This is a genomic window from Streptomyces sp. NPDC018019, assembly GCF_044327805.1.
GTDB lineage: Bacteria > Actinomycetota > Actinomycetes > Streptomycetales > Streptomycetaceae > Streptomyces.
In genome coordinates this window covers 1-55,213 of the sequence record NZ_JBIRGD010000031.1, presented here as the reverse complement: position 1 = coordinate 55,213, position 55,213 = coordinate 1, and the positions used below count along the sequence as shown (strand labels likewise).

Annotated in this window: 54 protein-coding genes and 1 pseudogene (1 of these 55 cut by a window edge); 25 read left to right on the top strand and 30 right to left on the bottom strand. The window is 72.5% G+C overall.

The window, feature by feature from the left end:
- A protein-coding gene (gene hypF / locus ACH4FX_RS35770) for a carbamoyltransferase HypF (RefSeq protein ID WP_398485636.1) crosses the window boundary here: on the top strand, positions 1-1,425 show its 3' portion. It extends 939 nt beyond the left edge of the window; 1,425 of the gene's 2,364 nt are visible here — the last part of the coding sequence; its start codon lies beyond the left edge, outside the window; it ends in the stop codon at positions 1,423-1,425.
- A gap of 54 nt (positions 1,426-1,479) precedes the next feature.
- Positions 1,480-2,103 (top strand): hypothetical protein, encoded by a 624-nt coding sequence (locus tag ACH4FX_RS35765; protein ID WP_398485635.1) that lies wholly within the window; start codon positions 1,480-1,482, stop codon positions 2,101-2,103.
- Positions 2,104-2,317: 214 nt separating this feature from the next.
- Here the strand turns inward: ACH4FX_RS35765 and hypE are convergent, their stop codons facing one another.
- The 14 genes from hypE to ACH4FX_RS35695 are packed head-to-tail and all read right to left on the bottom strand — an operon-like array spanning position 2,318 to position 15,389.
- On the bottom strand, positions 2,318-3,397 hold the full coding sequence (gene hypE / locus ACH4FX_RS35760) for a hydrogenase expression/formation protein HypE (protein WP_398485634.1): 1,080 nt from the start codon (positions 3,395-3,397) through the stop codon (positions 2,318-2,320).
- Positions 3,394-4,521, bottom strand: coding sequence for a hydrogenase formation protein HypD (gene hypD / locus ACH4FX_RS35755; RefSeq protein WP_398485633.1), 1,128 nt, complete (start codon positions 4,519-4,521; stop codon positions 3,394-3,396). The genes hypE and hypD overlap by 4 nt, the downstream gene beginning before the upstream one ends.
- The gene (locus tag ACH4FX_RS35750; RefSeq protein WP_398485632.1) at positions 4,521-4,793 is read right to left on the bottom strand and encodes a HypC/HybG/HupF family hydrogenase formation chaperone; all 273 of its coding nucleotides are present in this window, start codon (positions 4,791-4,793) and stop codon (positions 4,521-4,523) included. Before ACH4FX_RS35750 ends, hypD begins: the two co-directional genes overlap by 1 nt.
- A complete protein-coding gene (locus tag ACH4FX_RS35745) occupies positions 4,771-5,058 on the bottom strand; it encodes a hydrogenase maturation nickel metallochaperone HypA (protein WP_398485631.1) in 288 nt (95 codons plus the stop codon). The genes ACH4FX_RS35750 and ACH4FX_RS35745 overlap by 23 nt, the downstream gene beginning before the upstream one ends.
- On the bottom strand, positions 5,051-5,572 hold the full coding sequence (locus tag ACH4FX_RS35740; RefSeq protein WP_398485673.1) for a hydrogenase maturation protease: 522 nt from the start codon (positions 5,570-5,572) through the stop codon (positions 5,051-5,053). Before ACH4FX_RS35740 ends, ACH4FX_RS35745 begins: the two co-directional genes overlap by 8 nt.
- Before the next feature lie 5 nt (positions 5,573-5,577).
- Positions 5,578-6,804: a hypothetical protein gene (locus tag ACH4FX_RS35735; protein ID WP_398485630.1), complete on the bottom strand. Its 1,227-nt coding sequence runs from the start codon at positions 6,802-6,804 to the stop codon at positions 5,578-5,580.
- The gene (locus ACH4FX_RS35730; RefSeq protein WP_398485629.1) at positions 6,801-7,475 is read right to left on the bottom strand and encodes a DUF6084 family protein; all 675 of its coding nucleotides are present in this window, start codon (positions 7,473-7,475) and stop codon (positions 6,801-6,803) included. Before ACH4FX_RS35730 ends, ACH4FX_RS35735 begins: the two co-directional genes overlap by 4 nt.
- Complete coding sequence (locus tag ACH4FX_RS35725; RefSeq protein WP_398485628.1) at positions 7,468-8,112, bottom strand: DUF5947 family protein; 645 nt, start codon at positions 8,110-8,112, stop codon at positions 7,468-7,470. The genes ACH4FX_RS35730 and ACH4FX_RS35725 overlap by 8 nt, the downstream gene beginning before the upstream one ends.
- Positions 8,109-8,648: a NifU family protein gene (locus ACH4FX_RS35720; protein WP_398485627.1), complete on the bottom strand. Its 540-nt coding sequence runs from the start codon at positions 8,646-8,648 to the stop codon at positions 8,109-8,111. Before ACH4FX_RS35720 ends, ACH4FX_RS35725 begins: the two co-directional genes overlap by 4 nt.
- A gap of 3 nt (positions 8,649-8,651) precedes the next feature.
- Positions 8,652-10,433, bottom strand: coding sequence for a nickel-dependent hydrogenase large subunit (locus ACH4FX_RS35715; RefSeq protein ID WP_398485626.1), 1,782 nt, complete (start codon positions 10,431-10,433; stop codon positions 8,652-8,654).
- The gene (locus ACH4FX_RS35710; RefSeq protein WP_398485625.1) at positions 10,426-11,538 is read right to left on the bottom strand and encodes a hydrogenase expression protein HypE; all 1,113 of its coding nucleotides are present in this window, start codon (positions 11,536-11,538) and stop codon (positions 10,426-10,428) included. The genes ACH4FX_RS35715 and ACH4FX_RS35710 overlap by 8 nt, the downstream gene beginning before the upstream one ends.
- Positions 11,535-12,245: an SIS domain-containing protein gene (locus ACH4FX_RS35705; RefSeq protein WP_398485624.1), complete on the bottom strand. Its 711-nt coding sequence runs from the start codon at positions 12,243-12,245 to the stop codon at positions 11,535-11,537. Before ACH4FX_RS35705 ends, ACH4FX_RS35710 begins: the two co-directional genes overlap by 4 nt.
- The gene (locus ACH4FX_RS35700; protein WP_398485623.1) at positions 12,238-13,122 is read right to left on the bottom strand and encodes an SIS domain-containing protein; all 885 of its coding nucleotides are present in this window, start codon (positions 13,120-13,122) and stop codon (positions 12,238-12,240) included. Before ACH4FX_RS35700 ends, ACH4FX_RS35705 begins: the two co-directional genes overlap by 8 nt.
- 50 nt (positions 13,123-13,172) lie before the next feature.
- Positions 13,173-15,389, bottom strand: coding sequence for a PP2C family protein-serine/threonine phosphatase (locus tag ACH4FX_RS35695; protein ID WP_398485622.1), 2,217 nt, complete (start codon positions 15,387-15,389; stop codon positions 13,173-13,175).
- A gap of 567 nt (positions 15,390-15,956) precedes the next feature.
- On the opposite strand from ACH4FX_RS35695, the gene ACH4FX_RS35690 reads away from it, so the two are divergent.
- Together ACH4FX_RS35690 and ACH4FX_RS35685 are read left to right on the top strand one after the other, a co-directional pair.
- Positions 15,957-17,009 (top strand): NAD(P)-dependent alcohol dehydrogenase, encoded by a 1,053-nt coding sequence (locus ACH4FX_RS35690; protein WP_398485621.1) that lies wholly within the window; start codon positions 15,957-15,959, stop codon positions 17,007-17,009.
- A gap of 32 nt (positions 17,010-17,041) precedes the next feature.
- On the top strand, positions 17,042-17,851 hold the full coding sequence (locus tag ACH4FX_RS35685) for a DeoR/GlpR family DNA-binding transcription regulator (protein WP_398485620.1): 810 nt from the start codon (positions 17,042-17,044) through the stop codon (positions 17,849-17,851).
- A 22-nt stretch (positions 17,852-17,873) separates the two neighbouring features.
- Here ACH4FX_RS35685 and ACH4FX_RS35680 read toward each other — a convergent pair whose 3' ends face one another.
- Both ACH4FX_RS35680 and ACH4FX_RS35675 read right to left on the bottom strand, forming a co-directional pair.
- Positions 17,874-18,212, bottom strand: coding sequence for a hypothetical protein (locus ACH4FX_RS35680; RefSeq protein WP_398485619.1), 339 nt, complete (start codon positions 18,210-18,212; stop codon positions 17,874-17,876).
- A gap of 164 nt (positions 18,213-18,376) precedes the next feature.
- Complete coding sequence (locus ACH4FX_RS35675; RefSeq protein WP_398485618.1) at positions 18,377-19,285, bottom strand: serine protease; 909 nt, start codon at positions 19,283-19,285, stop codon at positions 18,377-18,379.
- A gap of 543 nt (positions 19,286-19,828) precedes the next feature.
- On the opposite strand from ACH4FX_RS35675, the gene ACH4FX_RS35670 reads away from it, so the two are divergent.
- Both ACH4FX_RS35670 and ACH4FX_RS35665 read left to right on the top strand, forming a co-directional pair.
- Positions 19,829-21,013, top strand: coding sequence for an acyltransferase family protein (locus ACH4FX_RS35670; protein ID WP_398485617.1), 1,185 nt, complete (start codon positions 19,829-19,831; stop codon positions 21,011-21,013).
- A gap of 163 nt (positions 21,014-21,176) precedes the next feature.
- On the top strand, positions 21,177-21,503 hold the full coding sequence (locus ACH4FX_RS35665; protein WP_398485616.1) for a YkvA family protein: 327 nt from the start codon (positions 21,177-21,179) through the stop codon (positions 21,501-21,503).
- Positions 21,504-21,647: 144 nt separating this feature from the next.
- Here ACH4FX_RS35665 and ACH4FX_RS35660 read toward each other — a convergent pair whose 3' ends face one another.
- Complete coding sequence (locus ACH4FX_RS35660; RefSeq protein WP_398485615.1) at positions 21,648-22,739, bottom strand: LacI family DNA-binding transcriptional regulator; 1,092 nt, start codon at positions 22,737-22,739, stop codon at positions 21,648-21,650.
- Between the two features lie 157 nt (positions 22,740-22,896).
- Between ACH4FX_RS35660 and ACH4FX_RS35655 the strand changes: the two genes are divergently transcribed.
- The 8 genes from ACH4FX_RS35655 to ACH4FX_RS35620 all read left to right on the top strand — a co-directional run bounded on the left by ACH4FX_RS35655 (position 22,897) and on the right by ACH4FX_RS35620 (position 32,414).
- Entirely contained in the window at positions 22,897-23,925 is a 1,029-nt protein-coding gene (locus ACH4FX_RS35655) for an SIS domain-containing protein (RefSeq protein WP_398485614.1), read from the top strand.
- Positions 23,926-24,006: 81 nt separating this feature from the next.
- Positions 24,007-24,840 carry a PfkB family carbohydrate kinase gene (locus ACH4FX_RS35650; protein WP_398485613.1) on the top strand — a complete coding sequence of 278 codons (834 nt, stop codon included), beginning with the start codon at positions 24,007-24,009 and terminating at the stop codon, positions 24,838-24,840.
- A gap of 43 nt (positions 24,841-24,883) precedes the next feature.
- The gene (locus ACH4FX_RS35645) at positions 24,884-26,221 is read left to right on the top strand and encodes an ABC transporter substrate-binding protein (protein WP_398485612.1); all 1,338 of its coding nucleotides are present in this window, start codon (positions 24,884-24,886) and stop codon (positions 26,219-26,221) included.
- Positions 26,222-26,260: 39 nt separating this feature from the next.
- On the top strand, positions 26,261-27,142 hold the full coding sequence (locus ACH4FX_RS35640; protein WP_398485611.1) for a carbohydrate ABC transporter permease: 882 nt from the start codon (positions 26,261-26,263) through the stop codon (positions 27,140-27,142).
- Positions 27,139-28,035 carry a carbohydrate ABC transporter permease gene (locus ACH4FX_RS35635; RefSeq protein ID WP_398485610.1) on the top strand — a complete coding sequence of 299 codons (897 nt, stop codon included), beginning with the start codon at positions 27,139-27,141 and terminating at the stop codon, positions 28,033-28,035. The genes ACH4FX_RS35640 and ACH4FX_RS35635 overlap by 4 nt, the downstream gene beginning before the upstream one ends.
- 76 nt (positions 28,036-28,111) lie before the next feature.
- Entirely contained in the window at positions 28,112-29,725 is a 1,614-nt protein-coding gene (locus ACH4FX_RS35630; protein ID WP_398485609.1) for an ATP-dependent DNA ligase, read from the top strand.
- A gap of 305 nt (positions 29,726-30,030) precedes the next feature.
- Positions 30,031-30,978, top strand: a complete 948-nt coding sequence (locus ACH4FX_RS35625) for a nucleoside hydrolase (protein WP_398485608.1) — start codon at positions 30,031-30,033, stop codon at positions 30,976-30,978.
- Positions 30,975-32,414 carry an MFS transporter gene (locus tag ACH4FX_RS35620; protein WP_398485607.1) on the top strand — a complete coding sequence of 480 codons (1,440 nt, stop codon included), beginning with the start codon at positions 30,975-30,977 and terminating at the stop codon, positions 32,412-32,414. Before ACH4FX_RS35625 ends, ACH4FX_RS35620 begins: the two co-directional genes overlap by 4 nt.
- A 99-nt stretch (positions 32,415-32,513) precedes the next feature.
- Here ACH4FX_RS35620 and ACH4FX_RS35615 read toward each other — a convergent pair whose 3' ends face one another.
- On the bottom strand, positions 32,514-33,224 hold the full coding sequence (locus tag ACH4FX_RS35615) for an alpha/beta hydrolase (protein WP_398485606.1): 711 nt from the start codon (positions 33,222-33,224) through the stop codon (positions 32,514-32,516).
- Positions 33,225-33,504: 280 nt separating this feature from the next.
- Between ACH4FX_RS35615 and ACH4FX_RS35610 the strand changes: the two genes are divergently transcribed.
- On the top strand, positions 33,505-34,524 hold the full coding sequence (locus ACH4FX_RS35610) for an Lrp/AsnC family transcriptional regulator (protein WP_398485605.1): 1,020 nt from the start codon (positions 33,505-33,507) through the stop codon (positions 34,522-34,524).
- 71 nt (positions 34,525-34,595) lie between these two features.
- Here the strand turns inward: ACH4FX_RS35610 and ACH4FX_RS35605 are convergent, their stop codons facing one another.
- A complete protein-coding gene (locus ACH4FX_RS35605) occupies positions 34,596-36,086 on the bottom strand; it encodes a selenium-binding protein SBP56-related protein (RefSeq protein WP_398485604.1) in 1,491 nt (496 codons plus the stop codon).
- A gap of 368 nt (positions 36,087-36,454) precedes the next feature.
- On the opposite strand from ACH4FX_RS35605, the gene ACH4FX_RS35600 reads away from it, so the two are divergent.
- The 4 genes from ACH4FX_RS35600 to ACH4FX_RS35585 all read left to right on the top strand — a co-directional run bounded on the left by ACH4FX_RS35600 (position 36,455) and on the right by ACH4FX_RS35585 (position 38,915).
- Positions 36,455-37,027 carry a hypothetical protein gene (locus ACH4FX_RS35600; protein WP_398485603.1) on the top strand — a complete coding sequence of 191 codons (573 nt, stop codon included), beginning with the start codon at positions 36,455-36,457 and terminating at the stop codon, positions 37,025-37,027.
- A 158-nt stretch (positions 37,028-37,185) separates the two neighbouring features.
- A complete protein-coding gene (locus ACH4FX_RS35595) occupies positions 37,186-37,770 on the top strand; it encodes a dihydrofolate reductase family protein (RefSeq protein ID WP_398485602.1) in 585 nt (194 codons plus the stop codon).
- Positions 37,771-37,945: 175 nt separating this feature from the next.
- Entirely contained in the window at positions 37,946-38,590 is a 645-nt protein-coding gene (locus tag ACH4FX_RS35590) for an epoxide hydrolase family protein (RefSeq protein ID WP_398485601.1), read from the top strand.
- On the top strand, positions 38,499-38,915 hold the full coding sequence (locus tag ACH4FX_RS35585; RefSeq protein WP_398485600.1) for an alpha/beta fold hydrolase: 417 nt from the start codon (positions 38,499-38,501) through the stop codon (positions 38,913-38,915). Before ACH4FX_RS35590 ends, ACH4FX_RS35585 begins: the two co-directional genes overlap by 92 nt.
- Positions 38,916-38,976: 61 nt before the next feature.
- Here the strand turns inward: ACH4FX_RS35585 and ACH4FX_RS35580 are convergent, their stop codons facing one another.
- The 5 genes from ACH4FX_RS35580 to ACH4FX_RS35560 form a co-directional block, all read right to left on the bottom strand.
- Positions 38,977-39,135 (bottom strand): hypothetical protein, encoded by a 159-nt coding sequence (locus ACH4FX_RS35580; protein WP_398485599.1) that lies wholly within the window; start codon positions 39,133-39,135, stop codon positions 38,977-38,979.
- Positions 39,136-39,256: 121 nt separating this feature from the next.
- Positions 39,257-40,222, bottom strand: a complete 966-nt coding sequence (locus ACH4FX_RS35575; protein ID WP_398485598.1) for a cytochrome c oxidase assembly protein — start codon at positions 40,220-40,222, stop codon at positions 39,257-39,259.
- A 107-nt stretch (positions 40,223-40,329) separates the two neighbouring features.
- Positions 40,330-41,355, bottom strand: a complete 1,026-nt coding sequence (locus ACH4FX_RS35570; protein WP_398485597.1) for a 6-phosphofructokinase — start codon at positions 41,353-41,355, stop codon at positions 40,330-40,332.
- Between the two features lie 191 nt (positions 41,356-41,546).
- Positions 41,547-42,275, bottom strand: coding sequence for a type 1 glutamine amidotransferase (locus tag ACH4FX_RS35565; protein ID WP_398485596.1), 729 nt, complete (start codon positions 42,273-42,275; stop codon positions 41,547-41,549).
- A 37-nt stretch (positions 42,276-42,312) separates the two neighbouring features.
- Positions 42,313-43,551 (bottom strand): MurT ligase domain-containing protein, encoded by a 1,239-nt coding sequence (locus ACH4FX_RS35560; RefSeq protein ID WP_398485595.1) that lies wholly within the window; start codon positions 43,549-43,551, stop codon positions 42,313-42,315.
- 211 nt (positions 43,552-43,762) lie between these two features.
- On the opposite strand from ACH4FX_RS35560, the gene def reads away from it, so the two are divergent.
- Complete coding sequence (gene def / locus ACH4FX_RS35555) at positions 43,763-44,320, top strand: peptide deformylase (protein WP_398485594.1); 558 nt, start codon at positions 43,763-43,765, stop codon at positions 44,318-44,320.
- A gap of 49 nt (positions 44,321-44,369) precedes the next feature.
- On the opposite strand, the gene ACH4FX_RS35550 is transcribed toward def, so the two are convergent.
- Positions 44,370-45,098, bottom strand: coding sequence for a TetR family transcriptional regulator (locus tag ACH4FX_RS35550; protein ID WP_398485593.1), 729 nt, complete (start codon positions 45,096-45,098; stop codon positions 44,370-44,372).
- Between the two features lie 172 nt (positions 45,099-45,270).
- On the opposite strand from ACH4FX_RS35550, the gene ACH4FX_RS35545 reads away from it, so the two are divergent.
- On the top strand, positions 45,271-46,497 hold the full coding sequence (locus ACH4FX_RS35545) for an acyl-CoA dehydrogenase family protein (RefSeq protein ID WP_398485592.1): 1,227 nt from the start codon (positions 45,271-45,273) through the stop codon (positions 46,495-46,497).
- A 171-nt stretch (positions 46,498-46,668) separates the two neighbouring features.
- On the opposite strand, the gene ACH4FX_RS35540 is transcribed toward ACH4FX_RS35545, so the two are convergent.
- The 3 genes from ACH4FX_RS35540 to ACH4FX_RS35530 form a co-directional block, all read right to left on the bottom strand.
- Entirely contained in the window at positions 46,669-46,866 is a 198-nt protein-coding gene (locus tag ACH4FX_RS35540; RefSeq protein ID WP_398485591.1) for a hypothetical protein, read from the bottom strand.
- A gap of 150 nt (positions 46,867-47,016) precedes the next feature.
- On the bottom strand, positions 47,017-47,352 hold the full coding sequence (locus ACH4FX_RS35535; protein WP_398485590.1) for a hypothetical protein: 336 nt from the start codon (positions 47,350-47,352) through the stop codon (positions 47,017-47,019).
- A gap of 257 nt (positions 47,353-47,609) precedes the next feature.
- Complete coding sequence (locus ACH4FX_RS35530) at positions 47,610-48,404, bottom strand: alpha/beta fold hydrolase (protein ID WP_398485589.1); 795 nt, start codon at positions 48,402-48,404, stop codon at positions 47,610-47,612.
- A 100-nt stretch (positions 48,405-48,504) separates the two neighbouring features.
- Here ACH4FX_RS35530 and ACH4FX_RS35525 point away from each other — a divergent pair, with 100 nt between their 5' ends.
- Complete coding sequence (locus tag ACH4FX_RS35525; RefSeq protein WP_398485588.1) at positions 48,505-49,044, top strand: hypothetical protein; 540 nt, start codon at positions 48,505-48,507, stop codon at positions 49,042-49,044.
- Between the two features lie 72 nt (positions 49,045-49,116).
- Here the strand turns inward: ACH4FX_RS35525 and ACH4FX_RS35520 are convergent.
- Together ACH4FX_RS35520 and ACH4FX_RS35515 are read right to left on the bottom strand one after the other, a co-directional pair.
- Positions 49,117-50,177: pseudogene (locus ACH4FX_RS35520) on the bottom strand (MFS transporter).
- 464 nt (positions 50,178-50,641) lie between these two features.
- A complete protein-coding gene (locus ACH4FX_RS35515) occupies positions 50,642-51,598 on the bottom strand; it encodes a LysR family transcriptional regulator (RefSeq protein WP_398485587.1) in 957 nt (318 codons plus the stop codon).
- Between the two features lie 160 nt (positions 51,599-51,758).
- Here ACH4FX_RS35515 and ACH4FX_RS35510 point away from each other — a divergent pair, with 160 nt between their 5' ends.
- From ACH4FX_RS35510 to ACH4FX_RS35500, 3 genes are all read left to right on the top strand, one after another.
- Entirely contained in the window at positions 51,759-52,676 is a 918-nt protein-coding gene (locus ACH4FX_RS35510; RefSeq protein WP_398485586.1) for an NADP-dependent oxidoreductase, read from the top strand.
- Between the two features lie 363 nt (positions 52,677-53,039).
- Positions 53,040-54,818, top strand: a complete 1,779-nt coding sequence (gene gcl, locus ACH4FX_RS35505; protein ID WP_398485585.1) for a glyoxylate carboligase — start codon at positions 53,040-53,042, stop codon at positions 54,816-54,818.
- A gap of 73 nt (positions 54,819-54,891) precedes the next feature.
- A partial coding sequence (locus ACH4FX_RS35500; protein WP_398485584.1) for a TIM barrel protein occupies positions 54,892-55,213 on the top strand: 322 nt, incomplete at its 3' end.

Here is a 55,213-nt window from a genome sequence, read left to right as displayed (position 1 = left end):
GTGGCGCCGGGCTGCCGCGACCTCGGCCTGGTCCTCCCGTACACGCCGGTGCACCGGCTGCTCGCCGACGAGCTGGCCGGACCGTACGTACTGACCAGCGGCAACGTCTCCGACGAACCCATCGCCCACCGGGACGCGGACGCCTTCGCACGGCTCGGCGGCATCGCCGACGCCTTCCTCACCCACGACCGGCCGATCCACGCCCGTGCCGACGACTCGGTCATCCGGGTGTACGCGGGCCGCACGGTGCCGGTACGACGGGCGCGCGGCTACGCGCCGCAGCCCCTGCCGCTCCCCGTCCCCGCGCCCCGCCCGCTCCTGGCCTGCGGCGCCCAGCTCAAGAACACCTTCTGCCTGGCCCGCGACCGCCACGCCTTCGTCTCCCCGCACATCGGCGACCTGGCCAACGCCGCCACCCTGGACGCCTACACCACGGGCATCGGCCGCTTCGCCCGCGTCCATGCCGTCGAGCCCGCGGTCATCGCGCACGACCTGCACCCCGACTACCTCTCCACCCAGTACGCGCACGACCTCGCCGACACCACCGGGGCGGATCTCGTCGGGGTCCAGCACCACCATGCGCACATCGCCGCGTGCCTGGCCGACAACGCGGCGTGCGGACCGGTCATCGGGGTGGCCTTCGACGGGCTCGGCCTCGGCACCGACGGCACGCTGTGGGGCGGCGAGTTCCTCGTCGCCGACCTGCGCGGATTCCGCCGTGCCGGCCACCTGGAACCCGTACCGCTCCCGGGCGGCGCGGCAGCCGTACGGGAGCCGTGGCGGATGGCCGTCGCCTACCTGGACGCCTGTGCGGAGGGCGACGACGCGTACGGCGCCGACCTGGCCGTACGGCACCGTCACCGCGACCGCTGGGACGCGGTCCGCCGCCTGGCCCGGTCCGGTCTCGGCGCTCCGCCCACCTCCAGCGCGGGGCGCCTCTTCGACGCCGTGGCGGCGATCCTGTCGATCCGCGACACCGTGCACTACGAGGGCCAGGCGGCGGCCGAACTGGAACGTCACGCCGATCCCGCGGTCCACGGCACCTACGCCGTCCGTACCGACGGGGGACGGGTGCGGGCCGCCGACCTCGTCCGGGCGGTGGCCGAGGAGGTACGGGCCGGCACCGCCACCGGGGCCGTCGCGGCGCGGTTCCACAACAGCGTCGCCCGGCTGATCTTCGACTCCTGCCGGGCGCTGCGCCGGAGCACCGGCCTGACCACGGTCGCGCTGTCCGGCGGTGTCTTCCAGAACGGTTTCCTCCTCGAACGCACCGTGCCCGCCCTGGAACGCGACGGCTTCCACGTCCTCACCCACCGGCGCGTACCACCCAATGACGGCGGCATCAGCCTCGGCCAGGCCGCGGTCGCGGCAGCGCGGGACGCGGCGGGGGAGGGCCCCGAGGCGTCGTCCCCGGGCACGCCGTGACGGCCAGGCCCCTTCGGACCCGGGGGGGGGGAGCGGGACACATAGCATGCCCCGATGGAAGACGAACAGCGTCGATCGGCGGGGTGGGGCACAACGGCAGGGCTGGGCAAGCCGTCCCCGTACACCGTCATGGTCAGCGCCTGTCTGCTGCTCTCCGCCGTGGCCGGTTGGAGCGGTCTGGTGCTGGTCGTCGCGGGCCAGGTGGTTCCCGGGTGGCTGGTCGGCTCGGCGCTGCTTCTGGTCTTGTTGGTGATCGTGGGCGTCCGGGCCGTGCGGCGCCGTGTGGCGGGTGGGGAGGCCGCCAAGAGGCGCAGCGTTCCAGCCTGCCTGGTCCTCGCGCTCCTGGGCGGCGCGGCCGGGCTGGGGAGCGCGCTCGGCGCGGTGGGCGATGTGCTCGGGGGCGCGGAGTACCGCGTGCTGGAACCGCACGGACCGGGAGGCTGCCGGGCCGTCACGCGCGAGACGTCGTTCCTGATGGCGGGCGGGGGCGAGGTGTACGCGGTGGGCGGCAGCGGCATCGGCCGGCGTGAGAGTTCCTGGACCGCCGACGACGGCCTCCGCCCCATCGCCGAAGGGCTCTACCGGCTGAGATGGGGTGTCGGCGGCGGCAGCCTGGTGGTCAGCGGCAGGGTGACCGACCCGGTCCGGCCCGCTCTGCACGGGGTCGCCTGCGACTGACGGCGGACGGCTGCCGGAGCCTGGTGGGCCCGATGCCGCACACGGGGGGATGCGGCATCGGGCCCACGACACAACTTAACCGCGAACAGCCGAGCGAAAACGCCGACTTGCCGAAGTCGGCGAAGGTTGGCCGAACGCGCCGCCCCAGCAGGCCCGCCCCAGCGGGCCCGCCCCGACAGATGCGCTCCAGCCGCTCCGCTCCACTGGACCTGCCTCAGCAGATCCGCGGCAACGGATCGCCGATCAGTACGTCCACGATCCGCGTCCCCCCGAACTCCGTGTTCACCAGGACCAGGGACGCCGGTTCGGCCACCACCCGCCCCACGACCGCCGCGTGCCGGCCGAGCGGATGCCCGCGCAGCGCCGCCAGTGCCGCGTCGGCGTGCGCGCCGTCCACCACCACGGCCATGCGCCCTTCGCATGCGATGTAGAGCGGGTCGATGCCCAGCAGCTCCGCCGCGCCCCGCACCTCGTCGCGTACCGGGACGGCGGCCTCCTCCAGGACCACCGCCACGTCCGAGGCCCGCGCGATCTCGTTGAGGACAGTGGCCAGGCCGCCCCTGGTGGCGTCGCGCAGGCACCGTACGCCGTCACCGCAGGCCGCCAGCAGCGTCGCCACCAGGGCCGCCAGCGGCGCCGTGTCCGAGACCAGGTCGCTCTCGATGCCGAGTTCGCCGCGGGCCAGCATGATGGTGGTGCCGTGGTCGCCGACCGGGCCGGACACCAGGACCGCGTCGCCGGGGCGGGCCTGCCCGGCGCCCAGGGCGTACCCGTGCTCCACCGTGCCGACGCCCGAGGTGTTGACGTACAGCCCGTCCGCCTTGCCGCGCTCCACCACCTTGGTGTCCCCGGTGACGATCTGCACGCCCGCCGCGGTGGCCGCCCGCGCCATCGAGCCGGCGATCCGCACCAGGTCGGCGACGGGGAAGCCCTCCTCCAGGATGAAGCCGGCGGACAGGTACAGCGGCCGGGCCCCGGCCGTCGCCAGGTCGTTGACGGTGCCGTTGACCGCGAGGTCGCCGATGTCCCCGCCCGGGAAGAACAGCGGCGCGACCACGTACGAGTCGGTGGTCAGGGCCAGCCGGGCGCCGCCCGCCGGAAACACCGCCTGGTCCTCCAGCCGCGCCAGCAGCGGATTGTCGAACGCTTCCAGGAACACCGCCTCGACCAGCGTCTGGGTGGCTTTGCCGCCGGCGCCGTGCGCGAGCGTCACCCGCTCCTCGCGCACCCGGGCCTTGCGGCGCCGCGCCCGGTCGATGCGCCGCAGCACCTGCTCCTCCTGCTCGGTGCTCATGTCCGCGCCGCCTCCCGTACCGAGGACCGGCTGAACCGGCCGAAGTTGTAGTACGCGGCGCACGCGCCCTCGGAGGAGACCATGCACGTCCCGATCGGTGTCTCGGGCGTGCAGGCCGTGCCGAAGACCTTGCACTGCCACGGTTTGAGCACGCCCTTGAGCACTTCGCCGCACTGGCAGGACTTCGGGTCGGCGACCCGGACCCCGGGAAGGTCGAAGATCCGCTCCGCGTCGTACGCGGCGAACGCGTCGCGCAGGCGCAGCGCCGAGTGCGAGATGAAGCCGAGGCCGCGCCACTCGAAGTACGGCCGCAGCTCCATCACCTCGGACAGCGCGCGCAGGGCCCGGGCGTTGCCGTCCCAGGGCACGACCCGGGCGTACTGGTTCTCCACCTCGCAGCGCCCCTCGGTGAGCTGGCGCAGCAGCATGTGGACCGACTGGAGGATGTCGAGGGGTTCGAAACCGGCGACGACCAGGGGCTTGCCGTACTGCGCGGAGATGAAGCCGTACGGGCGGCAGCCGATCACCGTGGAGACGTGGCCCGGGCCCAGGAAGCCGTCCAGGCGCAGGTCGGGGGAGTCCAGGATCGCCTTGACCGCCGGAATGATCGTGACGTGGTTGCAGAAGACCGAGAAGTTGTCCAGCTTCTCGGCCGCCGCGCGCAGCAGGGTGACCGCGGTGGACGGCGCGGTCGTCTCGAAGCCGATGGCCATGAAGACGACCCGCTGGTCCGGGTGCTGCCGGGCGATGCGCAGCGCGTCGAGCGGGGAGTACACCATCCGGATGTCCGCACCGGCCGCCTTGGCGTCCAGGAACGACTCACGGCCGCCCGGGACCCGCATCATGTCGCCGAAGGACGTCATGATCGTGTCCGGCTGCCGGGCGATGTGCAGGGCGTCGTCGACCCGGCCCATCGGAATCACGCAGACCGGGCAGCCGGGGCCGTGCACCAGGGTGACCTGCTCCGGCAGGTGGTCCTCGATGCCGTGTTTGTAGATCGTGTGGGTGTGCCCGCCGCACACCTCCATGAACGTGTACCGGCGGCCCGGCTCGCAGAGCCCGGCGATCTCGGTGGCGAGCGCCCGCGCCGTACGGGCGTCGCGGTACTCGTCGACGTAACGCATCAGTCGGTCCCCGATTCCCGCAGTGCGGCGATCTCGTCGTCGTACGCCTGGCCGATGCCTTCGAGGAACTCCAGCGCGGCCCGTGCCTCGGCTTCGTCGATCTTGGACATGGCGAAGCCGACGTGGATGAGGACCCAGTCGCCGGGCCCCACCCGCTCACCCTCCAGAAGGGCGATGTTGACGGCCCGGCGGACGCCGCTGACGTCCACCCGGGCCAGGTCCGGCTGCCCGTCCACCATGCCGACGACCTCACCGGGAATCCCGAGGCACACGGTCACCTCCCGGGCCCGCCGCGCGGTCCTCCTCGGCGACCCGGAGGGACACCAGGGTGAACTCGTCCCCGGGCACCGTGATCAGCTCCACCTCCGCGCCCTCGGCGACGGTGCCGGCCGCGACCAGCTCGAAGCCCTGGGCGAGGGCCGGTTCGACCACCGCGTGCGCTTCACCGATGCGTACCGTCACCCCGGTGACCCGGCGGCCCCGGGCGCGGTTCTCCACGGCCTGAAGGATGCCTTCGCACAGCCCGACCTCATGCATGACTACCGTCCGTTCCCTGTTCCGCCGCGGCGGGGATGCCGCGGCCCATCCGCTGTTCCAGCAGTTCCGTCACGAGGCGTACGGCCTCGTCCACCGCGCCCAGGACGGGCGGGCTCAGCCCCATCTCCTCCTCCAGGCACGCCGGTTCGCAGCCCAGCACCGCCACCCACGGCAGCCGCACACCCAGCCGCCGGAGTACGCGCAGGACGGTTTCGGGCGCCATGTCGTGGGCGTCCATGGCGGGCGCGGCATCGCCGCCCGGGGCGGTCAACTCCTCGCCTGCCGCGCCGGGTTCGAGGACGTACAGGGTCCCCGGCGGCTCGCCGCGCCGCATCGCGTCGATCAGGACCAGGCCCTCGTACCCGTTCATCAGCTCGTACGCGAGGTGCACCCCGCGGATGCCGAAGTCGGCGGCCCGCGCGCCCTCGGGCAGCGGTACGGCGGCCAGCCGCTGGGCCACCTCCACCCCGAACCCGTCGTCGCCGAGGAAGACGTTGCCCACGCCCGCGACCATCACCTTCACAGCAGTTCCACCTCATCGGGAGCGAAGTAGCGAAAGCGGCCGACCGCCTCGTGCAGGTCGGCGCCGAGATCGTCGTCGAGGGTCACCGCCAGGTGGGTCCCGCCGTCGATGTCCTGGAGGACCGCCGACACCCGCGCCGTACGGCCGTGCAGGAACATGTCCTGCGCATCGGTCCGCCGGCCGCCGCCAGGACGCAGCCGTACACGCGATCCCCGGGCGGCCCAGCCGCCGAGGACCTGCACGCGGTCGCCGTCCCGGCCTGGTGCGGCGTCCGGCTCGTCCCGCCGCCGGCGGACCGCGCCGTGCAGCCGCTCCAGCGCGTCCGGCGCGATGGTGTCCGCGTGCTCGATGATGGCCGCCGCCCGCGCGTCGGTGGCCCTGGCCTGGCGCTTCTCCTCGTCCGTCAGGGTCATCGTGCGCAGCGTCAGCAGTTCGTCGATCTCCGTGCCGTCGTGGAAGTCGGCCGGGCTCTCCTCGGCGATGCGCGGGTGGTCACCGAGGATGATCGGCGCGCAGAGCAGGGTGCGGTCGTCGATGAGCGCGGGCCAGGTGTGCCGGCTCTCGCACCCGGCGGCGGCACCGGCGGCCCACCGCGGCGGATCGGTGGGGGACAGGAACCGGCCGCCGGTCACCGCGAGCAGGGTGTGCGTGCCGATGAGCGCGCCGCACAGCATCTCCGCGCGGGTGTCGCCGCCGTCCGGCACGTCCTCCGCCGCCCGCTCCGTACGGTTCTCCGCACGCACCCGGACCTTCAGCAGGCCGTACGGGCCGGGCACCGCCTCCGTGGCGATCCGCAGCTCACCGCGCAACGGCCAGCGCCTGCGGCCCTCCTCCGCGCCGCCGGCGACCTCGAAGGGGCGGGTCACGACCGCCCCCGGCACCAGATCCGCGTGGGCGTCGATCTCGCGTACCACGCCCTCGTCCCACGGCGGATCACCCGGACCGCGCGAGAACCGCCGCTGCACCTGGAGGAACCTGAGCCGCACGGTGAGCGCCGTCCCGCGGCTGCGGCCCGGATCGACGAGGCAGTCGGCCTGCGCGTACGACGTCTCGGACGCGTCCGCCCCCGGGGGCGCCAGCACGCCGAACTGCCAGCGCAGCCGGTTCTTGGGCGCGGACGCCCGGTACGGGTACAGGATGTAGCCCTCGAAGAGCACGGCGTCCGCCACCGCCCGGGCCCGTTCGAACCCAGCGGGCTGCCCGCCGGTCGCCCCGGCGCTCACCGCACGTCACCGCCGCCGCACCGCTCCCGCGCCCCGTCCCCGTCCACCGGCCCTCTCCCCGCCAGTCCGAGGAGCGCCCCGACCGTCTCCTCCCAGGTGGTCAGCTGCCGCTCGTGCTTGAAGTCCTGGAGCGCGTCCAGCGTGTCGCGGCGCAGCCGCAGCCAGCCGCTGTCCGGGAAGTACAGGTCCATCAGCTCACGCCACACGGCCGCCGGCAGCTCCGCCGTGCACTCCTGCTCCCACGGCACCATCCCGACCCCCGCCGCGGTGAAGACCGTCCCGCTGAACAGCATCAGCACCGGCACCTCGCCACCCTCCAGCGCGTGGAAGTACTGCCCGCCCGCCACCTCCAGGTCGTACGAGCAGGGCACCGGGACGTCGGTCTCCGTGACGCCGCGGAAGCCGGGCACCATCACCGTCACGGTCGCCAGCTGCAACGGCTGCTGCGTGGTGGACCAGCGGCCCGGCGCCCCGAACAGAGCGGCCAGGCGGGCCTGTTCGAACGGACTGTACGCGCGCCGCTGCGGCTGGATGCGCAGCTGGCAGCGGAGCGCGACGGCCCGTACATCCAGACCGCTCCGTTCCTCGATCCGCACCCGGAAGACCAGGGTCGGCGCCGCCGCGTACGGCTCCGGGCGGACCTCGGTACAGGTGAAGGCGAAGTCACCCATGGGCGTCCCCTTCCGAGGCGGACCCGGGCTCCGCCGAGCGGCCCCGCAGCTCCGCGAAGAACGCGTCCAGTTCGCCGCGCACCCGCTCCCCGCCGTCGAAGCCCCGCCAGTGCAGCCGCATCCGCCCGACCAGGTCGTAACAGGTGTCGATGGGGACGAGATGGCACTCGACCTGCTCGCCGACGCGGCGCAACAGCAGCGCCTCCACATCGTCGGCCAGGTCGGACACGCCCGGGTTGACGGCCATCACCCGCTCCCAGGCCGCGTCCGGCAGCAGTGACTCCGTGGCACCGCCGGGACTTGGATAGAACACCACGTACCGGCCCAGGCGGGAGTTGCGGAAGCAGAAGACCATGCCGACCGGCAGTTGCAACTCTTCCCACTGACCCGCGCCGAGCGCGAAGTGGCGCACATGGCGGTAGCGCTCCGGCACCCCGCGATAACGCCCCTGCGCCGTCCCGTGATGGGTGAGCAGCAGCCCGCATGCCCGGCAGACGCACAGCAGCCCGCGGTCGTCGAGATCCACCACGTGCCCGTGACGGCCCGCGCCGCGGGGGCCGGAGCACAGTTCGCAGCGCGGCCCGGGCGGTGGACCGGCGGGCTCGCGGAAACGGCGCAGGCCGTGACCGGTCGTCACGCCCGCACCTCGCGGCCGGCGGGCCAGGGGCCCTGCGCCGGCGGCCCCGACCCGATCTGGAGCAGCGGCTGCGCGGGCGCCGCCGTCTCCACCCGTACGCCGGTGACCTCCGGAGCCACCGACCGGACGGCCCGCTCGACGGCGTGCTGCACGGCGGCGGCCGTGGCGGCGCAACCGCCACGGGCACCGCGCAGCCGGAGGCGGGCCAGGCCGGTGTCGTCGATGCCGAGCAGTTCGACCTCGCCGTCCCGCTCCCCGAGGAAGGGGCGCACCCGGCCCAGCGCCTCGGCCACCCGGTCCGCGGTGCTGCGCGGGTGCAGGTCGTGCAGGATCAGCAGACTGCCCACCAGGTCGTCGGCGGCCAGCTTCGCCACCTGCTCGACGGGCAGCAGCTCGGTGATCCGGGCCAGTCCGTCGCCGTACAGCCGCATCAGCAGCCGGACCAGCTCCTCCACCTGCTCGCCGATCCGCGGTGCGGCGGCCAGCCGGTCGACCAGCTCCGCCACCCGCGCCTCGGCCTGCCGTAGTTCGTCCATGGATCAGCCCTCTTGGCCGTAGACGGTGGGGGACAGCGACTTCTTCAGCACCCGGCCGCCGCCCAGGAACATGTGCACCCCGCAGGGCATGCACGGATCGAAGCTGCGCACGGCGCGCATGATGTCGATCCCCTTGAACTTCTCCGGCGGGTTCTCCTCGAAGATCGGCGTGTGCTGGACGGCGTCCTCGAAGGGGCCCGGGGTGCCGTGGACGTCGCGCACGCTGCCGTTCCAGGGCGTCGGCGGGTACGGGTGGTAGTTGGCGATCTTCCCGTCCCTGATCACCATGTGATGGGAGAGCGCGCCCCGCACGGCCTCGCTGAAGCCACAGCTCGCGGCGTCGTCCGGCACGGTGAACGGCGCCCAGGTGTCGGTACGCCCGGCGCGCACCTCGGCGAGCGCCTGCTGCGCGAAGTGCAGGGCGGCAGCGGCCGCGTACGCCTGGAAGTAGGTACGGGCGCGGTTGCGCTCGATGGCGTTGCTCAGCGGCTCGCCGTTGTGCACCGGGATGCGCCACTCGAAGGTGGTCTCCGGTTTGGTGGCGGTGCGCGGCAGGTTGATCAGCACACTGTGCCCGGTGGCCTTCAGGTGTTCCGTGTCGACCAGGCCGGACAGCGCGGTGGACCAGAGCCGGGCGAGGGGCCCGCCGCCGGTGTCCAGCGCCAGGTGCTCGCTGCCGTCGAACCACCGCGGGGACATCACCCAGCTGTACTTGTCGTCGAAGTCGCGCTTCTGCGGCCGGGGGATCGTGTGCTGGTTCCACGGATGGCGCCGGTCGACCGGGTTGCCCAGCGGGTCCGTGGTGACGAACGGCTCCTTGTCCTGCCAGTCGTCGTAGAAGGAGCTGCCCAGCAGGATGCGGATGCCGAGGTTGATGTCCACCAGGTCGTTGGTGAGCAGCTTGCCGTCGACGATCACGCCCGGCGTGATGAACGCCTTGCGTCCCCAGTCGGACATCGTGCGGTAGTCGAAGTCGCAGTGCGCGGGGTCGTTGAGGCCGCCCCAGCAGGCGAGCAGCACCCGGCGCCGGCCGACCTCCTCGTATCCCGGCAGCGCCTGGTACATGAAGTCGAACAGGTCGTCGTGCATCGGCACGACCTTCTTCATGAACTCGACGTACCGCATCAGCCGGGTCAGGTAGTCGGTGAACAGCTGCACCGTCGCGACCGTCCCGACGCCGCCCGGGTACAGCGTCGAGGGGTGGACGTGGCGCCCCTCCATCAGACAGAACATCTCCCGCGTGGAGCGGCTGACCTGGAGCGCCTCCCGGTAGAACGCGCCCTCCAGCGGGTTCAGCGAGCGCATGATCGCGCCGATCGTCCGGTAGCCGTGCTGCTCCGCGTGCGGGGCCTCGGTCCGCTCGGCCAGCTCCCACACACCGGGGTTGGTCTCGCGGACCATCCGCTCGCAGTAGTCCACCCCGACCAGGTTCTCCTGGAAGAGGTTGTGGTCGAACATGTACTCCGCCGCCTCGCCCAGGTTCAGGATCCACTCGCCCAGCGCCGGCGGGCGTGCGCCGTAGGCCATGTTCTGCGCGTACACCGAGCAGGTGGCGTGGTTGTCCCCGCAGATGCCGCAGATCCGGCTGGTGATGAAGTGCGCGTCGCGCGGGTCCTTGCCCTGCATGAAGATGCTGTAGCCCCGGAAGATCGACGAGGTGCTGTAGCACTCGGCGACCCGGCCGCGCCCGAAATCGATCTTCGTGTGGATGCCCAGACTGCCGACGATGCGCGTGATCGGGTCCCACGCCATCTCGACCAGTTCGCCGTCCGTCTCCTCAGCCATGCCGCTTCCCCTCTCGCCAGGAAGGCGCGTATCCGGTGGTCAGCGCGTCGCCCTTGCGACGCCACGCCGGTTCCTCCTCGACGTTGTGCAGGGTGATCGCCCGCAGCGTGCGGACCAGGCTCGCGTACAGCCCGCCGGCCGGTTCGGCGACCTGCACCCCCGCCGGTTCGTCCATGAACGGCATGAACTTGTCGGGGAAGCCCGGCATCGTGCAGGCGATGCAGATGCCGCCGACGTTCGGGCAGCCGCCGATGCCGTTGATCCAGCCCCGCCGGGGCACGTTGCACTTCACCACCGGGCCCCAGCAGCCGACCTTCACCAGGCACCGGTCGGAGGCGAGACCGCCCGCGAACTCGCCCTGTTCGTAGTAGCCCGCCCGATGGCAGCTCTCGTGCACGGTCTGCCCGAACAGCCAGGTGGGCCGCAAGTTGTCGTCGAGCGGGATCGCCGGGGCCTGGCCGGTGATCTGGTAGAGCAGGTAGACGAGCGTCTCGGAGAGGTTGTCGGGCTGCACCGGGCAGCCCGGCACGCACACGATCGGCACCCCGGACCGCGACCGCCAGTCGTGGCCCAGGTAGTCCGGTACGCCCATGGCGCCGGTCGGGTTGCCGGCCATCGCGTGGATGCCGCCGTACGCGGCACAGGTGCCCGCCGCCAGCACCACACCGGCCTGGGGCGCGAGCCGGTCCAGCCACTGGGAGGTGGTGATCGGCTGGCCGGTGGCCGGATCGTTGCCGAAGCCGCTCCAGTACCCCTCCTCCTTGATCGCCTCGTTCGGTACGGAGCCCTCGACGACCAGGATGAACGGGCCCAGCTCGCCCCGCGCGCCCTTGTGGAACCACTCGATGAAGGAGTCGGCACCCGTCTGCGGACCGCATGCGTAGTCGAGCAACGGCCAGTGCGTGGCGAGCCGCGGCAGCCCCGGCAGGGCGCCCAGCATGATCTCCTCGATGCTCGGCTGGGTGGCCGCCGTGAGCGCGACCGACTCGCCGTCGCAGCTGAGCCCGGCGTTCAGCCACAGCAGGTGGACCAGCGGTTCGTCGTCCCGCCCGGTGCCGGGGCCGGCGGGCGCGGTACGGCCGTCGGGGCCGTCGTCGGTGGTCACCGCACACCACCCCGCTCCGTGCGCGTGGCCCGCAGCGCCTGCTGGGTCAGTTCCCACAGTGCGTGGTACACGGTCGTCTGCGCTTCCTGGATGCGGTGGACCGAGGAGGACGGGACGACGATCAGGTGGCCGAGCCCGTCGAGTCCGGCCAGCCGGCCGCCGTCGTGGCCCGCCAGCGCCACCGTCAGCATGCCGCGCCCGGCCGCCTCCTCCAGCGCCCGTACGACGTTGGCGGACCCGCCGCTGGTCGACAGGCCCACCGCGATGTCGCCGCGCCGCCCGAACGCGGCCAGCTGACGGGCGAAGACCACGTCGAAACCCACGTCGTTGGAGAGCGCCGTCACCACGGCCGCGTCACTGGTCAGCGACAGCGCGGGCAGGGGTACGGCGTCGCGCAGCACCCCGGCGGGCGGGTGCAGGAACGTGGTGACCAGCCCCTGCGCGTCCGTCGAACTGCCGCCGTTGCCGAAGGCAAACAGCCGGCCGCCGGCCGCGAAGCGCTCCGCCATGCGCATGGCGCAGTCGGCGATCCACGGGCCCCACTCGTCCGCGATCCGCTGCCGGAGCGCGGTGATCTCGGCGACCTTCTCCCGGGTCGAGCGGGCCACCTCGCCGGCCAGACCGGCGCCGGGCGCCCGGTCCGCCGATGCCTCCTCCTCGTACAGGAACGGGTACAACTCCCGTACGGGGTCCGGTACGTCAGTCATCGGCGCCTCCCTCGGCCGCCGGGCGCGCCAGGGCGATGGCCTCCCCGGCGTGGACGAGGACGGTGGCGCCGGGCGCGGCTTCGACGAGCGCGACGCTGATCTCCACATCGCCGTCACCATCCGCGTCCCTGTCCGTGTCCCCGGCGGCCTCGTGGGCCGACGGGCGGGGCAGCGAACGGGCCAGCGCCAGGCCGCCCGGCAGCAGCCGCCGCACCCGCATCGGCCGCGCCTCGTCCGCACACGTCACGCACGACGCGTCGGGGCCCGGCGCCCCCGCGCCCCCGCCGCACGGCCCGAGCCGGTCCAGGAAGACGTGCGTCAGCTCCCACACCAGGTGATACGCCGTCACATGCGCCTCCTTGACGACCAGCGGGTCCGTGCCGCCGAGGACCAGGACGTGGTCCGCCGGCGGCGCGTCCGCCCGCTCGCCGCCGCACAGCGCGACGGTGAGCAGCCCCGTCTCCCGCGCCCGGGCCAGGGCCCGGCGCACGTTGGGGCAGCGGCCGTCCGGCGAGACGCCCAGCGCGATGTCCCCGCGGGCGCCGAACGCCCGCAGCTGGTGGGCGAAGACCTCCTCGAAGCCCTGCCGGGCCCCGACCCCGCTGAGCGTCGCCGAGTCGTTGCCGAGCGCCAGCGCGGGCAGCGCCCGCTTGCCCACCACGACCGGGTGCAGGAACTCCACGGCGATGTGGCTCGCGTCCACCCCCGACTCGCCGTTGCCGAACACCAGCAGCTTGCCGCCGCCGGCGAACCGCCCGGCCATGTCCCGGCAGACCGCGGCCAGCTCGCCGGCCGCACCGGCCAGGTCGCGGGCGGCCGGGACACGGCGGGCGAACGCGCTCCGCACGGCCGCCCCGTCGACGACCGGGCCGCTCATCGGCACACTCCCGGCGGGGCCCCGTACGGCAGGTGGACGGACATCGTCGCTCAACTCCCTACATGGAGGACGATGACGCAGGTGTCGTCCTCCGGATTGGTGTGCAGGACGGACAGCAGGGTCCGCAGATGGTCCTCGGGACCGCCGCGGGCACCGAGGCGGGCGGCGGACAACAACAGGTCCTCGCGGTCGCCGGCCCGGTCGGCGCGGCGCTCGACCAGCCCGTCGGTGTAGAGGATCAGGCGGTCGCCGAGGCGCAGGGGCAGCGTCTTGCACGCGTAACCCGGGTCCAGACTGGCGCCCAGCGTGGTCCCGTCGTCGTTGGCCAGCTCGGTCGCCCGGCCGCGGCGCACCAGGACGGGCGGCGGGTGACCGGCGCGGGCCCAGGTCAGCGTGCGCCGCTGCGGATCGAAGTGGCCGACGACGGCGGTCGCGGTCAGCGACTCGTCGTGGCCGTGGAAGGCGACCAGGTTCAGGCAGTCGAGGATCCGGGCCGGATCGGCGCCGGTGTACGCGATGCCGAGCAGCGCGTTGCGCAGCTGCGCCATGCCCGCGGCGGCCTGCAGACCGTGCCCGAGCACGTCGCCGATGGCGATCAGCACCCGGCCGTCGGGCAGCGGGGTGGCCTCGAACCAGTCGCCGCCCACGCGGGTGCAGTTCTCGGCGGGCTGGTACCGGATCGCCGTCCGCAGCCCGGGCAGGGTGGTGTGCGCCCGCGGCAGCAGGGCCAGTTGCAGTTCCTCCGCCATCCGCAGCTGCCGGCGTTCGACCTCCCGCCGGGTCGCCTCCAGCGCCGCCTCCGTCCGCCGCACACCGGACACGTCCTGGACGACACCGCGCAGCGCCACGAGATTGCCCAGACTGTCCCGGAGCAGTTCGGCGTTGACGCTCACGTGGCGCAGGCCGTCGGAAGCGCGCGTCCGCACCTCGAAGCGCACCGGGCCGGGGCCGTGGGACAGCGACCGCACGGCCCCGACGACGGCGGGCAGGTCCTCCTCGATGACGTACCCGCACAGCGCGTCCAGCGGCAACGGGCCGCTCGCCGGGTCCCGTTCGAGGATGTCGTACACCCGCCGCGACCACGTCACGTCGCCGGTGGCCAGGTTCCACTCCGCCCAGCCGAGGTTGGCCAGCCGCTCGGCGTCGTCGAGCCGGGCCGTCATCCGCGCCCGCTCGTCGTGGAACTGCCAGCTCACCAGCAGCCCGCCGCCGACCCGCTGGGCACGCACGCTCAGCAGCGCCGGACGCAGCACGCCCCGGTACGGCTCCTCGTACGAGAACGGCCCCCGGTCCAGCGGGACACCGGTCTCCAGGACCGCCACGTACGCGTCGAAGATGCCGGAGAGGACCATGCCGGGGAAGGCGTCGAGCAGCCGGCTGCCGGTGATCTGCTCGGGCGTGCGGCCCAGGAGGCCGGTGGCGTGCGCGTTGCAGCGGTCGATGGTGAACTCGACGACCCGGCCGAGCGGGCCGCGCACCGGGAAGAGCAGCGCGGCCGGTACGGGGATCGCGTCGATGACCGCGCCCAGCCAGGCGGCCCGTACGTCGTCGTCCGGCAGCCCCAGGGCGGCCAGCATGCGCAGCCGCTGCCCGGCGCAGTCGGTCAGCGTCTCCAAGCGCCTGCGGACCGCCGGGGCCGCCGGCGGGGGACCGGACCAGATGACGCTGACCACGCACACCACGCCGCCGGGCCCGGTTCCGGACTCCCGGGCCCCGACGGGGCAGGGCGCGCCCGGCGCGTCGCTCCTGGCCGAGACCCAGGTCAGACTCCGGTCGCCGGTCTCGTCGTCGAGCCACAGCCGCTGGTCCGCCTCGGCCATCCGGGCCAGCGGGACTATGCAGCGCAGGGGCACCTGCGACCAGTCGCTGACCGTCTGCGCGGCCGTACCGGCGACGCCGCTCATCCGCAGCACGCCCTCCGTGTCCAGGACGGCCAGCAGTACGGCCGTGGCGCCGGTGGGGCCGGACCGCTCGTAAAGCCGTTGGGCGAGCTCCACGGGGCTGCGGGCGGAGGCCAGGTACACGGCGCCGTCGCGCGGTTCGCAACCTTGCGGGACCGTTACGCCAAGGGTGGTCGCCCCGGTGGCCCCGGTGGTCCCGGTGGCGTCGGCGCCGAGGACGCCGGACAGGTCGCCGGGGCCGGGCGACGTTCCGACGGCGGGTGGCGCGGCGGGGACCCCGATCAGCCCGTGCGCACAGGCGCGGGCCTGCGACTCGTCGCACCCCAGGTGCTTGACCAGGATTTCCTCGACGCGCGCGGCGCTCATCGCGGTCCCCGGCGCGGGCCCGTCCCCCGCCGGGGGACCGCCCTCCTCCGGCCGGGAACCGGTAACACCGCCGTCGCACCGGACCATGGCACCTCGTCGCTTCATCGAAGGCACCCGTGCCCGCCCCACGTGTCCACGGACGGCGTGGGGACGAGGGGTCCGCACACGGCCGGTCGGGGGAGCCTGCCTCATGACGGCTGATATCTACCAGTGCTTGCGCGCTCACCGTGAGATGTGATCGGTAATGTCCAATGCCTTTGCGGCGTTGCCATCGGGAGCCAGAAGCCGAGCGGTGGCTGTCCGTTGCCGACCAGCGTGCTGTGCCGTGGGCGGGACGGTGTCAGGAGCGAAACCAGGGTGCGCACCTTTCTCTGTCGAGCCCGTCGTACGCGGGTCGCCGGAACGGCGCGCGGGTCGACGCCTCAGAAATCATCACGCAATATGTGTTAACAATGCGGTCGACATCTGCTAAAACTGCTGTTCATCTTCCCCGCCCACCGACCTCCGCTCACCGCTGCCACCCGCACGCCGCCGCCAGCCACCCGCCGACCTCCGAGGGACGCCACCATGCCCGCTCCGCTGCCCGCCCACGTCCCCGCGACCATGCGCGCCGCCGTCCTGCACGGGCTCAAGGACCTGCGGACCGAGGAGCGGCCGGTGCCGCGCCCCGGCCCCGGACAGGTGCTGGTCCGCGTCGAGGCCGTCGGCATCTGCGGCTCCGACGTGCACTACTACGAGCACGGGCGGATCGGTGACTTCGTCGTCCGCGCCCCGATGGTCCTGGGGCACGAGCCCGGCGGCACCGTCGTCGCGCTCGGCCCCGGCGCCACCCGCCACCGGCCGGGACAGCTGGTCTCCCTCGAACCCGGCGTACCGTGCGGCACCTGTGCGCAGTGCCGCCGTGGCCGCTACAACCTCTGCCCCGACGTGTCCTTCTACGCCACCCCGCCGGTCGACGGCGCCCTGTGCGAGTACGTCGCCATCGACGAGCACTTCGCCCACGCCGTCCCCGGCACCCTGACCGCCGAGACCGCCGCCCTGCTGGAGCCGCTGTCGGTCGGCGTGTGGGCGGCGCGCAAGGGGCGGATCGGGCCCGGCGCCCGGGTGCTGGTCACCGGGGCCGGGCCGATCGGGCTGGTCGCCGTCCAGACGGCCCGCGCCTTCGGTGCCACCGAGGTCGTGGTCACCGACATCGCACCCGAGCGGCTCGGCCTGGCGCGGGAGTTGGGGGCCACCGCCACCGTGGACGCCCGTACCACCCGGCTCGCCGATACCGGGTACGAGCCGGATGTCCTCCTGGAGTGCTCCGGCGTCCCGGCCGTCGCCGACGAGGCGATCCGGGTGCTCGGGCGCGCGGGCCGGGCGGTGCTGGTCGGGATGGGCGGCGACACCGTGCCGCTGCCGCTGGCCCATGTGCAAAACTTCGAGATCGAGGTCACCGGCACCTTCCGGTACGCCAACACCTGGCCGGCCGCCATCGCGCTGGCCGCCTCCGGCGACGTACGGCTCGACCGGCTGATCTCCCACCGGTACGGCCTGGAGGAGGCGGAGCAGGCGCTCACCGCGGCCGCCCGGGACCGAACGACGATCAAGCCCGTGGTGTGCCCGCAGCCCTGCTGAGCACCGCGGAGCGCGGAGGGAAGGAACGCCGTATGCCCGCCAAGGCACGGCTGTCGCAGGCCGCCGTCGAACAGCGGCGGCAGGCCGTCCTGCGGTACGTCGCCGACCACGGCGCCCTGCGCATCGACGCGCTCGCCGCCCGCTTCAACGTCAGCCTGATGACGATGCACCGCGACCTCGACGACCTGGCCGCCCGCCATCTGCTGCGCAAGGAGCGGGGCCGGGCCGTCGCCTTCCCCGCCCTGACCATGGAGACCGCCACCCGCTTCCGCGAGAGGGCGGGGCTGGCGGCCAAGACCGCACTGTGCGCCGCGGTGGCCGGCCGCATCACACCGGGCAGCACCGTGCTGATGGACGACTCCACCACTCTGTACCCGCTGGCGGGCCTGCTGGCCCGGCGGGACCCGGCCGCCCGGATCACGGTCGTCACCAACTCCGTCGGCCTCGCCCAGCGCCTGGGGGCGGCCCCCGGCGTGGCCGTCACCCTGCTCGGCGGCCGGTACCGGAGCGAGTTCAACTCCTGCACCGGCCCGGAGGTCGGCGGCGCCCTCGCCCGGCTCCACGCCGACCTGGTGCTGATGTCCGCCACCGCCGTCCTCGACGGGCGGCTCTTCCACCCGCTGCGGGAGTACGTCGAGGTCAAGGAGGCCATGCTGGCCGCCGCCGAGGAAGCCGTACTCCTCGTGGACCACGCCAAGTTCGGCAAACGCGCCACGTACGCGTACGGCACCGCCGCCCGCTACCGGGCGGTCGTCACGGACGCCGCCACCCCCGCCGCGGAACTCGCCGCCCTGCGGGCCACCGGCACCGCCGTCCAGGTCGTCGAGCCGCCCGCGGAGTGATGCGCGACGTCTCCTGCTCTCGTCAGACGCCGTCCGGGGGCAGGGCGGCGACCGTGTCGAGGAGGCGGTCGACCTCGCTGAGGGCCTGCCGGCCGGTGTCCGAGTCGCACTGCTCGGGGTCGTCGAGGAAGTCGGCGGTGCACGCCATCAGCTGGTACATGGCGCCGATGGGCTTCAGGCCCCAGGAGGCGCTCAGCAGGATGTGGGTGATGATTCCGGCGGTGAGCCGGCCGCCGTGGTCGTCGCGGGCGAGGACCAGGGCGAGGGCGAGGTTGCGGTCGGCGTCGTCCGGCTGCCACGGCCCGCCGAGGTCGCGGGCGAGGGTGGTGGCCTGGGACCGGATGTCGGATGCCGCGTTCATGGTCCGACCGTGCCACACCGCCGCCCGCGCGGGCGGGTGCGGCGAACGGTCCCCGGGGCGTGTCACCCCGCCGGGTGACGACGGCGGCCGTCCGGCGTACGGCGGGGGAGCACACCGGCGAGCACATGTCGTGCCCGCCGGTGCGGGGGCTACGGCTGCGAGGGCTACGGCTTGGGCAGGACGCAGCCCGGCCGGCCGAGGTCCAGCTTGTTGCCGGTGCCGAAGCACTTGGGTATCTCGTACGTCTCCTGGGCGTAGCCGATGCCGCGGCGTACGCTCACCCGGCCGTTGGCGTCGACCTCGCACGGGTTGTTGAGCGTGCAGCGCTGACCGCTCTCATTGATCGTGTTGTTGACCGCCGCCACCTTGCCGGAGGCGACGTCGATCACCGGCGAGCCCGAGGTTCCGCCGATGACGTTGCACGGGGCGGTGTAGCGGACCGAGTCCTTCCAGGTCCAGTTCCCTTCCTTCAACCGGTAGGCGAAGCCGTCCACGTTGCAGTTGTAGGTCTTCTTCCAGTATCCGGACACGACGGCGATGGCGGCGCCCTTGACCGGGTGCGTGGTGGCCAGGTCCAGGGCCTTGATGCCGTAGCGCTGCTTGATCTGGGCGTAGGTGGAGGAGAGTTCGTAGAGTGAGACGTCGGTGTCGGTCATCGTGCCGTAGACGACCTTGGTGGCGCGGACCGTGCCGAGGTTGCCGGCCGAGGCGCTGAGCACGGTGAAGCTGCGGCTGGAGGGCCGGTCGACGATGACCTCCCCCGCGTCCGGCATGCCGCTCTCCAGGCAGTGGCCGTTGGACATGACCAGGGCCGGATCATTGTCGGTCGAATTGGGCATGCGCACGATCGATCCGGAGCAGTTGCTGAGCGCCACCGTGCCGGCATAGCTCACGACTCTGGGTATCGCCTTGGCCGTGGCGGCCGTGGCGTCGGCTGCCCGGTGGAGCGAGGGCGCCGCCGGGTGCCCGGCAGCGTCCGCGACCGTAGCCGCACCGGCGGTTCCGGCGGTGCCCACGAGGGCCGCGGTGCCCAGGACGGCCGTGGCCAGGGCACCGACGAGAGGGCTTTTCATGTGGGGGTCCTCTCAGAATCTGTGGCCGAAGTTCCTTCGGCTTTGACGTGCGCATTGTTGGGGCAACCGAGGCCGCTGGCAACAACTTCGCCGTAACCGGTGGCAAGTTGGTCACCTGGCGGGGAGGCCGGGGCGGGCGTGGCGCGGGGTGCCGAAGAGGCGGGGTGCGCGACGGGAGCGGTGCGCGCGGGACGGACCGGCGCGGAAGCGGACCGGTGTGGTGACCACGGGGCGAACCGGTGCGAAAGCGATGTTCCGGAGGAGCACGCCGCCGGTGTGTGCCGGTCTCCGCCCGCACTCCTTTTTTGTCCGTCCGGTTCGCCGCCGCCCCGTTTTCTCACCCTTTTCTCAGAAACGCCGCGCACGCCGTCCGGCGGCACTCCCCTGACCTGCGCCGGAAGGCGTCTTCGGGAACTTCACGTGCGTTGTGGACATGGGGCAGGTGTGGTGTCGTACGCTAAACTCCGCGATCCGTTCGCGCATTTCCCGCCGTTTACCGTGAAACTCGGACAGGCTGCCGCCGCACCGTCGTTAAGGACCCGGATGCTTTACGCCGCGCCAGAACACCCTCCCGGCTCGCAGGGGGAGACGCGGCGGCCCAGACTGCGTGTCCTCGACGGACTGCGGCTGCTGGCCGCCCTGATGGTCCTGGCCTATCACTACATCACCCTGCGCGACGGCTGGGGCGAGGACCCGACGGCTTTCTCCCCGGTCGTCCGCCACGTGTCGGAATACGGCTGGCTGGGCGTCGAAGTCTTCTTCCTGATCAGCGGGTTCGTCATCTGCATGAGCGCCTGGGGGCGTTCCCTGGGCGATTTCGTGACCTCCCGCGTCTCCCGTCTCTACCCCGCCTATTGGGTCGCCGTGCTGCTGACCGCGGCGGTGCTGACCGTGTGGCCGAACGTCCGCAGCGCGGACAACTGGGAGACGGTGCTGACGAATCTCACCATGCTCCAGCAGGGCCTGGGAGTCCCCGACGTGGACGACGCCTACTGGACGCTGTTCATCGAGCTGAAGTTCTACCTGCTGTTCGCGGTCGTGGTGTTCCGCGGGGTCACGTACCGCAGGTGTGTGCTGTTCTGCGGCCTGTGGACGGTGGCCGGCGTGGTCGCGCTGAAGGCGAACAGCGACCTGCTCTCGGTGTGGGCCATAGCGCCGTACTCCCCGTACTTCATCGCGGGCATCGCCTTCTACCTCATGCACCGCTTCCGGCCCACCGCCCTGCTGTGGGCGATCGTCGCGATTTCCTTCCTGCTGGCCCAGCACTATCTGCGCGGCCGGCTGGTGATGAATCTCGGCGCGAAGGCGGATCTGGCCGAGGGCTGGCCGGTACGGCTGGCCGTACTGGCGGCTTTCGCGCTGATGGCCGCCATCGCTCTCGGGTGGTTCGACAGACTCCAGTGGCGCTGGCTGTCCACCGCCGGATCGCTGACCTATCCGCTCTACCTGCTGCACATGTACGTGGGTTTCACCCTGATCGACCTGCTGCGCAGCCGGGTGCCCGCGCCCGTACTGCTGCTGGGAATCGTCGCTCTCATGCTGGTCCTTTCCTGGCTGGTGCACCGCTTCGTGGAACGGCCGTTGGGCCGGAAACTGCGGGTGGCCATGCAGAAGAGCGTGGAGGAAATGCGCTTTCACTCGCGGGGGAGAATGCCCGGCGCGCCGCCGGAGAAACGCCGGGAAATCATCCGGGAGGAACGGAAACCGGATGCGGAATTGCTGCGCTGACGACCGCGGCGGCGGGTGCGGCCCAGGGGAAACTCCGGCCCCACCCGCCTCATGGACCGTTTCGCCGCCCCTGATCACTCGTTGACGTGGATGCCGTCCGCACCGGGAGGAGAATTCCGGCGGCGGCCGGTATTCCACGTGCGACGGAGGGAAGACGTCAGGAATGAGCGGTGAGATGTGGGCGGTCGTGGTGATCGTCGCGGTGCTGCTGGCGGTGATGGTCGGCGCGGCGATCGTGCTCCTGGTCAAGCTGGTCCGGGCCCGCGCCGCCCTGCGCGACGCGGGCGTACCGCTGAACAACAAGATCGCGTACTGGGGAGCGCTGCTCTACGTGATCTCCCCGGTCGACCTGCTGCCCGACCCGGTCCTGCTCGACGACATCGGGGTGCTCCTGGTGGCCCTGCGTTCGTTGCAGGCGGCGGCCGAAGCGTCGGGCGTCGGCCGCGGGAAGCGGACCGCGCCGCCCCCGGGGATCGAGGCGGGCACCTGACCGGCGAACGCCCTCCGCCGGCCTGCTGACGAGCACCGCCGGACGTACGGAGCGCGTCGCCCGCAGGCCGAGGGTGCGGAGGTCGGCCCAACGGCTGGTGGCGGCCGGCGTCCCGCCAGGCCCGCCCCCCCGTCCCCGGCTCGACTACCCCTGCTTGCGCCCCTTCTCCCGCTGCGTCGCCCGCGCCACCGACTCCCGTTCGATGAACTCGGTGGGCAGGGTGGTGTCTTCGGGGGGCTGGGTGCTGCCCTGGACGCGGGATATCAGGGCCTGCACGGCCGTGGCGCCCAGTTCCTGGACCGGCTGGGCGACGACGCTGATCCGGGGGCGTACGGCGCGGGCCCAGTCGGTGTCGTCGAAGGTGATCACGGACAGGTCCTCCGGGACCCGCAGCCCCAGCTCCCGCGCGGCGGAGAGCACGCCCAGCGCGATCAGGCTGTCGGTGGCGAACACGGCGGTCGGCGGCGCGGGGGAGTCCAGCAGGCCGCGGGCGAGCACGGCCGGGTCCTGGCCGTGGAAGGCGCCGGTGCGCAGGTACGTCCCGGTGTCCTCGACGCCCGCCTCGCGCAGCGCGGCGCGGTAGCCCTCGATGCGGGCCAAGCCGGTGGAACCGGGGTCCACCGGTTCGTCGGTGGCGTCGTTGCCGACCAGGCTGACCAGGGCGATGCGCCGGTGGCCCATGGCGAGCAGACGGCGTACCGCGTCCTGGGCCGCGCCGTGGTTGTCGACGGTGACGGAGTCCAGGCCGAGGTGCGGGACCCGCCGGTCGAGCAGCACGACGGGGCAGCCGCCGGTGTGCGCGGCGGTGAGGTGGCCGGTGTCCGTGGTGGAGGCGGGGGCGACGATCAGCCCGTCGACGTGCTTGTCGCGCAGCGTCTTGACCGCGGCCCGCTCGGCCGCCGGGTCCTCGTCGGTGTTGGCCAGCAGGATCTGGTACCCGGCGGCGCGGGCGGCGTCGGTGATGCCGCGGGTGACGCCCGCGAAGAACGGGTTCTGGATGTCGGCGATGACCGCGCCCAGCGTGTGCGTACGACCGGTGATCATGGAGCGGGCGAGCTGGTTGGGGCGGTAGCCCAGCTTCTGGGCGGCGGCGCGTACGCGTTCGCGGGCCTCGGGGCTGACGGAGCCGTAGTCGGCGAGGGCCCGCGAGGCGGTGGAACGGGAGACGCCCGCCTCGCGGGCGACGTCGGGGATCGTGGCGGGCCGGTGCGGGCCGCTGCGTCGGTTCGTCGTCATGGCGTCGCCAGGCTATCGGCTGTGCAGGGGTATTGACGCTCCGCCGAGCGTGGTGGGAAGGTTCCCGGCATCCCGATGGGAACGTTCCCAATCATGCGCCGAGGGGTGTTCGCGGCCTGCGTTGGGAACGTTCCCACCCTGCTCGGAGAGGATCCGTGTGACCACCGCGACCCTGCCCCTCAAGCCCATCACCGAGGACTTCAAGGAGGCCGTGGCCTTCGCCCTGAGCCAGTACGAAACGGCCCGCGACTTCGCGGCCGAGACCGTCGACGGCGGCCTGCGCAACGTCTTCCTGGTCGGCTGCGGAGGCTCCCTCACCGCCGCCTACCCGGTGCACTTCCTGCTGGAGACCCGCGCCGGCTTCCCGGTCTTCCACATGAACAGCGACGAGTTCAACCTGCGCAGGCCCGCACTGCTCGGCGAGGGCTCCCTCGTCCTCGTCTCCTCGCACACCGGCACCACCAAGGAGACCGTCGCCGCCGCCCGCTACGCCCGGTCCACCGGCGCCAGGGTCGCCGCCCTGACCCGGGACGCCGACAGCCCCCTGGCGCAGGCCGCCGACATCGCCTTCACCTACCGCAGCGAGGACACCGTCGTCGCCCCCAAGGGCGTGCTCTTCGGGCAGCTCGCGTACGCGCTGCTGGAGAAGACCGGCGTGGAGGGCGACTACGCGGCGGTCCGCAAGGCGTACGAAGCGCTGCCCGACGCCCTGTACACCGCCCAGGAGGAGGGCGAGGCGCTCGCCCACTCCATCGCCACCGCGCTGGCCGACGAGCCGGTGACGTACGTGCTCTCGGCCGGCCCCAACTACGGCGCGGGCTACGGCTTCACCATGTGCTACCTGATGGAGATGCAGTGGAAGCACGGCGGCAGTTACCACGCCGGTGAGTTCTTCCACGGCGCTTTCGAGGTCGTCACCGAGGACCAGCCGGTGATCCTCTTCCTCGGCGAGGACGCCACCCGGCCGATGGCCGAGCGCGCCAAGGCGTTCCTCGACAAGTACACCCGCAAGGCCCACTACGTCGACTCCAGGACCTTCTCGCTGCCCGGCGTCCCGGAGGAGGTGCGCGGGGACATCACGCCCATCGCGCTGGACGTCTTCGGCACCCGGCTGGCCCGCCACTACGAGTCCGTACGCGGCCACGACCTCGACCAGCGGCGCTACATGTTCCAGGTCGAGTACTGAGTCCGCCGCGTACCCGCCCGGTCCGGCGCGCGTCCGGCGCGCCGGACCGGCCCCACCGGAGCCACTGGAGGAAAGAGCGGCATGCGCATCTGCGGACTCGGCGACAACGTCGTCGATCGCTACCCCGGGCGCGGGCTGATGTACCCGGGCGGCAACGCCCTCAACGTCGCCGTGCACGCGGCACGGTGCGGTGCCGAGGCCGCGTACCTCGGCGTCACCGGGAGCGACGCGGCCGGCCGGCACGTGCGGGCGGCGCTTGCGGACGAGGGCGTTTCGACGGAACGGTCCCGTATCGCCGAAGGGCCCAACGCCTACGCCACCGTCCACCTCGACGACGACGGCAACCGGACCTTCGGCGCCTGCGACGCGACGATCTCCCTGTTCACCCCGGACGACGCCGACCTGCGCTGGCTGCGCGGCTTCGACCTGGTGCACACGGGCGACTGCAGCGGCATGGAGGAGCAGCTGCCGCGGCTGGCCGCCGCCTGCCCGGTGAGCTTCGACTTCTCGGACCGGCCCTGGAGTTACGCCGAACCGCTGCTGCCCTTCGTGCGCAGCGCCGTCCTCTCCCGGCCCGACGCGGACGCGGACGAGGCCGCCGGGCTGCTGGCCGGGGCACACCGGCTCGGCGCGAAGCTCGCCGTGGTGACGCGGGGCGCCCGGGGCGCGCTGCTGTCGTTCGAGGGCACGACGCACCACCAGCCGGTCGTGGCGGTCCGCGCCACCGACACCCTCGGTGCCGGCGACTCCTTCATCGCCGCCCTGCACGTCGCCCTCCACCGGGGCCGCCCGCTCGCCGACGCGGCCGGGTACGCCGCCACCTACGCGGCGGCCGTGTGCACGCAGCCCGGCGCCTTCGGACGGCCCCTCGCCCTCGACGGCGCGCGCCCCCGCGACCCGTCCCGATGTCCCTGACCCACCCCCTCCCCGCCAGGAGAGACCCCCGCCAGGAGAGCCGATGCGCCGCACTCCCGCCGTCGCCGGCCGCCTGCTCGTCATCCTGCTGACCCTGCTGGTCAGCGGGTGCGGGCAGGCTCCCGTCCGCGTCACCCCGAACGACTTCGCCCTCGCCGGGCCCCCGCGCGGGCACCTCACCATCCTGGAGAAGTGGGCCGACCCCGAATACGCCCCGTACTTCCAGAGCGTGGTCCGCGCCTACGAGCGCCGGAACCCGGGCGTCACCATCGACCTCCAGGCCGTCGGCGACCAGCCGTACAAGGACCGCATCGCGGTCCTCGCCGCCTCCCGCGAGCTGCCGGACATCTACTTCGCCTGGCCCGGCCGGTACGCGCGCAAGTTCGCCGACGGCAAGCTCGCCGCCGACCTGTCGGAGCCCCTCAAGGGCACCGCGTGGGGCCGCTCGTTCGAGCCGGGCGCGCTGGACGCCTTCACCTTCGGCGGGCGCCGGTACGGGGTGCCGCTCACCATGGACGCCAAGGTCTTCGCGTACAACAAGGAGGTCTTCGCCGCGGCCGGGGTCGAGCGGAAGCCGCGTACCTTCCCCGAACTGCTCGCGGCCTGCGACCGCATCTCCGCGGCGGGCCGTACCCCGCTCGCCTTCGGCAACCAGTACGGCTGGCCGGCCGGCCACCTGCTCACCCAGTTCAACGCCATGGAAGTGCCGCCCGCCGTCCTGGCCAGGGACTACGACGGCGACGGGGGCACAGGCGCCTTCACCCACCCCGGCTACGCACGGGCCTTCGACGATCTCGCGCAGCTCAAAGCGCGCTGCATGGGACCGTCCGGGACGAGCATGAGCCACGAGTCCGCGCAGAACCGGCTGCTGTACGGCAAGGCCGCGATGCAGTACCTGGAGACCCTGGAGTTCTCCTACCTCAGCACCAAGGGCGGCGCCCCCGCGAAGTTCGCGGCGAACTGGGACTTCTTCACCATGCCCGCCATCCCGGGCGCCGCGGGCTCCGCGCGCTCCGTCGCCGGGGGGACGGACGGGCTGCTCGTCGCCAACTCCTCGCCCAACAAGGCGCTCGCCGTCGACTTCCTGAAGTTCCTCACCAGCCGCGAGCAGGCCCGGAAGGTGGTGCGCGACCTGGGCTGGCTCAGCGCGGTCAAGGGCACGGCGGACGCGGCGCGCCTGAAGGGGCCGCCCGCGGCGCAGCGCACGCTCGCGAGCAAGGACATGGCGCTGTGGCTCGACACCCGCGCCGACGACAAGATCGTCAACCCGTACCTCTCGGCAGCCGAAGCGGTCCTCGGCGGCCGGACCAGTGCCGCACAGGCGGTGCGCCAGGTACGCGAAGGCGCGCGGCAGGCCCACCGCTTCCGGGTCCGCGACTGACCCCGTACGCCCCGACTTCCCGAAGGAGGTGCCGCCGTCATGCAGCGACGCCGATTCCGCCACGCCCTGTACGCCGCCCCCGCCCTCGCCCTGATCGCCCTGTTCGTCTACTACCCGATCGTGGAGAACGTCCGGCTCAGCCTCTTCAAGTTCAGCGTCTTCCAGCCCGGCATGCGCTACGTCGGCCTGGAGAACTACCGGCAAGCCCTCCAGGACCCGGTCTTCTGGAAGGCGCTGGCGAACAACCTCTGCTACGCCGTCACGTCGGTCGTCTTCCAGGTCGGCGCGGCACTCGTGCTGGCCGCGATCCTGGAAGCGGTCATCGGGCGGCGGCTGAGCGGGCTGCTGCGGACGGTCTACTTCATCCCCGCGGCCGTCTCCATGACGGTCTGCGGACTGCTCTTCCAGTTCCTCTACCAGCCGGACGCCGGGCTCCTCAACAGCGCGCTGGACACCCTCGGCCTCGGCCGGTTCGCACACGACTGGCTGGGCGACCCGGACACCTCCATCTGGGGTGTCATCGCCATGAGCCAGTGGCAGTCCTTCGGCTACACCACGCTGCTGCTGACGGTCGCCGTCCAGCGCATCCCGCGCGAGCTGTACGAGGCGGCGACGGTGGACGGCGCGGGCCGCGTCCGCACCTTCTTCGCCGTCACCGTCCCGATGGTCCGCGAGATGACGACCCTGCTCGTCATCCTCACCGTCTCCGGCGCCTTCCTGGTGTTCAACGAGGTGATGGTGATGACCGGCGGCGGCCCCTCCAACTCCAGCCAGACGCTGGGCACCTGGCTGTACGCCGGCGCCTTCACCGGGGACGACATGGGGTACGCCGCGGCCATCGGCACCGTCATGTTCGCCATCACCTTCCTGGCCGGCGCCGTCCAGCTCCTCCACTCGCGCCGGAAGGCGGTCACGGCATGACCCTGACCCTGCACCAGCCCGCCCCGGCGGACGCCCCGCCGGCCGCGCCCGCCGAGCGCCGCGGCCCCACCCGCTCCGGCTCGGTCGTGCTGCGCCTCCTCACGTACTGCGCGCTCGCCGCGCTCGCCGTCGCGGTCGTCTACCCGCTGTGCTGGATGGCCCTGTCCGGCCTGAAGACCAATGGGGAGATCTTCTCCGACCCGTGGGGGCTGCCCGCGCACCCCGCCTGGGGGACGTACGCCGACGCCTGGCACCAGGGGGTGCTCGGCTACCTGCTCAACAGCGCGCTCGTCACCGCCGCCAGCGTCCTCGCCGTCGTCCTGATCAGCGCCTGGGCCGCGTACGGACTGACCCGGCTCGCCGTCCCCTTCTCCCAGCCGGCGCTGCTGCTCGTCCTCGGCGCCATGATGCTCTCGCCGACCGTGGCGCTGGTCCCGCTCACACAGCTCCTCCAGGCGCTGCACATCTACGACACGTACTGGGCGCTGATCGTCCTCTACACCGCGTTCAAGGTGCCGTTCACCACCTTCCTGATCCGCGCCTATCTGCTGGGCCAGCCGGTGGAGGTGGAGGAGGCGGCCCTGATCGACGGGGCGAGCCGCTGGCAGACCTTCTGGCGCGTGGTCGTCCCGATGGCCCGGCCGATCCTGGTCTCCGCCGCGCTCCTCCAGGCGCTCTTCTCCTGGAACGAATACGCCTTCGCGCTCGTCTTCATCACCGACGACCACCTCAAGACGCTGCCCGTGGGGCTCGCCGACATGGCCGGGCGCCTGAACTCCGACTGGCCGGTGCTCTTCGCCGGGCTGACCATCGCCGCGCTGCCCATGATCGTGATCTTCCTGGTCGCCCGGCGGCACTTCGTCCGCGGCCTCTCCGAGGGCATCGGCAAATGAGGGGCGGAGCCCGGGCGGCGCGGCGCGGCGGGCCGGTGATCGTGCGGGGGCGGCGGCACCGTTGCAGGATGTTGCCATGCTGCTGGCCCGTCTCGCACGTGTGTCCGGGGAGGTCGCCGCCACCTCGGCGCGGTCCCAGAAGATCAAGCTGCTGGCCGGACTGTTCCGCCAGGCCGGCCCGGACGATGCGCCGATCGCCATCGCCTACCTGGCCGGGCGGCTGCCGCAGGGGCGGATCGGGGTCGGCTGGAGCGTCCTGCGGGACCCTGCGCCGCCCGCGGGCACCGCCACGCTGACCGTCCTCGGCACCGACGCGGCCCTGACCGCCCTGGCCGCCGTCACGGGGCCCGGCTCCCAGGCCGAGCGCCGCCGCCTCGTCCAGGAGCTGCTGGGCGCGGCGACCGCGGAGGAGCAGCGGTTCCTCGTCGGCCTGCTGACCGGCGAAGTACGGCAGGGAGCGCTGGACGCCGTCGCCGCCGAAGGGATCGCCGCGGCGGCCGGGGTGCCGGTCGCGGACGTACGGCGGGCCGTGATGCTGGCCGGGTCCCTGGAGGAAGTGGCCCGCGGCCTGCTCGCCGAGGGGGCTTCGGCGCTGGCCGGGTTCCGGCTGACGGTGGGGCGGCCCGTCGGGCCGATGCTGGCGCACGGGACGAAGTCCCTGGCCGAGGCGATCGACAAGGCCGGCCGGTGCGCGGTGGAGGAGAAGCTGGACGGCATCCGGGTGCAGGTGCACCGGGACGGCCCGTACGTACGGATCTACACCCGCACCCTCGACGACGTCACCGACCGGCTCCCCGAGATCACCGAGGCCGCGCTCGCCCTCGACGCGCCGTGCTTCGTCCTGGACGGCGAGGTGATCGCGCTCGGCGAGGACGGGCGCCCGCTGCCGTTCCAGCGGATCGCGGGCCGCTTCGGCTCACGCGTGGACGTGGCCGCCGCACGGGCCGCGCTGCCGCTCTCGCCGGTCTTCTTCGACGTCCTCGCCGTCGGCGACCAGGACCTGCTGGACCTGCCCGGCGACCGGCGGCACGCGGAACTGGTCCGGCTGGTCCCGCAGGAGCGACGGGTACGCCGGACGGTGGTCGACGACCCGGCCGACACCGCCGCGCGCGAGGCCGCCGAGGACTTCTGGGCCGAGACCCTGCGCCGGGGCCACGAGGGAGTCATGGTCAAGGCGCTGGACGCGCCGTACAGCGCGGGCCGCCGCGGCGCCGCCTGGCTGAAGGTCAAACCGGTGCACACCCTCGACCTGGTGGTGCTGGCCGCCGAGTGGGGCCACGGCCGCCGCACCGGCAAGCTCTCCAACCTCCACCTCGGCGCGCGCGGCCCGGACGGCACGTTCGTGATGCTCGGCAAGACCTTCAAGGGGCTCACCGACGCCCTGCTGGCCTGGCAGACGGAACGTTTGCGCGAGCTGGCGGTGGACGAGACCGGCCACGTCGTGACCGTACGCCCCGAGCTGGTCGTCGAGATCGCGTACGACGGCCTCCAGACCTCGACCCGCTACCCGGCGGGCGTGACGCTGCGGTTCGCCCGGGTGCTGCGCTATCGCGAAGACAAGACGGCCGCCGAGGCGGACACCATCGAGACGGTCCTCGCCGCGCACGACCGCCCGGCACCGGACGCCGCCGGCGGTAGGGGCGCGACCGGCGGGCCGGAGCGCCCCGAAGGGCCGGACCGCGACGGCTGACCGCCATGCCTCCTGGGGCGTCCGGGCCCCGCGGCGCCCCGGATGCCCGCCGCGCGCGTTTGCTCTGGCACTATGACGGACAGGGCCTCGATCGCTGGTCAGGGCCTTGCACGAAGGCACCGCCTCCGTGAAATCGATTACCCGATCCGTGTCGAAGGGGAGGTGCCCGGTAGCGCCAGCCGTGGTCGGCCCCGACCGCCGGGCCGGTGCGCCGCCGTCCGTCCGCGCTCTTTCGGTAACAGCCCTTCTGCTGTGCACCAAGAGATCCACTTCAACACCTTCAGCTGAGCAAAGGGGCTCTTCCGTTGGCCAGAAAGATTATTCTCGACTGCGACCCCGGGCACGACGACGCCATCGCCATGCTCCTGGCGCACGGCAATCCCGACATCGACCTGGTCGCCGTCACGACCGTGGTCGGGAACCAGACCCTGGAGAAGGTCACCCGCAACGCGCTGTCCGTCGCCCGGATCGCCGGCATCACCGGCGTGCCGTTCGCGGCCGGCTGCCCCCGGCCCCTCGTACGGACCATCGAGAACGCGCCGGAGATCCACGGCGACACCGGGCTGGACGGTCCGGACCTGCCCGAACCGAACATCGACCTCGACCGCCGGCACGCCGTCGACCTCATCATCGACACCGTGATGTCCCACGAGCCGGGCGAGATCACCATCGTGCCGACCGCGGGCCTGACGAACATCGCGATGGCCGTGCGCAAGGAGCCCCGGATCGCCGAGCGCGTCCGCGAGGTCGTGCTGATGGGCGGCGGCTACCACGAGGGCAACTGGAGCGCGGTCGCCGAGTTCAACATCGTCATCGACCCGCACGCCGCGCACATCGTCTTCAACGAGCGCTGGCCGGTGACCATGGTCGGCCTCGACCTCACCCACCAGGCGCTGGCCACGCCCGAGGTCACCAAGAAGATCGCCGCGGTGGGCACCAGGCCCGCCGGTTTCGTCCTGGAGCTGCTGGACTTCTTCCGCGACGCCTACCGGGAGAACCAGGGCTTCGAGTACCCGCCCGTGCACGACCCGTGCGCCGTCGCGTACGTCATCGACCCGGACGTGATGACCGTCCGCAAGGCCCCGGTGGACATCGAGCTGACCGGCGGTCTGACCATGGGCATGACGGTCACCGACTTCCGCTGGCCGATCCCCGAGGACTGCCGCACCCAGGTCGCGGTCCGGCTCGACCACGAACGGTTCTGGAACCTGGTGGTGGACGCCCTCGAACGCATCGGTGACGTCGAGGCATGAGCGCACCGCACACCGCCCGGCCCGCCGAAGCGACGGGCCCCGGGCGCACCGTACGGGTCGGCGTGCTGGTCACCGCGCTGCTGACGGCCTGCATCGCCTTCCAGCTCAACGCCAGCATGCTCAGCCCCGCGCTGAAGAACATCGAGGACAGCCTCGGTGCCACCTCGGCCGAGATCGGGCTGACCCAGACCGCGTTCTTCACCTCGGCGGCGCTGTTCTCGCTGTTCCTGCCGCGCCTCGGGGACATCGTCGGCCGCCGCAAGGTGCTCGCCGGCATGATGGCCCTGATGGTCGTCGGCTGTGTGGTCGCGGCGCTGGCGCAGAGCGTGCCGATGCTGTTCGTCGGCCGTGTCATCCAGGGCGTCTCCGGCCCGACCGTGCCGCTGTGCCTGATCATGCTCCGGATCGAGGTCACCGAGCCCAAGCGGTACGGCACCCTGCTGGGCGTGATCACCGCGGTCAACGGCGGCATCGCCGGTGTCGACTCGCTGGCCGGCGGCTACCTCGCCGACCGGCACGGCTTCGCGGCGGTCTTCTGGGCGATGGCCGTCGTCGCCGTGATCGCCACCGCCCTCGTCGCCACCCTGACCCCCGAGTCCAAGGTGCCCGACAGCCACCGGATGGACTGGCCCGGCGTCGTGCTGCTGGTGGTCTCCGTCGGCTCGCTGCTCGTCGCGCTCAACGAGGCGGGCAAGCTGGCCGCCGCGAACTGGCCGCTGATCACGGTCCTGGTGGTCGTGGCCGCGGCCGCGTTCTGGCTGTTCTGGCGCACCGAGGACCGCTCCGGGCACCCCCTGGTCGCGACACGGCACCTGCGGCAGCGCTCGACCTGGGCGACGCTGCTGACCACGATGCTGACGATGACCGGCGTGTTCGCCGTCATGAACGGACTCATCCCGGCGTTCGCGCAGGACGCCCAGGCCGGGCTCGGCATGTCGGCCGAGCAGTCCGCGTGGTGGACGCTGACCCCGTACGCCATCGCCGGACTGGCCATGGGCCCGCTCGCCGGCCGGCTGGCGGCCACCTTCGGCTACGGCCGGGTGCTGCGGCTGGGCCTGATCGGCGCGGCGGCGACCGTCGTGCTGATGATCGTCACGCTCTCCGCCCACTCCCGCGGGCTGCTGCTGGCCGCCTCCATCCTCGTCGGCATCACCTACGCGGGCGTGGCGAACATCGTCCTCAACGGGCTCGGCATCGTCCTGTCGCCCAAGGAGAACCCGGGCTTCCTGCCCGGTCTGAACGCCGGCGCCTTCAACCTCGGCTCCGGCCTCAGCTTCGCCGTGCTGTACGCGGTCAAGACCGCCGCCCCGGCCGACGACCCGGCGTCCGCCTCCGGCTACACCGCCGGAATGATCGCGGGTGTGGTCATCATGGCCGTCGCCGTCGCGACCTCGTTCCTGATCCCGAAGCCGGTGGAGGCCGAAGCGCACGAGTGAACGCCGCGGCGCATGGGGGAACGCCGCTGAGCGCCCCGGCGCGGCGGCACCGAACGGCCCGGCCCCTCCTCGCCCGAGGAGGGGCCGGGCCGTTGCGCGTCACCCGTCGGTGGCGTCGGCGGCGATCCGCCCGAGGAGGGCGGCCAGCTCGGCGGGCGCCGCGAGGAAGGGGGAGTGGCCGGTGCCGAGCCGTTCGACCCGGGTGGCGTTCGCGGACATCTTCGTCTGCAGCGCGGGCCGGAGCGCCTGGTCGCCTTCGCAGATCACGTACGTGGAGGGCACGGTCCGCCACGCCGCGCGGGTCACCGGCTCCTGGAACGACCGCCGGCTCTGCTCGACGAGCCGGCCGAGGGCCCACTCGGCCCGGTCGGCGGGAACGTCCCCGTACAGCGCCGCACGCGGGTCCTCGAAGACAGGGGGCTGCACACCGTTGAGGTCCACGGGCCTGGACGCGTCGCGGCCGTGCAGGCTGCCGAGCGATTCGCCCTCGGCCGGCATGTAGGCCGTGAGATAGACGAGGTGGGCGACGTGCCGGTGACCGGCGGCCGCCTCGGTGACGGGGACACCGCCGTAGGAATGGCCGACGACGATCACCGGGCCCTCGAACTCGCGCAGCCGCGCGGATATCGCCTCGGCGTCGTCGTACACACCGGCGGCGGGCGTGCCCTGCGGGCCGGAACTGGGCAGCGCGACCGTGTGGGACCGCAGGCCGTCGGCGGCGAGGACGTCCTGGAGTGGGGACCAGCACGACGGCCGGTGCCAGGCGCCGTGGACGAGGAGGAAGGACGGGCAGGCGGGTGAGGCGGGCACGGCGGGACTCCTGAAGGGTCGAGGGTTCTGAACGGTCGGGGCAAGGTCGGAATGGCCGGGGAGGGCTGCGGAGGGACCCGGCCGGTCGGCTGGCGGGCCGCACGGACCCGGGACGGTCGTACGTCCCGGATCCCGGCCGGAACCGGACCCGGATAGGGAACCGCGACCACGACCGGAACAGGCCGGACCGCCGCGCGGCCCCACAAGAGATCATCGAACACGACAGGCGAATCCCCGCGCCAGTGACTTTCCCACGCCCGGAACCGACATCATGGGCAGAATGAAGACGTATCTCGACACCCCCGTCCGTCCGGACCGCAACCTGTCGGACGAGGACACGGCACTGGCGCACGCCCTCCAGATCAACGGGCGCGCCTCGTTCCGCGAGATCGCGGACGCTCTCGGGGTGTCGGACCAGACCGCCGCCCGCCGCTGGACCCGGTTGCGGTCCGCCGGGAAGCTCCGGGTCCTCGGCCTGACCGACCCGGCGCGGCTGGGGGACTCCCGCTGGATCGTGCGCGTACGCTGCACGCCCGACGCGGCCGTCTCCCTCGGAGAGGCACTGGCACGCCGTACGGACACCAGCTGGGTCGGCATCAACTCCGGTGGCACCGAGATCACCTGCGCGGTACGGACCCGAGGCCCCGGCCTGGAGGAAACGCTGCTCCTCCAGAAACTGCCCCGCACACCACAGGTGGTGGACGTGTCCGCGCACTGCCTGCTGCACATCTTCTTCGGCCGTGACCTCAGCGCCATCAACAAGCGCGGACCGCTGACGGCCGCCCAGGTCAAGGCACTCACCCCGCGGGTAGCGCCCGTACCGGTCACGGACGCCACGCCGCCGGTGACACTGGACGACGGCGACCGGCACCTGCTCGACCTGCTCGCCAGGGACGGCCGCGCGTCCCCCGGTGAGCTGGCCACCGCCACCGGCCTGTCGCAGTCGACCGTACGCCGCCGGATCACCGAACTGCGCACCAGCGGCGTCCTGTACTTCGACGTGGAGTACCACCCGGACGTCCTGCGGGAGCGGTTCCGGGCCGCGCTGTGGCTGGAGGTCGAACCCTCCCGCCTCGCCGAAGCGGGAGCGGCGCTCGCCGCGCACCCGGAGGTGTCCTTCGCCGCCGCCGTGACCGGCACGGCCAACCTCTACGCCGCCACCGACGTCACCACCGCGCAGGTCTTCTACCGCTACGTCACCGAGTCGGTGGCCGCCCTGCCCGGCCTGCGGCACGTGGCCACCGCCCCCGTCCACCGCACCGTGAAAGGCCCCGGCCCGTATCTGCCGGGCAGGGCGTGACGTCCCCTCCCGCCACGCTCCCGACCGGGCAGAAGCTCCGCGGAACCGGTCCGTGCCCGCTCCGGCCGCGGTCAGCGGTAGCAGTACGAGTCGGACGACGCGTCGCCGCCCTGCAACCGGGCCTGATGGACGCGCAGTCCGCGGAAGTCCTCGCCGTGCGGGAAGAAGCGGAGGTCGGGGGTGAGGCCGCCGTTCTCCGTGTCGGCGTCGAGCTTGGCGAGCCAGGGGTGGATGCCGTCTGGATAAAACTGGTCGTCCCAGGAACCGTACAGACTGTTGGTGAGGTACACCCGGCGCCCGTCGCGGCTGAGTTCGACCATTTGCGGACCGCCGGTGAGCGGCAGGCCGGGCACCGCCGGGTGCGGCTGCCGTGCGGTGATGCCGCCGAGCCGGACGGACGCGGTGCGGCGGGGGCGGCCGGGGTCGCGCACGTCGTACTGGTGGAGTTCGCCGGTGCCCCAGGCCGACACGTACAGCCAGCGGTCGTCCACCGACAGGTTGATGTCGGTGACCAGCGGCGGCACCGCGCCGAACGGCTTGAGCACCGGCGGCAGCCCCTCCTCCTTGGCGGGCTCCGCCGGAATCGTGATCACCTTGCGGGCCGTGAACCGCCCGTCGTCCTCGCGCTGCCACCGCCACACCGACGCCGACAGATCCGCCGCGCTCACCACGACGCCCGCGAAGCCCCAGGTCGCCGCCGGGTCATGGGCGGGCCGCAGCTCCAGCACCATCTGGTGTTCCTCGCCCAGATCGACGCGTTGCAGGTGGCGGCCGGAGTCCAGCTCCCAGAAGTGCAGCGCGTGGCCGTACGAGCGGCCGCGCAGCAGTTCCGGGTCGACGCCGTCCTCGATCATCGATGGCGTGCCCCACTCGCTGGTCACGGCGATGTTGTGCTGGAGGTGCCACCAGACGTCATAGGCCAGACGCTGCGGACCGCGGTCCGTCTCCCAGGCACGCAGCACGTCGAACGTCTCGTGGTCGAGCAGCGCGACACCGCCCGGCCCGTCGTCGCCGTGCGCGCCGCCGAGGCAGGACAGCAGGACGCCGCCGGGGCCGCAGTGCAGGGTGTGCGGCCGTGAGTAGCCCGCCTTGTCGGCCAGTTCGGCCGGTTCGATCACCTTGACCAGGCGGGGGCGGGCAGGGTCCGGGTGGGTGTCGAAGACGTGCAGCCGGGAGGAGCGCAGTCCCGGGGTCAGTAAGTAGCGCCGTTCGGGCCGGTGGTGGCCTTCGTGGGCGAGGGCGCTGGAGCAGGCGTTCCAGCCGAAGTGGTGCAGTTCGTCGCCCAGGCCGGGTACGTCGGCGAGGTGCAGCACCCGTCCGTACGAACTCGATCCCGGGTCGGTGTCCATGACGATCAGCGCGTCCGGGCGCTGCGCGGAGCGGTCGAAGCCGACGAGGTAGGCGAGCCGTTCCGGGGGAGCGGCGATGGCGTCGGAGGGGGAACGGTAGAGGGTCGGGTCGGGATGGCCGGATGGTGCCGGGTGTCCGGCGTGGCCGGGGTGGCCGGTGTGTCCGGGGCGGCCGGTGTGCGGGGACCGGCCGGCATGATCAGAAGTGGTCATCTTCTGGCTCTCCTTGGTTCCACGGCCGGCTCCTCGGCCCGTCGGCCGGCGTGTTGGGGCGCTGCGCCGGCCTGTCCGTGGCGGGCGGCCGTATCGGCATCCGTACGAACCGGTGCCGGCGGGGGTGGTGGGTGCAGGCGGCCCCCGCCGTCGCAGCGAGCCTCGCACAGGGCGTTTTCGCCGCCAAGGGCATCCAGGCCCCGCCCCGGGCGACGGCCGAAATCCGGTGCCGGCGGGCCGCGTTATCAGACCCGTGCGCGATGATCGCATGTACGGGCCGACCGGATCCGACCGGCCGGGCCGGGACATGGACGGACCATGACGAACCATCGGCATGCGATGGAACGCGACGGGATACGGGGTATGCGATGCGACGATTGGGCACGGTGCTGACCGCGGTCGTACTGGCAGGCGCGGCGGTGTCGGCGACGGCGGGCCCGGCGACGGCGGCGTCCGCGACGGGGACCGCCGCGGCGGCCAAGTGCGACACCGCCGGGTGGGGGAGCGCCCTGAAGTCCGCCGACGCGAACGACCACCAGCCGCTGAGGAGCATCCGGACCGGGCGGCACGACTGCTTCGACCGGATGGTCTTCGAGGTGCCGACCGCCGGCGGCAAGCCGGTCGGCTACCGGATCGGCTATGTGAAGGAGCTGCACCAGGACGGTTCCGGCGACCGCATCCAGGTCGGCGGCGGGGCCATCCTGGAGATCCGGGTGGCGGCGCCGAGCTACGACCCGGGCACGGGCGGCACGACGTATCCGGGCAAGGCCGGCAAGCCGCTGCCGGGCGTCAGCGTCGCGGGCTACCGGACCTTCAAGGACACCCGGTTCGCGGCCAGTTTCGAGGGCGACACGCAGATAGGCCTGGGAGTCGCCAAGCGGCTCCCGTTCCGCGTCATCCAGCAGAAGAACCAGCTCATCGTGGATGTCGCCCACTCCTGAGCGGCGTCTGCCGCGCCGTACCGGGCAAAAAGCTTGCGCAACCACTACGCCTGAAGCACTATGGGCGAAGTGGTTGCGGCGGCGGGGTGTGCCCGTCCGCCGCCGTACCGGCCCTGACTGCGATGCGCCCGCCGCATCGCCGGCGGAAAGAGGACCTTTTGCGCAAGCTCACCTACTTCGTGGCCTGCTCGATCGACGGCTTCATCGGCGACCCGAACGGTGACGCGTCGTCGATGATGCGGTTCGTGACCGAGGAGTTCCTGGAGTTCCTGAAGACGGAGTACCCGGAGACCATCTCGGCCGAGGGCCGCCGCATCCTGGGCTTCCACGACGCGGCGAACCAGAAGTTCGACACGGTGATCCAGGGGCGCGGCAGCTACCAGCTGGGGCTGGACGCCGGTCTCACCAGCCCGTACGGCCATCTGCGCGAGTACGTGGCCTCCCGTGGCATCGGGGAGTCGCCCGACCCGAACGTGCAGCTGATCACCGAGGACCTGGTCGGCGCCGTCCGTGCGCTCAAGGCCGAGGAGAGCGGTCTGGACATCTGGCTCTGCGGCGGCTCGCAGCTGGCGGGCGCACTGCTCGACGAGGTGGACGAACTGGTGATCAAGACGTATCCAGAGGTCTACGGCGCCGGCATGCCGATGTTCGGCACCGGCTTCTCAGTCACGGATTTCACGCTGGACTGGGTCCGCACCTTCGACAACGGCGTCCTGGTCCGCAAGTACACCCGCAAGCGCTGACCGCCCGGCGGCCCGGCGGGGAGCCGGTACGGCGGTGCGGTGCGGAGCCGGTACGGCGGTGCGGTGCGGCCGGTGGCCGCGTGCGGCACCGCCGTCCGGCTCCCGGGCGAGGACGAACCGGTCCCTCCCTCCGATGCGGACGCTGCCTGACCGCAACGCTTCCTAGCGTGGCCGCATGGAATCAAGCATCGCGCCCTTCCGTATCGACATCCCGCAGGCCGACCTCGACGACCTGCGGGACCGCCTGCTCAGGACCCGCTGGCCCGACGAACTGCCCGGCGCGGACTGGGACTACGGCGTTGCCCTGCCGTATCTGCGGGACCTCGTCGGGTACTGGGCCGATGGCTACGACTGGCGGGCCCAGGAGGCGAGGTTCAACGGGTTCCCGCAGTTCAGCACGGTCATCGACGGGCAGCGCGTGCACTTCCTGCACGTCCGCTCCCCGGAGCCGGACGCCACGCCGCTGATCATCACGCACGGCTGGCCGAGCACGGTGGGCGACTTCCTGGACATCATCGGCCCGCTCACCGACCCCCGGGCGCACGGCGGGGACCCGGCGGACGCCTTCCACGTCGTCGCGCCCTCCGTGCCCGGGTTCGGCTTCTCCGGACCGACCCGGGACCGGGGACGGGGCACCCGGCGAACTGGAGCACCTCACCGCGGCCGAGCGCAAGCAGGCCGAGAAGAACGCGGCGTGGTGGTACGAGCACTCCGGCTACGCCACCCAGATGAGCACCCGGCCGCAGACCGTCGCCTACGCGCTCAACGACTCACCGGCCGGCCAACTCGCCTGGAACCTGGAGTGGTTCGTCGACCATGATCCGACGCGGACCCGCCGGCCGGTGCCCGGCCGGGACGCCGTCCTGACCAACGTCACCATCCTCTGGCTCACCGGCACCGCCGGCTCCGCCGCCCGCCTCTACCGCGAAGCGGGCGCGGACGGCTGGGGGCGGCCCGGGCCGTCGGGTGTGCCCACCGCGGTGGCCAACTTCCCGGGCGATCGCGCCGTACGCGGACTGGCGGAGCTGTCGCACCGGATCGTCCGGTGGACGGAGTACCCGGCCGGCGGGCACTTCGCCTCGCTCCAGGCACCGGAGTCGCTGGTCGAGGACGTACGCGCGTTCTTCCGCGGTCTGCGGGAGTGAGGACGGCGGCGCCCGTACGGGCCCGGGCCGAACGCCGGGCCCGTACGGGCGCGCACCGGTCTCACGACGGCCGTGCCGCCACCACTCCGACCGTGACCAGGGCCAGCACCACCCAGGCGAACCAGAGCCAGCCACTGCCACCCAGCGCCACGGTGTAGGCCGTCGCCACGACCAGTCCGCCCACCGTGCACGCCGCCATCGCCTTCGCGGATCCGGGCATCCCCGCAACCTCCTCACGGCGGCCCGGTGGCCCAACGCCGCGGGCCGCGGCCTTGAGGACATGGTCCCCGGCCGCGGCCCGTACCGCCAGCTGTCGTGCGTGACCTCCGGTCAGCGCCCCGTCACCCCGCGCCACCCTGCCGGCCACGGGCCTGGAGCGAGGCGAGGTAGGCGTTGTACGCCACCAGCTCCTGGTCGCCGTCCCGCGCCGCCGCGCGGTCCTTGCGCTGGTTCTGGCGTTCCTCGGACTTGTACCACTGGTACAGCAGCGCCACGAGCACCAGCACCGACGGGATCTCGCTGAAGGCCCAGGCGATGCCGCCGGCCGCGCTCTGGTCGCCGAGCGCGTCGATCCCCAGGGAGGCCGGCGGGTTCTCGAACGTCTTGATCATCGTCTCGGTGCCCATCATCAGCGCGATGCCGAAGAACGCGTGGAAGGGCATGCCCGCGAACAGCTCCAGCATCCGCATCACGTGGCCCGGCCGGTGCGGCCCGGGGTCCACGCCCATGATCGGCCAGAAGAAGACCAGGCCCACCGCCAGGAAGTGCACCATCATCGCGATGTGCCCGGCCCTGGACTGCATCAGGAAGTCGAACAGCGGCGTGAAGTACAGCGCGTACAGGCTCGCGATGAACATCGGGATGGTGAACGCCGCGTGCGTGATCACCCGCATGTACCGGCTGTGCAGCAGCGCCACCAGCAGCTCGCGCGGCCCCTTGCGGCCCCGTCCGGCGGCCGGCAGCGCGCGCAGCGTCAGCGTCACCGGCGCGCCGAGCAGCAGCAGGATCGGCGACAGCATGCTGATCACCATGTGCTGCACCATGTGCACGCTGAACATGACCATGCCGTAGTCGTTCAGCTTGGTGCACATCACCAGCGCCACGGTCAGGACGCCGACGACCCAGGCGACCGTCCGGCCCACCGGCCAGTGATCACCGCGGCGCCGCAGCCGCAGCACCGCCCAGCCGTACAGCACCAGCCCCACCAGGCAGCCGATCAGGAAGAACGGGTCCCCGCCGAACTCCATGCCGCGCCCCAGCGTGAACGGCGGCAGATCCATGTTCATGCCGTGCCCGCCGTGATCCATCCGCTCGCTCCTGATTCGTACCGATACTCCGCGACCAGACTAGAACCGCCCCCGGCCGGGACCACGGCCGGGGGCGGTCAACAGGCCGCGGGAACGGACCGTACGAGCTACAGCACGCACTCCGCCTCGGCGTAGCGGTCCCCGGGCACCGTCTTGAGCGTCTCCACGGCCTCGGCCAGCGGCACCAGCGTGATGTCGGTGCCGCGCAGCGCCGTCATCATGCCGAAGGCACCGCGGTGCGCCGCCTCCACCGCGTGCCACCCGAAGCGGGTCGCCAGCACCCGGTCGTACGCGGTCGGCGTGCCGCCCCGCTGCACATGGCCCAGGATCACCGCGCGGGCCTCCTTGCCGAGCCGCCGCTCCAGCTCCAGGGACAGCTGCCGGGCCACCCCGGCGAACCGCTCGTGCCCGTACATGTCGGTGCCGCCCGCGTCGAAGGCCATCGAGCCCGCGCGCGGCTTGGCGCCCTCGGCGACCACCACGATCGCGAACTTCTTGCCCGCCTCGAAGCGCTCACCGACCTTGCGGGTCAGCTCCGCCACGTCGAACGGGCGCTCCGGCACCACGATGGCGTGCGCGCCCGCCGCCATCCCGGAGTGCAGCGCGATCCACCCCGTGTGCCGGCCCATGACCTCGACGATCAGGACGCGCTGGTGCGACTCCGCGGTGGTCTTCAGACGGTCCAGCGCGTCGGTGGCCACGCCCACCGCCGTGTCGAAGCCGAAAGTGACGTCGGTCGCGGCGATGTCGTTGTCGATGGTCTTGGGCACGCCCACGATCGGCAGCCCGGCGTCGGACAGCAGCCGGGCCGCCTTGAGCGTCCCCTCGCCGCCGATCGGAATGATCGCGTCCAGGCCCAGGTCGGCCACGTGGCCGCGGGCCCGCTCCACGCCGTCCCGCAGGTGCGCGGGCTGCACCCGGGACGAGCCCAGGATGGTGCCGCCGCGCGCCAGGATGCCGCCGACGGCCTCCAGGTCCAGCTTGCGGTAGTCGCACTCCAGCAGGCCCTTCCAGCCGTCCCGGAAGCCGATCACCTCGTCGCCGTGGTCGGCGGTGGCGCGGTGGACGACGGAGCGGATGACGGCGTTCAGCCCGGGGCAGTCGCCGCCGGAGGTGAGCACACCAATACGCATTGTTCTCGCAGACCCTCTGCACATCAGAGCCTGCCCGCCGGCCACGACCGGGCGCGGGCGCAGGCTCTCGACCGGACGCCCGGACCCCGTCGTCCGGTTTGGATGGCGCTCACCCTACAAGCGCGGGGGCCCTGCGCACACGTACGCCCGCAGTGCGGACACACTGCGGGCGTACGGGATGCGGCGAATCGTTACGCGGGCTGGGTGGCCGCGGCGATGCGCTCCTGCCGCAGCGCCTCGTACCAGCGGTCGTCGGCCGGCGGCAGCGCGTTGACGTCCAGCGCCAGCTTGATCAGCAGGTCGGCGATGTGCGGGTTGCGCGCCATGACGGGGCCGTGCATGTACGTACCGAAGACGGTGTCGTTGTACGCGCCCTCGTAGCCGTCGCCGACGCCGTTGCCCCGGCCGAAGCGGACCCGGGCGAACGGGCGGGCCGTCTGTCCCAGGTGGGTCACGCCCTGGTGGTTCTCGAAACCGGTCAGCGGCGGCAGGTTCAGCTGCGGGTCGATGTCGGCCAGCACGTCACCGACGCACCGCTCGCCCTCGCCGCGGGTGCTCACCACGTCCAGCAGGCCCAGGCCCTGCTCCCGCTCCCCGAGGTCGTTGATGAACTCGTGGCCCAGGATCTGGTAGCCGGCGCACACCGAGAAGACGATCGCGCCGTTGGCGACCGCGCGGTTCAGGCCGCCGTCGCGGCGCAGCCGCTCGGCCGCCAGCCGCTGCGGCCGGTCCTCGCCGCCGCCGATCAGGTAGATGTCGCCGGAGGTGGGGATCTGCTGGTCGGAGCGGACGTCGAGACGCTGGACGTCCAGGCCGCGCTGGCGGGCCCGGCGCTCCACCACCAGGGCGTTGCCCTGGTCCCCGTACGTGCTCAGCAGGTCCGGGTAGATCCACACCAGCCGCAGGCTGTTGTCACTCATGCTCGCTCGTCCTTGTCGTGAAGGTCGCTGGTGCACGTCAGTTCCCCACGCGCCGGCGGAGGTCCTGGAAGGCCGTGTAGTTGGCGATGACCTCGATACGGCCCGGAGGAGCCGCCTGCACCGCCTCGTCCACCGTGTCACACACCCGGAAGTCCAGGCCCGCGACCTCCAGGCGGACCGCCAGGTCCAGCTTGCGGTCGCCGATCACGAAGATCGGGTGCCCGGCCAGCCGGGTGTAGTCGACGTCCCACAGCCAGGAGGTGTCCGTACCGTCCGCGCCGCGCGCGTTCACCGACAGGATCACCGGCGTGGGCGGCGGGTCGACCAGCGAGAACGTCTCCAGCCAGCCTGCCGGGTTCTTCGCCAGCAGCAGGCGCAGCTCCCGCTGGAGGAACGAGACCACGTCGTAGCGGCCCGCGACCGCCTGCACCCCGTACATCCGCTCCAGCGCGACCTGCGGCGGCACGCCGAACGCCGCGGCCACCGCCGCCGACGTCGTGGCGTTCGCCTTGTTCGCCCGGCCCGGCAGCTGGAGCCGGATCGGCCAGGCGCTGCCGTGCGGGTCGAGCACGTGGTCGCCGGAGAGCGCCCAGCTCGGCGTCGGCCGCCGGAAGCCGCACTCGCCGCAGAACCAGTCGTCCCCGGGGCGCTGCAGCACACCGCCGCACGACGGGCACGACCAGGCGTCGTCCTTCCACTCCTGGCCCGCCGCGACCCACACCACGTTCGCCGACGAGGAGGCCGCCCACACGATCAGCGGGTCGTCGCAGTTGGCGACGATCAGCGCCTTGGAGCCGGCCAGGCCCTCCCGCCAGTGCTCGGCCAGCATGCGCGTCTCCGCCGCGCGGTCGAGCTGGTCGCGCGAGAGGTTCAGCAGCGCTATGGCCTTGGGCGTCACATCGCGCGCCACGCCCGCCAGGTACTTCTCGTCCACCTCGATGACGCCGAAGCGGGCGTCGGAGCCGCCGGCCAGGGCGGAGGTGATGCCCGCCGGCATGTTGGCGCCGAGCGCGTTGGAGACCACCGGGCCGCTGGCCCGCAGCGCCTCCGCGATCAGCCGCGTCGTCGTCGTCTTCCCGTTGGTCGCCGACACCAGGACCACGTCCAGGTGCCGGGCGAGCCGGGCCAGCAGGTCGGGGTCGAGCCGGAGCGCCACCTTGCCGCCGATCACCGATCCGCTGCCGCGGCCCGCCGCGCGCGACACCGCCGCCGCGGCCCTGCCCGCCGTCACGGCCAGCTTGGCCCGCGGCGACAGCGGCTCCGTGTTGCCTGCCATCGTCCTTGATCCTCCTTGCATCCGGCGCCCTCCCGCCCTTGGGGCTGCCGGTGGAACGCCTCCTCCGGAGCCGATGACCGGCCGGAGGCTTCGGTCGGGGATCAGCCTATCGAGATCCGGCGGCGGCCCCGAATCCCGCCACCCGTGCCGCGACCCCGGTCCCCCGCGACGACCTGCGCCGTCGCACGATCCAGAACGTACGCTTACCCGCATGCGTTCCCGCTCGATCCCCGGCAGCCGCGGCCGCCCGCGCCCCCTGCGCCTCCTCGGCGACCCGGCCCTGACCGGCCCCTGCGCGGAGGTCACCGCCTTCGACGCCGGCCTCGCCGAACTCGTCGAGGACATGTTCGCCACGATGTACGCGGCCCACGGGGTCGGCCTGGCGGCCAACCAGATCGGCGTTCCGCTGCGGGTGTTCGTCTACGACTGCCCGGACGACGAGGACCACCGGCACCTCGGACACCTCGTCAACCCGCGCCTGGTGACCGCCGACGGCGTCCTCGTCCGCGGCCCCGAGGGCTGTCTGTCGGTGCCGGGCATCGAAGCCGGTACGCCGCGCCACGACCACGCGGTGGTGGAAGGGTTCAGCGTGACGGGCGAGCCGCGCACCGTCTCCGGCACCGGGTTCTTCGCCCGCTGCCTCCAGCACGAGTGCGACCACCTGGCGGGCGGGCTCTACCTCGACCACCTCACCGGCCTGCGGCGCCGCCGGGCCCTGCGGGCCGCGGCCCGCGCACCGTGGGCGGGCCGGGAGCGGGCGGCGGAGTAGCGGCCACCCGCCGTACGTCTCCCCGCCGGGCACCGGCCGTCCCGCCGGCTCAGAACCCCGGTCCGCCCAGCCGGTCCCCGGCCGCCGCCAGCCGGCCCCACAGCAGGTCGGCCAGGTGCTGCACCAACTGTGCCCGCGAGCAGGGGCGTTCGCGCAGCCACCAGTCACCGGCCGCGTGCATCATGCCGACGATCCCGTGGCCCCAGACCCGGGCCAGCTCCTCGCCGCCCGGCCCCAGGTCCAGCCGCTCGCCTATCACCTGGGCCAGCTCCTCGCCGAGCCGGCGCAGCAGCGGCGCGGAGTGCCGGCCGACGTCGAAGCCGGCGTCCTTGTCGGCGCCCGGCCCGTCGTCGGCGGGGTGCATCAGGAACCGGTAGACCTGCGGGCGGGTCTCGATCGCGGTCAGGTACGTGTCGAGCGTCGCCTCGACCCGGTCCCGGCGCGGTACGGGGGCGTCCAGCGCCGCCCGCAGCCCGTCCAGCAGCGCGTCGGTGTGCCGTACCGCCAGCGCCCGGTAGAGCCCGCCCTTGTCGCCGAAGTGCCGGTAGAGGATCGGCTTGGTGATCCCGGCCTCCGCCGCGATGGCGTTCATCGAGGCGTCCGGGCCGTCGCGCAGCACCACCCGGTCCGCGGCCTCCAGCAGTTCGCGGCGCCGGCGCTCGGTCGCCGTCTGCTGCCGCCGTACCGTGTGCGGCGGGTTCGCCGCGGCGTCGTCGCCCGCGGCCGGCTGCTCCACCGCGGTGACCCGCTGCCGGCCGTCGTGCTGGGTGTTCTCCATGTCCCACTCCCCGCCCTTGTGAATCCGTGACGCTCGCGCAACGTAACACCCACGCTGCGGGGCGACGGCGGGGCCGGGGGAGTTGACATTCCTTACTGACGGGTAACAGACTCGTGTTACCGCAAGTAACTTTCCTGGGTGGGTCACCCGGGAACGCAGCGCCGGAGGGGTCATGGCCGAGTTCACCATGGAGCTGAGCGACGAGCAGAAGGAGGTCCGGGACTGGATCCACGGCTTCGCCGCCGACGTGATGCGCCCCGCGGCCGCCGAGTGGGACGAGCGCGAGGAGACCCCCTGGCCGGTCATCCAGGAAGCCGCCAAGATCGGCCTGTACTCGCTCGACTTCTACGCCCAGCAGTTCTTCGACCCGACCGGCCTGGGCATCCCCATGGCCATGGAGGAGCTGTTCTGGGGCGACGCCGGCATCGGCCTGTCGATCGTCGGCACCGGCCTGGCCGCCGTCGGCGTGCTGGCCAACGGCACCGAGGAGCAGATCGGCACCTGGATCCCGCAGATGTACGGCGACGCCGACGACGTGAAGGTCGCCGCCTTCTGCTCCTCCGAGCCCGACGCGGGCTCCGACGTGTCCGCGATGCGGACCCGAGCCGTCTACGACGAGGCCAAGGACGAATGGGTGCTCAACGGCACCAAGACCTGGGCGACGAACGGCGGCATCGCGGGCGTCCACGTCGTCGTCGCGGTCGTCGACCCCGGCCTCGGCCCCAAGGGCCACGCCTCCTTCATCGTCCCGCCGGGCACCCCGGGCCTCACCCAGGGCCAGAAGTTCAAGAAGCACGGCATCCGCGCCTCGCACACCGCCGAGGTCGTCCTGGAGGACGTACGGGTGCCCGGCCACTGCCTGCTCGGCGGCAAGGAGAAGCTGGACGAGCGCCTGGCCCGCGCCCGCGAACGGGCACGCGGCAACGGCGACCGCGTGAAGAACGCCGCCATGGCCACCTTCGAGGCGTCCCGCCCGGCGGTCGGCGCACAGGCCGTCGGCATCGCCCGCGCCGCGTACGAGGTGGCCCTCGACTACGCCAAGACCCGCGTCCAGTTCGGCCGCCCGATCATCGACAACCAGGGTGTCGCCTTCCAACTGGCCGACATGCGCACCCAGATAGACGCCGCCCGCCTCCTGGTCTGGCGCGCCTCCTGGATGGCCACCACCGGCAAACCGTTCACCTCCGCCGAGGGCTCCATGTCCAAACTGTTCGCCGGCGAGACCGCCAAGAAGGTCACCGCCCAGGCGATGCAGATACTCGGAGGCAACGGCTACACCCGCGAGTACCCGGTGGAACGCATGCACCGCGACGCGGCGATCTACACCATCTTCGAGGGCACGAGCGAGATCCAGCGACTGGTCATCGCGAGGACGGTGGCGGGGGTACCGATCCGCTGACCGCGACAGGCACTCCTGGCGCGTACGGCAGTACCGCGGCCCTGCCCCGGAGGGCGGGGCCGCGGCCCCAGTGACGCAAGTAACGTGGCGTTCGGCGACTTCGCCGCCGCCTGCCGTGAGGGCCTGCCGCGCGCGGCACGGCGAGAGCTGACCGGTCGGCGCTCCGCTCGCTCAGGCGGCGATTTCCTGGCGTGGCACCACCTTGAACATGTCGCCGTGTGCGGAGTACACCACGTGCACGTCCTCGCCGGCGGCGCGCAACACCTCCACCACCGCGTCCAGCATCGGCAGCGACCGGGCGCTGCCCGCGGGCAGCTGGCGCGGTAACGACACCGTAGGGACCCGAAGCGGTTCTTCAACGACGCTCATGACAGATGCTCCATCTCGGCACGAACTTCCCCCGTCGGCACGACCGCGCCGTCGGCATGGCCAGCATCCGACACCGCGATGAACGGAAGCTCAACGCCCCGCGCGATGGCGTCAATCCACGCAGGCCGGGCGCCGGATGGACGGTCGGCCTCAGCAGCGGCGCTCCCACCAGGGCAGGTCCCGGGGTACGTGCGGGTCGTGGAACGTACGGGCCAGAAAGGCCTCGTCCAGTGGCTGTACGAGGGCACGGAGCCGGCGTGCCGTGCGGCGGGGGAGCGTGCGCAGCGCAATCTCCAGGTTCGCGCGCCCGTATCCGGCGCTGCAGCAGGGGCAGCCCCAGGGGTCCGTCTCGGCCACCCGATGGTCCGGGAGCCGGAGCTGCTGCCGCCAGTTCTCCAGGGCTGTGGCCACGTCGCCGGGTGACAGATGCGACCGTTCGAGGGCGCGGATATCGCACTGCGCCGGGGCGTCAAGGCCGTCTATCACGGAGTACGTGGCGGACCGTTGTCGTGACAGGCCGGCCCGGACCTGGGTGGGGCGCCTACGCGGCATGGACCTTACGGGCCGGGAGCGGAGGCCGGCCGATGGGTGTGTGGATGGTGTGCATGCGGTGATCATGGCATGGCGGCGGTGATCGGGCCTGGGTATTTTCCGGCCGCGGCCCGGACGTTCACCGCCGCCTGGGCGCCCCCGTCGTCCGGGCTCCGACCTGCCGCCCGGACGTTCACCGCCCCCCCGGACGTTCACCCGGCGGACGGACCCGTGGCCGTCCCTGCTGCCAGTGCCGCCGCGACCGCGCGGACGCATCCCTCCGGGTTGTCCAGCATGATGTTGTGCCCGCAGTCCGGTACCGGCACGACCCGGACGCCGGCCGCCGTCAGTTCGTCGGCCCCGGGCAGTGGGCCGTCGGCCTCGGGCAGCAGGTACGTGCGCGGGATCGCCAGCTTCAGCAGGAGCTCGCGCATCGCCGGTTCGCTGCCCCTGGTGAGGTGCACCGCGCTGCGGTGCAGCGCCTCCAGCCCGGCCAGCCGCATCGTGGACCACCAGTGTTCGCCCGCGGCGTCCCGTATCCGCTCCCAGCCGCCTGCGACGAACTCCTCCTCGGAGAGCGCGGCGATGCCGCCGCTGCCCGGCCGGTCCCGCCGCGGCGTGATCGGGTCGAGGTTGGCGTCGATGAGGACGAGCCGCGCCACCAGGTCCGGGTGCCGGGCGGCGAGCACGATCGCCACCGAGCCGCCCATGCTGTGGGCGATGACGTCCGCCGCGCCCACCCCGGCGGCCCGCAGGGCCTCGGCGACGGCGTCGGCGTGTGCCTCCAGGGTGTACGGGAAGCCGGTGGGCCGGTCGCTGATGCCGAAGCCGAGCAGGTCCAGGAGCAGTGAGCGGTGCCCGGCCAGGCGCGGGTGCGCGGCCGTCCCGGCGAAGTAGGCGGGCGAGGTGGCGCCGAGGCCGTGCAGGTAGACGCGGACCGGCTCGTCGCCCGGCAGTTCGGCCCAGCGGATCCGGTCGCCCTCGGGCGTCACCACGGCGTTGCGCACGGTCGTCTCTCCTGTTCGTCGGATCCGGTCGGGCGGGACAGCTTCTCAGGCCCGCGAATTCGCTGGCGGAGCGGGTGCGGTCGGCCCACCATGGACGGCGATGCAGCCCACGACGAAGATTCTGGTCCTGTGCGGTGCCGCCGGGGTCGGCAAGTCCACGACGGCGTACGAGGTGTCCCACCGGCTCGGCCGCGCGGACATCCCGCACGCCCTCATCGACACCGACCAGCTGGACCAGGTGTATCCCTGGCCACCGCCCGGCCACACGCCGAGCGAACTGTCCCGCCGCAACCTCGCCGCGCTCTGGGCGAACCTGGCCGGCATCGGCCACACCCGGCTGCTGCTGACCGGCGTGTTTGTCTCGCTGGAACGGGAGTTGACGTGGATCGCCGACGCCGTACCGGGTGCCGGCATCACCTCCGTACGGCTGACCGCCGACGTACCCACCCTCGAAAACCGGGTCCGCCGCCGTGAGATCGGCTCCGAGGCGGCCGGCCAACTCGCCCGCACCCTCCGCCAGCACGCCGCCCTCCGCCGCCCGGAACCACCGGGCACGACGGTGATCGACACCACCGGCCGGACCGTGGTGTCCGTCGCGTCCGAGGTGGTGGAGGTGTGGCTGGGGAAGGGGGAGCGCTGAGGCGTGTGCGGGGCTTGCGTGGTGCTGCCCGGGAGCCCGGGAGATTCAGCTGCGTCCCACACCGCCGGTGACTCAGCCGGCCTCGCTGTTCGCGTGCCTGGGCAGGGAGAACATCAGGGCCCACATCGCCGTGAAGGCGCCGCCGACCCACCAGAGCACGCCGGTGAACGCGTCGTGGTTGACCGCGCCTTCGGGTGAGCCGCCGGTGGCCGAGAAGAACACCAGGGCGGTCAGCGTGGCACCGAAGGCGATGCCCAGCTGGGTCGAGGTGTTGAACAGGCCCGAGGCCGAACCGGCACTCTCCTGCGGGACCTTGGCGAGCGACATGTCGGCGAGTGGCGCCCCGATCGCGCCGAAGCCGATACCGAGCAGCAGAAGGGGAACGGCCATCGCGAGGAGGGGCAGGCCGGCCGGCCGACTGCTGATCTGAAGCCCGTAGGCCACCATCGAGGCGACTGCGAACAGCGCTCCGGCCTGTGGCACGCGGCGCCCGAAGCGCCCGACGGTCCTCATCGCGACCATCGCACCGGCCACCTCGCCCAGCGCGATCACCTCGAAGGCCAGGGCCGCCGTGAGCGGGCTCATGCCCAGGCCACGCTGCAAATACAGCGTCCAGGTCGTGAAGAACAGGCCAAACAGCAGGCCCAGCAGCAGTTGCGCGGACAGGCCGCCGGAGAACTCCCTGCCTTTGAAGAGGGACAGCACCACCAGCGGTGCGTCCTTCTTGCGCCGCCCAGGGCCGGTCCCAGGACGGCGCCGGCCGACAGGACGGTGCCGGAGAGACCGAACGCCTTGCTGCGCGTCTCGCCGTCGAAGGTGACGTGCACGGTCGTCAGGACCTGCGGGATCATCACGGCGACGGCGCCGCCCTGGAACACGCGGGCGGTGATCAGGGTGCCGGGTCCGGCCGCGGTGCCGCACAGCAGCGACGCGAGGGTGAAGGCGGCGGTGCCGATCAGGAAGACCTTGCGCCGGCCGTACGCGTCGCCGAGCCTGCCGCCCGTGATCAGCCCGAGGGCGAAGGCCAGCGCGTACCCGGTGGTCAGCCACTGCACCGCGGCCGGTCCGGCGCCGGTCGACTTCTGGATGGCCGGGAGGGCGGTGAGGACGACCGACTGGTCGAGGGTGTCCATGAGTTCGGCGGCCAGGACGACCATGAGGGCGATCCTGGCGGCCGGGGGCATCGTGGACGCCGGGCCGGATGCCGTGTGGGGCGAGGGCTCGGTGGGGTGCTTCGGCTCGCCGTCGAGCGCGGGGGAAGTCACCGTGGGACTCCTGGTTCAAGGAATCGGGGAGCTCACCGTCGGCAGCGCCGGGGCCGGACAACACGGAACCCGGGGCAGTCGGCAGAGCTGCACCCGGGAAACGACAGGAAACTGCGGGGGTGGGTGACGCAACTCAGGCCAGTGCGACGTCCGCCCCCGGACACGTTCCGGAGATCACAGAGATCGGAACGCGGGGAACGCGGACGGCTACAGGGCCTGGGAGATACGTCGTCACCTCGAAACCACGGCAGAAAGAACAAGAAGTCGGACACCACACGACACTGCGGGGTCCTGCGCACGCCAGGTATGGCGCCCACTTCTCATCCGTACGCTCACTTCCGCGGGCTCAGCGCCGCGCGGTCCGCTTCCGGCAGCCACCAGGGCGCGTCGGGGAGACGGTGCCACCGATGGGTCTGGGCGTAGGCGTGAATGATCTCCAGGGCGCGGTTCGTGGTGGCGGTCGCGGTGGTGGTGTTCCAGACGGCGTGCCAGGGGTAGAGCGGGACGGGACCGGTCAGGGGGCGGGCGGTCAGGCCGTCGGGGAGCTGCTCGGTGGTGGGGCCGAAGGCGGGGTAGCCGCGGGCTTGGACGGTCGCGTGGACGGCGGCGCGGCCGTGTCCGCGTACGCGCAGGGCGCTGCGCAGGCCGAAGGCGGCCATGGCCTGGTCGATCCAGTCGCGCCATTCGGGGGCCTCGTCGGCGGTCTGGACGAGCAGCGGGTGCTCGGCGAGGGCCGTGAGCGGCACCTCGTCGTGTGCGGCGAGGGGGTGGCCGGCGGGGACGATGACGCCGATGGGCTCCAGCCTCACGGGCATGGTGGCCAGCGGCGCGGGCAGTTCTCGGCCGAGGCCGTGGACGCGGCCGAAGGAGAGGTCGAGGTCGCCGGAGAGCAGCCGGGGCAGCGCGGCGTCCAGGCCCTGGGTGTGGATGACTTCGAAGGGCAGACACGGGGTCTGGGCGCGCAGGTGCTGGGCGAGGACCGAGGGGGTGAGCCCTTCGGTGAGGACGTCGACGCGCACCGGAGTGCGGGTGCGGGCGAGGTCGTCGACGAGTTGCCGGGCGTCGCCGAGCAGGCGCCGTGCGCGGGTGGTGAAGACCTCGCCGGCGGGGGTGAGGGCGACCCGGCGGCGGTCGCGGTGGAAGAGCTGGACGCCGAGACGTTTTTCCAGGGTGGTGATCTGGGCGGACAGGGTCTGCTGGGCGATGGTGAGCCGGGCGGCGGCCCGGCCGTAGTGGAGTTCTTCGGCGAGGGTCACGGCATAGCGTGCCTGGCGCAGGTCGAGGTCCACTCCTCCACCGTAACAGTCTGGGACTGTTGGGTGTCCGGTGAAGAGTGTTGGACCTGCCCGGCCCACAGCCGTTGACTTGATGAGCGGAAGGCGCCGTACGGAATCTCTTCCAAGGTTTCGGCGGCCATGCAATCGCTCATTCGAAGGTAAGGCGGCGAGCATGATGAAGGCAGTGGTGATGGACTCCTACGGCGGCCCGGAGGTCCTGCGGGTGGCGGATCTTCCTGAGCCGCAGGCGGCTGCGGGGCAGGTCCGGGTGCGGATCAAGGCGGCGGGGCTGAACCCGATCGATGCCAAGATCCGGCGCGGGGAGTTCGACGCGGTCCGCGACATCGCTTTTCCCCAACAGCTCGGCAACGAGTTCGCCGGCGTGGTGGACCAGGTCGGTGATGGCGTCGTCGGTTGCTCGGTGGGGGACGAGGTGATCGGGTTCGTGGACATGGCGGCCTACGCCGAGCGGGTCGTGGTCCCCGCGGAGAGCCTGACCGGCAAGCCCGCGGCGCTGTCGTGGGAGACGGCGGCGGTCGTCGGCGCGGTCGGCCAGACGGCGTTCAACGCGCTGGCCAGGCTGGAGCTGAAGGCCGGGGAGACGGTGCTGATCCATGGCGCGTCCGGCGGCGTCGGGAGCCTGGCGGTGCAGTTCGCCCGCGCGCGGGGCGTGCGCGTCATCGGCACCGCAAGCGCGGGCAACCACGACTACCTCCGCTCCCTCGGTGCCACTCCCGTGACGTACGGCGCGGGCCTGGAGCAGCGGCTGCGCGAGCCGGCCCCGCAGGGCGTCGACGCCTCGCTGGATCTGACCGGCTCCGAGGAGGCCATCAGGGTGTCCGTCGCGGTGACCGGCGACCGGGGCCGGATCATGACGCTGGCCAGTCCGCCGCTGGCCGAGCAGTACGGCATCACCATGATGTTCGGCACCCGCTCGGCCGCGACCGTCGCCCAGGTCGCGGAGACGGTGGCCCGGGGCGAGGCCACTTTGCCCGTCGCCCGCCGCTTCGCGATGGCGGACGTGGCCGAAGCGCACCGGCAGATGGAGGCCGGCGGACACCGGGGCAAGCTCGTCCTGACCGTCGGCTGATCCCCGGGCGCGGGGCGGCGTGCCCGCCATCCGTCACAGCCGCTGACGGCGCGGGAGGCCTGCTGGCCGCACGCCTCCCGCGCCGTGTCCCTGTCCGTACCGCCCGCGTCCTGGACGTTCCTCTCGGTTGCCGACCTATCGGCCTGTCAACCTAACGACCTGTCAACCTGCCGACTTACCGACCTGCCGGACTGTCGGGTGCTCACTCCGTGGCCTTGCCCTTGACGGCTGGAAGGGCGCGCTCTACTTTCTTCCGTACTTCCGCAAGGCAAAACAAATATTTCACAATGCGGAAAGAGTGCAGTTCGCGCTTCCGCCCCCGGGCCGGAGCGCGATCCCGACAGGCCGACGCAGGAGTACTCGATGCCTCGAATGACCGCCGCTCGTGCGGCTGTGGAGATCCTCAAGCGCGAGGGCGTGACCAACGCGTTCGGCGTGCCGGGCGCGGCGATCAACCCGTTCTACGCGGCGCTCCGGGCCGGCGGCGGCATCCACCACACGCTCGCCCGCCACGTCGAGGGCGCCTCCCACATGGCCGAGGGCTACACCCGCGCCGACCCCGGCAACATCGGCGTCTGCATCGGTACGTCCGGACCGGCCGGCACCGACATGATCACCGGCCTGTACTCCGCGACCGGCGACTCGATCCCGATCCTGTGCATCACCGGCCAGGCGCCCACCGCGGTGATCCACAAGGAGGACTTCCAGGCCGTCGACATCGCCTCGATCGCCGCCCCGGTCACCAAGGCCGCCACCACCGTCCTGGAGGCCGCCCAGGTCCCCGGCGTCTTCCAGCAGGCGTTCCACCTGATGCGCTCGGGCCGTCCCGGGCCGGTCCTGATCGACCTGCCGATCGACGTGCAGATGACGGAGATCGAGTTCGATCCGGAGACGTACGAGCCGCTGCCGGTGCACCGCCCGAAGGCCACGCGCAAGCAGATCGAGAAGGCCCTCGCCATGCTGAACGCGGCCGAGCGCCCGCTGCTCGTCGCGGGCGGCGGCATCATCAACGCCGACGCCTCGGACCTGCTGGTCGAGTTCGCCGAGCTGACCGGCGTCCCGGTCGTCCCGACCCTGATGGGCTGGGGCACCATCCCCGACGACCACCGCCTCAACGCCGGCATGGTGGGCTTGCAGACCTCGCACCGCTACGGCAACGCGACCTTCCTGGAGTCGGACTTCGTCCTGGGCATCGGCAACCGCTGGGCCAACCGCCACACCGGCAAGCTGGACGTCTACACCCAGGGCCGCACCTTCGTGCACGTGGACATCGAGCCCACCCAGATCGGCAAGATCTTCGCCCCGGACTACGGCATCGCCTCGGACGCCAAGGCGGCGCTGGAACTCTTCGTCGAGATCGCCAAGGAGCAGAAGGCCGCGGGCGCGCTGCCCGGCCGCGAGGACTGGGCCGCCTCGGCGCAGCAGCGCAGGGCCACGCTCCAGCGCCGTACGCACTTCGACAACGTGCCCCTCAAGCCGCAGCGGGTGTACGAGGAGATGAACCGCGCGTTCGGCCCGGAGACCCGGTACGTCACCACCATCGGCCTCTCCCAGATCGCCGGCGCGCAGATGCTCCACGTCTACAAGCCACGCCACTGGATCAACTGCGGCCAGGCCGGTCCGCTGGGCTGGACCATCCCGGCCGCGCTGGGCGTGGCCACCGCCGACCCCGACGGCAGCGTCGTCGCGCTCTCCGGGGACTACGACTTCCAGTTCATGCTGGAGGAGCTGGCGGTCGGCGCGCAGCACCGCATCCCGTACGTGCACGTGCTGGTGAACAACTCCTACCTGGGCCTGATCCGCCAGGCGCAGCGCAACTTCGACATGGACTACCAGGTCACGCTGGAGTTCGAGAACATCAACACCCCCGAGCTCGGCGTGTACGGCGTGGACCACGTCAAGGTCGCCGAGGGGCTGGGCTGCAAAGCCATCCGGGTCACCGAGCCGGACCGGCTGCTGCCCGCCTTCGAGGAGGCCAAGAAGCTGGCCGCCGAGCACCGGGTCCCGGTGGTCGTCGAAGCCATCCTGGAGCGGGTCACCAACATCGCGATGAGCGGCACCGACATCGGCAGCGTCAACGAGTTCGAGGACCTGGCCACCGAGCCGGGCCACGCGCCGACCGCGATCGTGCCGATGAGCTGAGCCGGGCGGGCGGGGGCCCGGCGCCCCCGCCTCACTGCTTCCGCACCACGCTTCCCGAAAGGACGGCTCCCCCATGGACTTTGCCGACGCGCGTTTCGCTGTCAATCTGTCGATTCTGTTCACCGAGCTGCCGCTGCTGGAACGCCCGGCGGCCGCCGCCGCGGCCGGGTTCGGCGCGGTGGAGCTGTGGTGGCCGTGGGTGGACGCCCCGGTGCCCGAACAGCGGCAGCTGGACGCGCTGCGCACCGCCTTGGACGAGGCCGGCACCCGGCTGGTGGGCCTGAACTTCTACGCCGGGCAGCTGCCCGGGCCCGACCGCGGCGCGCTGTCCGTGCCGGGCGCCGAATCCGAGCGTTTTCGCGCCAATGTGGAGGTGGCCGCCGGCTTCGCGCAGT

Excerpts from the sequence above, each read along its gene's own strand:
- ACH4FX_RS35645 (WP_398485612.1), top strand. The coding sequence starts at position 24,884 with ATGCGCCGCACTCCCGCCGTCGCCGGCCGCCTGCTCGTCATCCTGCTG.
- ACH4FX_RS35690 (WP_398485621.1), top strand. The coding sequence starts at position 15,957 with ATGCCCGCTCCGCTGCCCGCCCACGTCCCCGCGACCATGCGCGCCGCC.
- ACH4FX_RS35570 (WP_398485597.1), bottom strand. The coding sequence starts at position 41,355 with ATGCGTATTGGTGTGCTCACCTCCGGCGGCGACTGCCCCGGGCTGAAC.
- ACH4FX_RS35600 (WP_398485603.1), top strand. The coding sequence starts at position 36,455 with ATGCGACGATTGGGCACGGTGCTGACCGCGGTCGTACTGGCAGGCGCG.
- ACH4FX_RS35700 (WP_398485623.1), bottom strand. The coding sequence starts at position 13,122 with ATGAGCGGCCCGGTCGTCGACGGGGCGGCCGTGCGGAGCGCGTTCGCC.
- ACH4FX_RS35660 (WP_398485615.1), bottom strand. The coding sequence starts at position 22,739 with ATGACGACGAACCGACGCAGCGGCCCGCACCGGCCCGCCACGATCCCC.
- ACH4FX_RS35610 (WP_398485605.1), top strand. The coding sequence starts at position 33,505 with ATGAAGACGTATCTCGACACCCCCGTCCGTCCGGACCGCAACCTGTCG.
- gcl (WP_398485585.1), top strand. The coding sequence starts at position 53,040 with ATGCCTCGAATGACCGCCGCTCGTGCGGCTGTGGAGATCCTCAAGCGC.
- ACH4FX_RS35670 (WP_398485617.1), top strand. The coding sequence starts at position 19,829 with ATGCTTTACGCCGCGCCAGAACACCCTCCCGGCTCGCAGGGGGAGACG.
- ACH4FX_RS35650 (WP_398485613.1), top strand. The coding sequence starts at position 24,007 with ATGCGCATCTGCGGACTCGGCGACAACGTCGTCGATCGCTACCCCGGG.
- ACH4FX_RS35705 (WP_398485624.1), bottom strand. The coding sequence starts at position 12,245 with ATGACTGACGTACCGGACCCCGTACGGGAGTTGTACCCGTTCCTGTAC.
- ACH4FX_RS35525 (WP_398485588.1), top strand. The coding sequence starts at position 48,505 with ATGCAGCCCACGACGAAGATTCTGGTCCTGTGCGGTGCCGCCGGGGTC.
- ACH4FX_RS35580 (WP_398485599.1), bottom strand. The coding sequence starts at position 39,135 with ATGCCCGGATCCGCGAAGGCGATGGCGGCGTGCACGGTGGGCGGACTG.
- ACH4FX_RS35545 (WP_398485592.1), top strand. The coding sequence starts at position 45,271 with ATGGCCGAGTTCACCATGGAGCTGAGCGACGAGCAGAAGGAGGTCCGG.
- ACH4FX_RS35605 (WP_398485604.1), bottom strand. The coding sequence starts at position 36,086 with ATGACCACTTCTGATCATGCCGGCCGGTCCCCGCACACCGGCCGCCCC.
- hypE (WP_398485634.1), bottom strand. The coding sequence starts at position 3,397 with ATGAGCACCGAGCAGGAGGAGCAGGTGCTGCGGCGCATCGACCGGGCG.
- ACH4FX_RS35680 (WP_398485619.1), bottom strand. The coding sequence starts at position 18,212 with ATGAACGCGGCATCCGACATCCGGTCCCAGGCCACCACCCTCGCCCGC.
- ACH4FX_RS35590 (WP_398485601.1), top strand. The coding sequence starts at position 37,946 with ATGGAATCAAGCATCGCGCCCTTCCGTATCGACATCCCGCAGGCCGAC.
- ACH4FX_RS35620 (WP_398485607.1), top strand. The coding sequence starts at position 30,975 with ATGAGCGCACCGCACACCGCCCGGCCCGCCGAAGCGACGGGCCCCGGG.
- ACH4FX_RS35560 (WP_398485595.1), bottom strand. The coding sequence starts at position 43,551 with ATGGCAGGCAACACGGAGCCGCTGTCGCCGCGGGCCAAGCTGGCCGTG.
- ACH4FX_RS35635 (WP_398485610.1), top strand. The coding sequence starts at position 27,139 with ATGACCCTGACCCTGCACCAGCCCGCCCCGGCGGACGCCCCGCCGGCC.
- ACH4FX_RS35575 (WP_398485598.1), bottom strand. The coding sequence starts at position 40,222 with ATGGATCACGGCGGGCACGGCATGAACATGGATCTGCCGCCGTTCACG.
- ACH4FX_RS35630 (WP_398485609.1), top strand. The coding sequence starts at position 28,112 with ATGCTGCTGGCCCGTCTCGCACGTGTGTCCGGGGAGGTCGCCGCCACC.
- ACH4FX_RS35510 (WP_398485586.1), top strand. The coding sequence starts at position 51,759 with ATGATGAAGGCAGTGGTGATGGACTCCTACGGCGGCCCGGAGGTCCTG.
- ACH4FX_RS35715 (WP_398485626.1), bottom strand. The coding sequence starts at position 10,433 with ATGGCTGAGGAGACGGACGGCGAACTGGTCGAGATGGCGTGGGACCCG.
- def (WP_398485594.1), top strand. The coding sequence starts at position 43,763 with ATGCGTTCCCGCTCGATCCCCGGCAGCCGCGGCCGCCCGCGCCCCCTG.
- ACH4FX_RS35740 (WP_398485673.1), bottom strand. The coding sequence starts at position 5,572 with ATGGTCGCGGGCGTGGGCAACGTCTTCCTCGGCGACGACGGGTTCGGG.
- ACH4FX_RS35685 (WP_398485620.1), top strand. The coding sequence starts at position 17,042 with ATGCCCGCCAAGGCACGGCTGTCGCAGGCCGCCGTCGAACAGCGGCGG.
- ACH4FX_RS35730 (WP_398485629.1), bottom strand. The coding sequence starts at position 7,475 with ATGGGTGACTTCGCCTTCACCTGTACCGAGGTCCGCCCGGAGCCGTAC.
- ACH4FX_RS35720 (WP_398485627.1), bottom strand. The coding sequence starts at position 8,648 with ATGGACGAACTACGGCAGGCCGAGGCGCGGGTGGCGGAGCTGGTCGAC.
- ACH4FX_RS35585 (WP_398485600.1), top strand. The coding sequence starts at position 38,499 with ATGAGCACCCGGCCGCAGACCGTCGCCTACGCGCTCAACGACTCACCG.
- ACH4FX_RS35565 (WP_398485596.1), bottom strand. The coding sequence starts at position 42,275 with ATGAGTGACAACAGCCTGCGGCTGGTGTGGATCTACCCGGACCTGCTG.
- ACH4FX_RS35550 (WP_398485593.1), bottom strand. The coding sequence starts at position 45,098 with ATGGAGAACACCCAGCACGACGGCCGGCAGCGGGTCACCGCGGTGGAG.
- ACH4FX_RS35640 (WP_398485611.1), top strand. The coding sequence starts at position 26,261 with ATGCAGCGACGCCGATTCCGCCACGCCCTGTACGCCGCCCCCGCCCTC.
- ACH4FX_RS35695 (WP_398485622.1), bottom strand. The coding sequence starts at position 15,389 with ATGAGCGCCGCGCGCGTCGAGGAAATCCTGGTCAAGCACCTGGGGTGC.
- ACH4FX_RS35665 (WP_398485616.1), top strand. The coding sequence starts at position 21,177 with ATGAGCGGTGAGATGTGGGCGGTCGTGGTGATCGTCGCGGTGCTGCTG.
- ACH4FX_RS35745 (WP_398485631.1), bottom strand. The coding sequence starts at position 5,058 with ATGCATGAGGTCGGGCTGTGCGAAGGCATCCTTCAGGCCGTGGAGAAC.
- ACH4FX_RS35765 (WP_398485635.1), top strand. The coding sequence starts at position 1,480 with ATGGAAGACGAACAGCGTCGATCGGCGGGGTGGGGCACAACGGCAGGG.
- hypD (WP_398485633.1), bottom strand. The coding sequence starts at position 4,521 with ATGCGTTACGTCGACGAGTACCGCGACGCCCGTACGGCGCGGGCGCTC.
- ACH4FX_RS35540 (WP_398485591.1), bottom strand. The coding sequence starts at position 46,866 with ATGAGCGTCGTTGAAGAACCGCTTCGGGTCCCTACGGTGTCGTTACCG.
- ACH4FX_RS35675 (WP_398485618.1), bottom strand. The coding sequence starts at position 19,285 with ATGAAAAGCCCTCTCGTCGGTGCCCTGGCCACGGCCGTCCTGGGCACC.